This window comes from Bhargavaea cecembensis (assembly GCF_001619585.1).
In the GTDB taxonomy this organism is placed as follows: domain Bacteria; phylum Bacillota; class Bacilli; order Bacillales_A; family Planococcaceae; genus Bhargavaea; species Bhargavaea cecembensis_A.
Window position 1 is genome coordinate 1 of the sequence record NZ_LQNT01000011.1, and the last position, 56,233, is coordinate 56,233.

General features: G+C 55.1%; 59 protein-coding genes, 6 tRNA genes, 2 pseudogenes and 1 riboswitch (1 of these 68 cut by a window edge). Of the genes and pseudogenes, 18 read left to right on the forward strand and 49 right to left on the reverse strand.

All coding sequences use genetic code 11. The features are described from left to right. Positions 1–131: 131 nt before the first annotated feature. The 22 genes and pseudogenes from AV656_RS10550 to acpS all read right to left on the reverse strand — a co-directional run bounded on the left by AV656_RS10550 (position 132) and on the right by acpS (position 12,966). Positions 132–205 (reverse strand) — tRNA-Gly (locus AV656_RS10550). A 4-nt stretch (positions 206–209) separates the two neighbouring features. Next, positions 210–286 (reverse strand) — tRNA-Arg (locus AV656_RS10555). Between the two features lie 18 nt (positions 287–304). Further along, positions 305–392, reverse strand: a tRNA-Leu gene (locus AV656_RS10560). A 132-nt stretch (positions 393–524) separates the two neighbouring features. Next, positions 525–600: transfer RNA gene (locus AV656_RS10565), tRNA-Lys, on the reverse strand. A gap of 35 nt (positions 601–635) precedes the next feature. Next, positions 636–711 (reverse strand) — tRNA-Asp (locus AV656_RS10570). Positions 712–773: 62 nt separating this feature from the next. Continuing rightward, positions 774–845: transfer RNA gene (locus AV656_RS10575), tRNA-Glu, on the reverse strand. Positions 846–1,020: 175 nt separating this feature from the next. Beyond that, the gene (locus AV656_RS10580; protein ID WP_063181746.1) at positions 1,021–1,476 is read right to left on the reverse strand and encodes a SprT family protein; all 456 of its coding nucleotides are present in this window, start codon (positions 1,474–1,476) and stop codon (positions 1,021–1,023) included. After that, positions 1,469–1,828 carry a S1 RNA-binding domain-containing protein gene (locus AV656_RS16735; protein WP_419865560.1) on the reverse strand — a complete coding sequence of 120 codons (360 nt, stop codon included), beginning with the start codon at positions 1,826–1,828 and terminating at the stop codon, positions 1,469–1,471. The genes AV656_RS10580 and AV656_RS16735 overlap by 8 nt, the downstream gene beginning before the upstream one ends. Next, positions 1,811–3,964: pseudogene (locus AV656_RS10585) on the reverse strand (Tex family protein); the annotation flags it as partial. The gene AV656_RS16735 and the pseudogene AV656_RS10585, both read right to left, overlap by 18 nt. A gap of 237 nt (positions 3,965–4,201) precedes the next feature. Beyond that, entirely contained in the window at positions 4,202–4,801 is a 600-nt protein-coding gene (locus tag AV656_RS10590) for a PP2C family serine/threonine-protein phosphatase (RefSeq protein WP_063181750.1), read from the reverse strand. Continuing rightward, complete coding sequence (sigB, locus tag AV656_RS10595) at positions 4,798–5,583, reverse strand: RNA polymerase sigma factor SigB (RefSeq protein WP_063181752.1); 786 nt, start codon at positions 5,581–5,583, stop codon at positions 4,798–4,800. The genes AV656_RS10590 and sigB overlap by 4 nt, the downstream gene beginning before the upstream one ends. Further along, positions 5,561–6,031: an anti-sigma B factor RsbW gene (rsbW, locus tag AV656_RS10600; protein ID WP_063181754.1), complete on the reverse strand. Its 471-nt coding sequence runs from the start codon at positions 6,029–6,031 to the stop codon at positions 5,561–5,563. The genes sigB and rsbW overlap by 23 nt, the downstream gene beginning before the upstream one ends. Then, a complete protein-coding gene (locus tag AV656_RS10605; protein WP_063181756.1) occupies positions 6,018–6,368 on the reverse strand; it encodes an STAS domain-containing protein in 351 nt (116 codons plus the stop codon). Before AV656_RS10605 ends, rsbW begins: the two co-directional genes overlap by 14 nt. A 104-nt stretch (positions 6,369–6,472) precedes the next feature. Beyond that, positions 6,473–7,474: a PP2C family protein-serine/threonine phosphatase gene (locus AV656_RS10610; protein WP_063181758.1), complete on the reverse strand. Its 1,002-nt coding sequence runs from the start codon at positions 7,472–7,474 to the stop codon at positions 6,473–6,475. Between the two features lie 17 nt (positions 7,475–7,491). After that, the gene (locus AV656_RS10615; RefSeq protein ID WP_063181759.1) at positions 7,492–7,893 is read right to left on the reverse strand and encodes an anti-sigma regulatory factor; all 402 of its coding nucleotides are present in this window, start codon (positions 7,891–7,893) and stop codon (positions 7,492–7,494) included. A gap of 2 nt (positions 7,894–7,895) precedes the next feature. Beyond that, the gene (locus tag AV656_RS10620; protein ID WP_008301458.1) at positions 7,896–8,258 is read right to left on the reverse strand and encodes an STAS domain-containing protein; all 363 of its coding nucleotides are present in this window, start codon (positions 8,256–8,258) and stop codon (positions 7,896–7,898) included. Further along, a complete protein-coding gene (locus AV656_RS10625) occupies positions 8,255–9,085 on the reverse strand; it encodes an RsbT co-antagonist protein RsbRA (protein WP_063181761.1) in 831 nt (276 codons plus the stop codon). Before AV656_RS10625 ends, AV656_RS10620 begins: the two co-directional genes overlap by 4 nt. Before the next feature lie 298 nt (positions 9,086–9,383). Next, positions 9,384–9,734: a type II toxin-antitoxin system PemK/MazF family toxin gene (locus AV656_RS10630; protein WP_063181763.1), complete on the reverse strand. Its 351-nt coding sequence runs from the start codon at positions 9,732–9,734 to the stop codon at positions 9,384–9,386. A 4-nt stretch (positions 9,735–9,738) separates the two neighbouring features. Continuing rightward, a pseudogene (locus AV656_RS10635) lies at positions 9,739–9,968 on the reverse strand (transcriptional regulator). Between the two features lie 197 nt (positions 9,969–10,165). Next, positions 10,166–11,299, reverse strand: coding sequence for an alanine racemase (alr, locus tag AV656_RS10640; protein WP_063182968.1), 1,134 nt, complete (start codon positions 11,297–11,299; stop codon positions 10,166–10,168). An 85-nt stretch (positions 11,300–11,384) separates the two neighbouring features. Then, positions 11,385–12,542 (reverse strand): LolA family protein, encoded by a 1,158-nt coding sequence (locus tag AV656_RS10645; protein WP_419865556.1) that lies wholly within the window; start codon positions 12,540–12,542, stop codon positions 11,385–11,387. A gap of 49 nt (positions 12,543–12,591) precedes the next feature. Beyond that, positions 12,592–12,966, reverse strand: coding sequence for a holo-ACP synthase (gene acpS / locus AV656_RS10650; protein ID WP_063181769.1), 375 nt, complete (start codon positions 12,964–12,966; stop codon positions 12,592–12,594). A 68-nt stretch (positions 12,967–13,034) separates the two neighbouring features. Here acpS and AV656_RS10655 point away from each other — a divergent pair, with 68 nt between their 5' ends. The 4 genes from AV656_RS10655 (at position 13,035) to AV656_RS10670 (ending at position 17,116) form a co-directional block, all read left to right on the forward strand. Further along, the gene (locus AV656_RS10655; RefSeq protein ID WP_063181771.1) at positions 13,035–13,646 is read left to right on the forward strand and encodes a rhomboid family intramembrane serine protease; all 612 of its coding nucleotides are present in this window, start codon (positions 13,035–13,037) and stop codon (positions 13,644–13,646) included. Positions 13,647–13,802: 156 nt separating this feature from the next. Further along, complete coding sequence (locus AV656_RS10660) at positions 13,803–14,831, forward strand: LLM class flavin-dependent oxidoreductase (RefSeq protein ID WP_063181773.1); 1,029 nt, start codon at positions 13,803–13,805, stop codon at positions 14,829–14,831. Between the two features lie 55 nt (positions 14,832–14,886). Next, positions 14,887–14,997, forward strand: a riboswitch (SAM riboswitch). Positions 14,998–15,167: 170 nt separating this feature from the next. After that, entirely contained in the window at positions 15,168–15,713 is a 546-nt protein-coding gene (ssuE, locus tag AV656_RS10665) for an NADPH-dependent FMN reductase (protein ID WP_063181775.1), read from the forward strand. 23 nt (positions 15,714–15,736) lie between these two features. Beyond that, complete coding sequence (locus AV656_RS10670) at positions 15,737–17,116, forward strand: LLM class flavin-dependent oxidoreductase (protein ID WP_063181777.1); 1,380 nt, start codon at positions 15,737–15,739, stop codon at positions 17,114–17,116. A 43-nt stretch (positions 17,117–17,159) separates the two neighbouring features. Here AV656_RS10670 and AV656_RS10675 read toward each other — a convergent pair whose 3' ends face one another. The 6 genes from AV656_RS10675 to AV656_RS10700 all read right to left on the reverse strand — a co-directional run bounded on the left by AV656_RS10675 (position 17,160) and on the right by AV656_RS10700 (position 24,438). After that, a complete protein-coding gene (locus AV656_RS10675) occupies positions 17,160–17,636 on the reverse strand; it encodes a DinB family protein (protein WP_063181779.1) in 477 nt (158 codons plus the stop codon). A 59-nt stretch (positions 17,637–17,695) separates the two neighbouring features. Next, the gene (locus AV656_RS10680) at positions 17,696–19,243 is read right to left on the reverse strand and encodes a PH domain-containing protein (RefSeq protein ID WP_197462247.1); all 1,548 of its coding nucleotides are present in this window, start codon (positions 19,241–19,243) and stop codon (positions 17,696–17,698) included. Continuing rightward, positions 19,236–19,715, reverse strand: coding sequence for a PH domain-containing protein (locus AV656_RS10685; protein WP_063181783.1), 480 nt, complete (start codon positions 19,713–19,715; stop codon positions 19,236–19,238). The genes AV656_RS10680 and AV656_RS10685 overlap by 8 nt, the downstream gene beginning before the upstream one ends. A gap of 275 nt (positions 19,716–19,990) precedes the next feature. Continuing rightward, positions 19,991–21,457, reverse strand: coding sequence for a DEAD/DEAH box helicase (locus tag AV656_RS10690; RefSeq protein WP_063181785.1), 1,467 nt, complete (start codon positions 21,455–21,457; stop codon positions 19,991–19,993). Positions 21,458–21,965: 508 nt separating this feature from the next. After that, positions 21,966–23,342, reverse strand: a complete 1,377-nt coding sequence (locus tag AV656_RS10695; protein ID WP_063181787.1) for a UDP-N-acetylmuramoyl-tripeptide--D-alanyl-D-alanine ligase — start codon at positions 23,340–23,342, stop codon at positions 21,966–21,968. Between the two features lie 13 nt (positions 23,343–23,355). Beyond that, on the reverse strand, positions 23,356–24,438 hold the full coding sequence (locus AV656_RS10700) for a D-alanine--D-alanine ligase (protein ID WP_063181789.1): 1,083 nt from the start codon (positions 24,436–24,438) through the stop codon (positions 23,356–23,358). Positions 24,439–24,662: 224 nt separating this feature from the next. Between AV656_RS10700 and AV656_RS10705 the strand changes: the two genes are divergently transcribed. Continuing rightward, positions 24,663–25,847: an FtsW/RodA/SpoVE family cell cycle protein gene (locus AV656_RS10705; protein WP_063181796.1), complete on the forward strand. Its 1,185-nt coding sequence runs from the start codon at positions 24,663–24,665 to the stop codon at positions 25,845–25,847. A gap of 48 nt (positions 25,848–25,895) precedes the next feature. On the opposite strand, the gene AV656_RS16505 is transcribed toward AV656_RS10705, so the two are convergent. Next, complete coding sequence (locus AV656_RS16505; protein ID WP_008301280.1) at positions 25,896–26,033, reverse strand: Lmo0850 family protein; 138 nt, start codon at positions 26,031–26,033, stop codon at positions 25,896–25,898. Between the two features lie 261 nt (positions 26,034–26,294). On the opposite strand from AV656_RS16505, the gene AV656_RS10710 reads away from it, so the two are divergent. The 3 genes from AV656_RS10710 (at position 26,295) to AV656_RS10720 (ending at position 29,314) form a co-directional block, all read left to right on the forward strand. Then, entirely contained in the window at positions 26,295–26,603 is a 309-nt protein-coding gene (locus tag AV656_RS10710) for a metal-sensitive transcriptional regulator (protein ID WP_063182973.1), read from the forward strand. Positions 26,604–26,617: 14 nt separating this feature from the next. After that, positions 26,618–26,827: a copper chaperone CopZ gene (copZ, locus tag AV656_RS10715; RefSeq protein ID WP_063181798.1), complete on the forward strand. Its 210-nt coding sequence runs from the start codon at positions 26,618–26,620 to the stop codon at positions 26,825–26,827. A gap of 75 nt (positions 26,828–26,902) precedes the next feature. Beyond that, a complete protein-coding gene (locus tag AV656_RS10720) occupies positions 26,903–29,314 on the forward strand; it encodes a heavy metal translocating P-type ATPase (protein ID WP_063181800.1) in 2,412 nt (803 codons plus the stop codon). On the opposite strand, the gene AV656_RS10725 is transcribed toward AV656_RS10720, so the two are convergent. Beyond that, complete coding sequence (locus AV656_RS10725; RefSeq protein ID WP_063181802.1) at positions 29,303–29,482, reverse strand: hypothetical protein; 180 nt, start codon at positions 29,480–29,482, stop codon at positions 29,303–29,305. The genes AV656_RS10720 and AV656_RS10725 overlap by 12 nt on opposite strands. A 92-nt stretch (positions 29,483–29,574) precedes the next feature. On the opposite strand from AV656_RS10725, the gene AV656_RS10730 reads away from it, so the two are divergent. Beyond that, positions 29,575–30,741 (forward strand): MFS transporter, encoded by a 1,167-nt coding sequence (locus AV656_RS10730; RefSeq protein ID WP_063181804.1) that lies wholly within the window; start codon positions 29,575–29,577, stop codon positions 30,739–30,741. 247 nt (positions 30,742–30,988) lie between these two features. Here AV656_RS10730 and AV656_RS10735 read toward each other — a convergent pair whose 3' ends face one another. Next, positions 30,989–32,650 carry a bifunctional diguanylate cyclase/phosphodiesterase gene (locus tag AV656_RS10735; protein ID WP_197462248.1) on the reverse strand — a complete coding sequence of 554 codons (1,662 nt, stop codon included), beginning with the start codon at positions 32,648–32,650 and terminating at the stop codon, positions 30,989–30,991. A gap of 99 nt (positions 32,651–32,749) precedes the next feature. Next, positions 32,750–34,069, reverse strand: coding sequence for an MFS transporter (locus AV656_RS10740; RefSeq protein ID WP_063181808.1), 1,320 nt, complete (start codon positions 34,067–34,069; stop codon positions 32,750–32,752). Between the two features lie 407 nt (positions 34,070–34,476). On the opposite strand from AV656_RS10740, the gene AV656_RS10745 reads away from it, so the two are divergent. Next, positions 34,477–35,721: a helix-turn-helix domain-containing protein gene (locus AV656_RS10745; RefSeq protein WP_063181810.1), complete on the forward strand. Its 1,245-nt coding sequence runs from the start codon at positions 34,477–34,479 to the stop codon at positions 35,719–35,721. A 40-nt stretch (positions 35,722–35,761) separates the two neighbouring features. Here the strand turns inward: AV656_RS10745 and AV656_RS10750 are convergent, their stop codons facing one another. Continuing rightward, positions 35,762–37,153, reverse strand: a complete 1,392-nt coding sequence (locus tag AV656_RS10750) for an L-cystine transporter (protein WP_063181812.1) — start codon at positions 37,151–37,153, stop codon at positions 35,762–35,764. A gap of 191 nt (positions 37,154–37,344) precedes the next feature. Between AV656_RS10750 and cls the strand changes: the two genes are divergently transcribed. Continuing rightward, entirely contained in the window at positions 37,345–38,796 is a 1,452-nt protein-coding gene (gene cls / locus AV656_RS10755) for a cardiolipin synthase (protein WP_063181814.1), read from the forward strand. Between the two features lie 225 nt (positions 38,797–39,021). On the opposite strand, the gene AV656_RS10760 is transcribed toward cls, so the two are convergent. Beyond that, entirely contained in the window at positions 39,022–39,909 is an 888-nt protein-coding gene (locus AV656_RS10760) for a M15 family metallopeptidase (RefSeq protein WP_063181816.1), read from the reverse strand. A 127-nt stretch (positions 39,910–40,036) separates the two neighbouring features. Between AV656_RS10760 and AV656_RS10765 the strand changes: the two genes are divergently transcribed. Both AV656_RS10765 and AV656_RS16690 read left to right on the forward strand, forming a co-directional pair. Beyond that, entirely contained in the window at positions 40,037–41,188 is a 1,152-nt protein-coding gene (locus AV656_RS10765) for an MFS transporter (RefSeq protein WP_063181818.1), read from the forward strand. An 81-nt stretch (positions 41,189–41,269) separates the two neighbouring features. Then, a complete protein-coding gene (locus AV656_RS16690; RefSeq protein ID WP_269447388.1) occupies positions 41,270–41,395 on the forward strand; it encodes a hypothetical protein in 126 nt (41 codons plus the stop codon). Positions 41,396–41,419: 24 nt separating this feature from the next. Here the strand turns inward: AV656_RS16690 and AV656_RS10770 are convergent, their stop codons facing one another. The 6 genes from AV656_RS10770 to AV656_RS10795 form a co-directional block, all read right to left on the reverse strand. Beyond that, on the reverse strand, positions 41,420–41,671 hold the full coding sequence (locus AV656_RS10770; RefSeq protein WP_063181820.1) for a hypothetical protein: 252 nt from the start codon (positions 41,669–41,671) through the stop codon (positions 41,420–41,422). Positions 41,672–41,789: 118 nt separating this feature from the next. Beyond that, positions 41,790–42,554 carry a membrane protein insertase YidC gene (gene yidC / locus AV656_RS10775; protein WP_063181822.1) on the reverse strand — a complete coding sequence of 255 codons (765 nt, stop codon included), beginning with the start codon at positions 42,552–42,554 and terminating at the stop codon, positions 41,790–41,792. Between the two features lie 65 nt (positions 42,555–42,619). After that, complete coding sequence (locus AV656_RS10780) at positions 42,620–43,408, reverse strand: AraC family transcriptional regulator (protein ID WP_063181824.1); 789 nt, start codon at positions 43,406–43,408, stop codon at positions 42,620–42,622. 25 nt (positions 43,409–43,433) lie between these two features. Next, entirely contained in the window at positions 43,434–44,339 is a 906-nt protein-coding gene (locus tag AV656_RS10785; RefSeq protein ID WP_063181826.1) for a diacylglycerol/lipid kinase family protein, read from the reverse strand. Between the two features lie 118 nt (positions 44,340–44,457). Next, positions 44,458–44,904, reverse strand: a complete 447-nt coding sequence (locus AV656_RS10790) for a hypothetical protein (protein ID WP_082818714.1) — start codon at positions 44,902–44,904, stop codon at positions 44,458–44,460. Between the two features lie 59 nt (positions 44,905–44,963). Beyond that, positions 44,964–45,419: a GNAT family N-acetyltransferase gene (locus AV656_RS10795; protein WP_063181828.1), complete on the reverse strand. Its 456-nt coding sequence runs from the start codon at positions 45,417–45,419 to the stop codon at positions 44,964–44,966. A 110-nt stretch (positions 45,420–45,529) separates the two neighbouring features. On the opposite strand from AV656_RS10795, the gene AV656_RS10800 reads away from it, so the two are divergent. Further along, a complete protein-coding gene (locus tag AV656_RS10800) occupies positions 45,530–46,024 on the forward strand; it encodes a GNAT family N-acetyltransferase (protein ID WP_063181830.1) in 495 nt (164 codons plus the stop codon). Between the two features lie 99 nt (positions 46,025–46,123). Here AV656_RS10800 and AV656_RS10805 read toward each other — a convergent pair whose 3' ends face one another. From AV656_RS10805 to AV656_RS10815, 3 genes are all read right to left on the reverse strand, one after another. Then, a complete protein-coding gene (locus AV656_RS10805; protein WP_063181832.1) occupies positions 46,124–46,612 on the reverse strand; it encodes a DUF4064 domain-containing protein in 489 nt (162 codons plus the stop codon). Between the two features lie 344 nt (positions 46,613–46,956). Continuing rightward, a complete protein-coding gene (locus AV656_RS10810; protein ID WP_063181834.1) occupies positions 46,957–47,241 on the reverse strand; it encodes a GNAT family N-acetyltransferase in 285 nt (94 codons plus the stop codon). A gap of 42 nt (positions 47,242–47,283) precedes the next feature. Continuing rightward, a complete protein-coding gene (locus tag AV656_RS10815; RefSeq protein ID WP_063181836.1) occupies positions 47,284–48,249 on the reverse strand; it encodes a ring-cleaving dioxygenase in 966 nt (321 codons plus the stop codon). 138 nt (positions 48,250–48,387) lie between these two features. Here AV656_RS10815 and AV656_RS10820 point away from each other — a divergent pair, with 138 nt between their 5' ends. Further along, on the forward strand, positions 48,388–49,110 hold the full coding sequence (locus AV656_RS10820) for a DUF3784 domain-containing protein (RefSeq protein WP_063181838.1): 723 nt from the start codon (positions 48,388–48,390) through the stop codon (positions 49,108–49,110). Positions 49,111–49,170: 60 nt separating this feature from the next. Here the strand turns inward: AV656_RS10820 and AV656_RS10825 are convergent, their stop codons facing one another. The 3 genes from AV656_RS10825 to mntR form a co-directional block, all read right to left on the reverse strand. Continuing rightward, entirely contained in the window at positions 49,171–50,082 is a 912-nt protein-coding gene (locus AV656_RS10825; RefSeq protein ID WP_063181840.1) for a DUF1002 domain-containing protein, read from the reverse strand. A gap of 71 nt (positions 50,083–50,153) precedes the next feature. Next, positions 50,154–51,029, reverse strand: coding sequence for a S1 RNA-binding domain-containing protein (locus AV656_RS10830; protein WP_063181842.1), 876 nt, complete (start codon positions 51,027–51,029; stop codon positions 50,154–50,156). A 2-nt stretch (positions 51,030–51,031) separates the two neighbouring features. Next, complete coding sequence (mntR, locus tag AV656_RS10835; RefSeq protein WP_063181844.1) at positions 51,032–51,469, reverse strand: transcriptional regulator MntR; 438 nt, start codon at positions 51,467–51,469, stop codon at positions 51,032–51,034. Positions 51,470–51,598: 129 nt separating this feature from the next. Between mntR and AV656_RS16390 the strand changes: the two genes are divergently transcribed. Continuing rightward, a complete protein-coding gene (locus tag AV656_RS16390) occupies positions 51,599–51,754 on the forward strand; it encodes a lmo0937 family membrane protein (protein ID WP_156484850.1) in 156 nt (51 codons plus the stop codon). Positions 51,755–51,966: 212 nt separating this feature from the next. On the opposite strand, the gene AV656_RS10840 is transcribed toward AV656_RS16390, so the two are convergent. After that, positions 51,967–53,076 (reverse strand): GNAT family N-acetyltransferase, encoded by a 1,110-nt coding sequence (locus tag AV656_RS10840; protein WP_063181846.1) that lies wholly within the window; start codon positions 53,074–53,076, stop codon positions 51,967–51,969. A gap of 409 nt (positions 53,077–53,485) precedes the next feature. On the opposite strand from AV656_RS10840, the gene AV656_RS10845 reads away from it, so the two are divergent. After that, entirely contained in the window at positions 53,486–53,902 is a 417-nt protein-coding gene (locus AV656_RS10845; RefSeq protein ID WP_063181848.1) for a universal stress protein, read from the forward strand. Between the two features lie 96 nt (positions 53,903–53,998). Next, positions 53,999–55,015 (forward strand): P1 family peptidase, encoded by a 1,017-nt coding sequence (locus AV656_RS10850; RefSeq protein ID WP_063181850.1) that lies wholly within the window; start codon positions 53,999–54,001, stop codon positions 55,013–55,015. A gap of 132 nt (positions 55,016–55,147) precedes the next feature. On the opposite strand, the gene AV656_RS10855 is transcribed toward AV656_RS10850, so the two are convergent. Then, on the reverse strand, positions 55,148–56,032 hold the full coding sequence (locus AV656_RS10855; RefSeq protein ID WP_063181852.1) for a fibronectin type III domain-containing protein: 885 nt from the start codon (positions 56,030–56,032) through the stop codon (positions 55,148–55,150). A 175-nt stretch (positions 56,033–56,207) separates the two neighbouring features. Then, positions 56,208–56,233, reverse strand: partial view of a hypothetical protein gene (locus AV656_RS10860; RefSeq protein WP_156484851.1) — the 3' portion only. 349 nt of this gene lie beyond the right edge of the window; 26 of the gene's 375 nt are visible here — the last part of the coding sequence; its start codon lies beyond the right edge, outside the window; the stop codon is at positions 56,208–56,210.

A 56,233-nucleotide genomic window follows, 5' to 3' on the forward strand; every position in this document is an offset into this window, starting at 1 on the left:
TACTTTAAAGCTGGCATATCTTGCGATATATCCGATATCATTTGTTCCGTTCTCCCGACGGGGTCGGGTTCTGGGAACTCATTTCATCAGCGTTTTGCTGTTCAGTTTTCAAGGTTCATTAGAAATAAAAATGGAGCGGGTGAAGGGAATCGAACCCTCATCATCAGCTTGGAAGGCTGAGGTTTTACCACTAAACTACACCCGCAAAGTGGCGCGCCCGGCAGAAGTCGAATCCACAACCTTCTGATCCGTAGTCAGACGCTCTATCCAATTGAGCTACGGGCGCACATCTTATTAAAATAAATGGTGCGGTAGAGAGGACTTGAACCTCCACGGGATTTAACTCCCACTAGGCCCTCAACCTAGCGCGTCTGCCATTCCGCCACTACCGCATGTGTAAATGTGATTCGGTTTTTAAGAAGCTGTTTTGTTCGCTTTCGTTCCAGCGACAAGATTTATTATATAACCTTGAGCTTGGAAAGTCAACAACTTTTTTCAACTTTTTTAAACCGTTTTTTAAAGGGTGGTGAGCCATGCAGGGCTCGAACCTGCGACCCTCTGATTAAAAGTCAGATGCTCTACCAACTGAGCTAATGGCTCGCATATCATCCTTCAGCCATTGGCTTCAGAATAAATGGCGGTCCCGACGGGAATCGAACCCGCGATCTCCTGCGTGACAGGCAGGCATGTTAACCGCTACACCACGGGACCACCTATGTATGAAAGGGAATTTCCGGACGGTCCGGCAAGCCTGCCGTCCGTTCCCTTTATGATGACCCCTACGGGATTCGAACCCGTGTTACCGCCGTGAAAGGGCGGTGTCTTAACCGCTTGACCAAGGGGCCATATTCAGTGTCTCAAGACCGCTCAGCCGCTCAGGCTTTCGTGTGATCTCTTGTCGACTTGTCCTATTATAGGGGGCATACGAAAAAACGTCAACACTTTTCGCCAAGTTTTTTATAAAAATATCAAAACCCTTACCAGACAACGGTTTTCCGCTGTCCTGCAAGGGCTATTCCTTCAACTCTCTTCGACTTTTTGAATGCGTCCCCGACATTTTCCGCAACGGTAGCGGCTCGTGTCCATCCGGATTTTCCTCATATACGTCTGGCCGCAATCCGTACAGCGGTACTGGTGCCTCGCTTTCCTCCTGGCCGGTTCCCTGATGACCGAACAGTGTCTCGGCGCTCTGGTCTGCCTTAGCAGTTCCCGGAAGTCCCTGTCCCGGTGACGGTATCCCTTCCCTTCTATATGAAGGTGATAATGGCACAGCTCATGTTTGATGATGCCGGTCAGCTCATCCAGGCCGTACTTCCTGTAGGCTTCCGGATTGATTTCGATGTCATGGTCGTGGAGCCGGTACCTGCCGCCCGTGGTCCGGAGCCTCGGGTTAAAGTATACCCTGTGGCGGAACGGGCGCCCGAACGATTCCTGTGAAATCGATTCGGTCAGAAGCTGGAGTTCCCGTTCATCCACGGCGGCTTCCGCTCCCCTTCTTTTCTGCAGGATCGATCATCGTCAGCGAGATCTTCGAGGCGGCCGGGTCGACCGATTCAATCCATACTGCCACGGTGTCCCCCGGCTGCACAATTTCTCCCGGGTCATTTACGCGTACAGGAGCCATTTTGGAAATATGGACGAGTCCGTCTTTCTCTGCCCCCACGTCAACAAATGCACCATATGGCTGCAGCCGGCGCACGTGTCCCTTCACTTGAGTACCCGGCTCAAGTTCGGTGAGTTTTTTTACATTGCGTTTTCTTTCCTTCGGCTGGCGTTTCCGCTCTTCTGCCCGCTTCTTCTTTTCTTCTTCCTCCGCGGGGCTGAGCATGGTGAGGGAAATCCGTCCTTTTTCCCGGTCAACGTCATCAATGATGACCGCGACGACGTCCCCGGGCGCCATCATATCCAGCGGATGGCGGACACGGCCGGTGCTCATTTTCGTTACATGGAGCAGGCCATCCTCTCCGACCCCAATATCGATAAATGCACCAAAGTCCACGACGTTGCGCACTGTCCCTTCCATCTCCATGCCGCGCTTCAGGTCCTTGAGCGTCAGCACTTCCTTCCTTAGGAGAGGCTGCGGGAATTCATCCCGCGGGTCGCGGTTCGGGCGGCTCAGCGTCTCAATGATGTCCCGGACGGTCACTTCCCCCGCTCCGGAAGCTGCAGCCACTTCCTCTGCATTCAGTTTGGCCAGTGCTTCCGCAGCATGCTCCGTTCCGATTTCCTTCTTATCCAATCCTGCCGCCTGCAGGATCTCTTCCGCAAGACCGTAGCTTTCCGGGTGAACACCTGTTGCATCCAAAGGGTTTTTCGCTCCCGGGACGCGCAGGAAGCCGATCGCCTGCTCATATGTCTTGGCACCGAGGCGGGGCACTTTTTTCAATTGTGTCCGGGAGCTGAACCGTCCGAGCTCGTCACGGGCCGCCACGATATTGTCCGCAACCGTGCGGGACAGGCCGGATACGTGCTGCAGGAGTGACGCGGATGCCGTGTTCACATCGACGCCCACCCGGTTTACCGCAGTCTCGACGACAAAGTCCAGCTGCTCCCCGAGATTCTTCTGGGAGACGTCATGCTGATACTGGCCGACCCCGACCGATTTCGGCTCGATCTTCACCAGTTCCGATAAAGGGTCCTGCAGGCGGCGCGCAATTGACACGGCGCTTCTCTGCTCGACCTGAAGATCCGGAAATTCGCGGCGCGCTTCGTCCGACGCGGAATAGACACTTGCCCCCGCTTCATTCACAATCACATACGACGCTCCGCCGTCCGCCTCCTTCAGGCAGTCTGCGATAAACTGCTCGGTTTCGCGGGATGCTGTTCCATTGCCGATTGCAATGATCGATACCGGGTACTGACGGAGAAGTGTGAGCACTTTATTTTTCGCGCCTTCCGTATCCGACGACGTATGAGGATAGATGACGCCAAGCTCAAGCAGACGGCCGGTATCGCTCACGACAGCCAGCTTGCAGCCGGTCCGGTACGCAGGGTCCACGCCGAGGACGGTCTTGCCTCTCATCGGGGGCTGCAGCAGGAGTCGCTTCAGGTTCTCTGAAAAGATCATGATGGCCTGTTCTTCCGCCTTCTCGGTCAGTTCACCACGGATCTCCCTTTCGATGGACGGAAGGAGAAGACGCTTGAAAGCGTCGGCCGCCGCCTCTGCCGCTTCGGCTGCCGCAGGGGAGCCCGGGCGGCGCACGTAAGAGCGGCGGATATCTTCGACGAGACGCTCTTCCGGAGCTGCAACAGACACCTTCAGTACGCCCGTCTTTTCGCCGCGGTTCACCGCAAGGACACGGTGAGGCTTGATCTGCCTGATCGGCTCTTCATATTCATAGTACATCTCAAAGACGCCTTTCGGATCTTCGGCATCTTTTTTCCGGTTTGTAACGATCAGTCCATCACGCCGGATCGCGCCACGGATCCTGTCGCGGACCGATGCATCATCCGAGATTCGCTCCGCAATGATGTCCCGTGCACCGGCAAGTGCCGCCTCTGCATCAGGCACCTCTTTATCCGCATTGATAAATTGGCTGGCCAGGTCAGCGGGACGCTCCTTCGTGTCAGAGAGTAGCAGGTCGGCAAGCGGCTCGAGCCCGCGTTCTTTTGCCGCAGTCGCCCGGGTCTTCCGCTTTTTCTGATAAGGGCGGTACAAGTCCTCCACCCGCTGCAGCACATCAGCACCGCGGATCGCTTTTTCCAGATCGCCGTCCAGTTTCCCCTGTTCCGAAATGATGCGGATGACTTCCTCTTTCCGCTCCTCCAGCTGGGCGAGATATCGGTGGGCGTCTTCGACCGCCTTGATCTGCACTTCATCGAGTTCGCCCGTCGCTTCTTTCCGGTAGCGGGCGATAAACGGTACGGTCTTGCCCTCACCGAGCAGACCGATCACCGCCTGGGCCTGTGCCGGCCGCACACCTGCACGCGCCGCCGTGTTCTGGATCAATTCTCTTTCCTGCATCACTCTCACCCTTTCGTTCCAATGCTCTACCCGTCCACTTTATCATAAACGGCTCTGCATACCGCAGATTGCCCCATGCCGGTATTCACTTGAGAGAATCGCACCGTTTCAATCCCGTTTGGACCCGAATGTGAAGCAAGCCGTTCCGAATGTGAAGAATACGGCTCTGAATGTGAAGAAAAGCAATTGCCGGCCCCAGCCGACTTAATTTCAAAACAAAAAACCTGCTCCGCAGGTTCAGCGGAGCAGGCATCCTGCGATATACGTCGCATCATCGCCGTGCTTGAGGGTTTCAAACACTTTCTCATAAAGTTCATACGGGCCTGCACTGTTTTGCATGAATGCCTTCGGGCTTCGGATATCGACGCCGTCTGAGTGCAGAAGGAAAAGGTCTCCCGGGCCGTACCCATAGCCCTGTGTGCGGAGTTTCTGCGGGCGTCCGGACAAATAGCCCATCACCGGCAGCGGATAGATCATCTTGTCATCCGAACGCCGGTACAGATAAAACCGCACGTTGCCGACACAGCTGTATTCAATCGTGGACGTCTTGAAATACGCCTTAATGATCGCGACGGCCGCTCCCCGCTTCTGATGCATATGCATGTTGCACCGGCTGAGGAGCTGGTCGATAGATTCATCGTGGTGGCGCTCCAGGATCTCCGGAACGATTTCAGCCGATTCCCTCGCAATCGGCCCGTTTCCGAGTCCGTCCGCGATCGCGCACAGGAAATAGTCGTCATTGGTGAAGGTATAGTACACATCGCCCGATTCGTGATTTCCCGGCTTAGCTTCCTGGTAGATGTACGCTTCCACGCGGTCGTCCTTCAGAATCTTCAAGACGACCCACCACCTGCCGCCGCAATGGCTTCCTGCAGTTTTTTGATTGCCTTCCGCTGAAGCCTGGATACGTGCATCTGAGAAATGCCGAGGCGTTCCCCCGCCTCCTTCTGGCTCATCTGTTCGATATATGTAAACTGGATGATCTGCTTTTCGCGCTCGGAAAGGACATTGAGCGCTTCAGCCACGATCAGACGCTGGTCCGTCATTTCGTAGCCGTCATCCGTATCCCCGATAATATCGAACAGAGTGACGGTACTGCCGTCGGAATCCGCCTCAAGCGAATGATCCATGGACAGGGCCTGATAGCTCCTCCCCATTTCCATCGCTTCAAGCACATCGTCTTCTTCCACCTCGAGATAATCCGCAATCTCCTGCACTTTCGGCGATCGCTGAAGCTCATTTGTCAGCGTCTCCGCAGCAGACTTGATTTTCGGGCCGAGTTCCTTGATCCTGCGCGGCACATGGACTGCCCACGTCTTGTCACGGAGGAACCGCTTGATCTCGCCGATGATCGTCGGTACGGCGAATGCCTCAAAACTGCGGCCGTAGTCCGGATCGTAGCGGCGGATGGCGCCAAGAAGACCGAGCATTCCAACCTGTACGATATCTTCGTGGTACGATTTCCCGTTGGAGTATTTGCGGGCGATCGACTGGACAAGCCGCTCATAGTGGAGAACGAGATTTGTCTGTGCTGCCTCATCTCCACTTTCCTGGTATGCCCTGATCCAGTCCAGCACCTGTTCTTTTGCATTGGAATCAGGAGGAGACTGTTTCGACATCCTTTTCCACCTGCTCTCCGCCGAGATATTTGGTCATAAAGACGGTGACCCCTTCATCATGGTGGATTTTAATCTCGTCCATCAGCGTTTCGATCAGGTAGAGGCCGAGACCCCCTTCCCGGAGGAACATGCCCTCTTCATGATCATGATAAGGTCCCACGCTCTTTTTCGTTTCCTCGAAGTCGAAGCTCTGACCATGGTCGGCCACCATGATCTCCATCCGGTCTTCATACAGTGCGCAGCCGACGACGACTTCACCTTCCTCGCCGTCCTTGTATGCGTGCTGCACCGCATTCGTGATGGCCTCGCTCGATGCGATTTTCATGTCCTCGATGTCGTCATACGTGAAGCCGAGCCGGCTTGCGAGGCCGGAGATCGTGAGCCGCGCCACGCCCACATATTGGGCCTTGGCCGGCACACGGATCTCCACGTAGTCATACGGTTGCATCATTGAACCCACCTTTACCTTCTTGTTGTCCTTCAATATCCATGACCTCGACAAGTCCTGTGATATCGAACAGCCGCTTGAGCCGCGGCGAAAGCCCGGTGATTTTTACGTGGCCGCCGTTTTCCTTCACCTGTTTGAAGTAACCGACGAAGACGCCGAGCCCCGTGCTGTCCATATATTCTACATCCGACAAATCAATCTCGGCCTTCATGCCTTCTTGAACGGGATGCTCAGCCAGCTTCTCGCGAAGGACCGGAGCCGTAAATGCATCGATTTCACCGACGACTTTAAAATGCTGCACACTGTTTTCCTCACACAAATCAACTTGTAGATTCATTTCCACACCTCTTCTTTAATTTCTCAATCTATAATCCTAAATCCATAATTCCGTTTGAAGACAACATGAAGGCTTTACCCCTTCTGATGAAATTCAAACATCCATTATTCTTTTTTCAAGATTACGAGGGAGAAATCGTCCTGGAGCTGGAACCCCTGCATACGGTCCAATTCCGCGAAAACGTGTTCCGCCATTTCCTGAGCGGGACGGTCCTTCACACTGCTGATGATCTCGAGGATGGTGTCCTTTTCGACAAAGCCCTCGGGTGTCCGTGCTTCGGTCACCCCGTCGGTCATGATGGCGATGAAATCATCACGGTCCAGGACCACACTTCCCTCCTCATATCGGGCTTCCGGCGATACACCGAGAAGAAGCCCTTTGGCATCAAGCTCCACAAAACGGTTTTCCGACGCCCGGTAATGGAGTGCCGGCTCATGCCCGGCAGATGCATAGGAGAACGTGGAGCTCTTAGCGTCATAGCGGCCGTACATCATGGTCACGAACATCGAGTCGTTGACGCTTTTTTCGACGATCCGGTTGATGACCGAAAGAACGCCGGATGGCCCGTCGGACGAGTGGCTGGCACTGTCCATGCCGAATTTGACCATCGACATGCAGAGAGCGGCCGGAATGCCCTTGCCCATAACATCGGCGACGGCCACGCCCGCCTCATCCATATCGTTTCCTACAAAGTAGATATAATCCCCGCTCATCGTACGGGACGGTACGGTCACATAGCCGAGATCCATGCCTTCGACGACCGGGATCTTCGTTTTGAGAAGCGTCTCCTGGACCTTCGAAGCCACTTCCATCTCCAGTTGCATTTCTTCCTGACGCTTGACGAGAGACTGATGTTCTTTCAGCGCGAGGCCGTAGCGGATCATCATTTCGATGAGGAAATCGAAAGAATGCCAGACTTTCGATGGAAGGCCCGGCAACACATCCTTGAGGGCGGATTTATGTATGCTGATGACCTCCTCAGGCGAAATGTCCTGCTCGATCAGCTTGCGGCTGAATGCCTCTCCCATATATAAGTTCTGTTCTGATTGGTTCTCCAGGTACTGCCTCAAAATCTCTTTATATTCTTTTTCCGTCTGCTGAGGCATATAAATTCATCCCCCTGTCAGCGGAGCCATTTGATTGCGGTGATCTTTGTGCCTTTGCCGCGTTCGGTATCAATCCGAAAATCGTCCATCAGACGTTTGACTCCCGGCATACCGGCACCGAGTCCCCCGGAAGTCGAATATCCGTCTTCCATCACTTTTCTTACATCGGGGATGCCCGGGCCTTCGTCGGAAGCAATGATGGCAATTCCGAACAGACCGTCTTCGTTCAGACGTTCGATCTCGATCTTTCCGGCTCCTGCATATAAATATATATTTCTTGCGAGTTCACTGATTGCTGTCGTAATACGGGCCTGGTCAACGGTGCCGAAGCCGACTTTCTTTGCTTCGTTCCGGCCCAGCTGCCGCGCAGCAACAATGTCCCATTCCGTATGGATGTCAACTGAAGACCGGTACGCCATCGTCAAGCCTCCAATTCTTGTTGCAGTTTGTCCATTCCGTTTTCGAGATCAAGGGCCGTCATGACATTCTCAAGACGGATTCCGAGTTCGATAAGCGTAATGGCGACGGCCGGCTGGATGCCGGTGATGACAACTTTGGCACCCATGAGGCCGGACATGCTGATCACGTCGCCGAGTACCTTTGCGATAAAGGAATCGATGAAGTCAATCGGCGTCAGGTCAATGACGACACCCTTGGCCGATGTGTCATGCAGCTTTTTCAGAAGATCTTCCTGGAATTGGATTGCAGTCTGGTCGTCCAGTTCCCATTGGAGCGAGACGATCAGGATCTCGTTGAGCTTGAGGATCGGGATACGCATATTCACTGTTCATCCACCTCCACGATTTTTCGATTTGTAAGTGCCAGAGCTTCCTGCATGCCCCGCTGAAGTGTACTGGTCGTCGTAAAGTCTTCAAGGCTGATTCCAAGCGCCACAATCGTCTGGGCGATTTCCGGACGGATGCCGACCAGCATGCAGCGTGCCCCGACGAGTCGGACCGCATCGGCTGCCTGGATGATGTGGTGGGCGACCATCGTATCTACTACGGGAACACTGGTGATGTCGAGCAGCACCACTTCCGCACGTTGGCGGACGACCCCCTCCAGAAGGTTTTCCATAATGAGCTTGGCCCGTTCCGTATCAATCGTACCGACGAGCGGCATGACGGAAATCTTGTCGAACACCGGAATCAGGGAAGCCGACAGTTCCTGCAAGGCGATTTTCTGAAGATTGACCGTACGTTCCCAGGTGTGGGAATACATTTCGACGACTTCCTGCCGGAGCGGCTTGATCCAGTTGTTCAGGATATCGAAGTACTCGGCCACATTGCTGTCATCCAGGATTTCGGCCTTCCGAAGAAGATCATAGAGCGTATCCGAGAAGTTCTCAATCGCCTTCATGACGAGCGAAATCGACCAGCCGAGCCGGACGATACGTTCGGAAAAGTTATGAAGCTTTTCATCATATTGGTTCGAGTCCTCGGTCAGGCTCGACACGATGAGGTCTGCAAAGTCCCGGCTTGTCCGCTCGATGACCTCTTCCGGCATGATATGAAAGAATTTTTCACCATGCTCATCTTTCATGCGCGTTTTCCAACTGTCGATAATCTCTTCAAGGTGAGTCTCGACAAACTGAGGAACTTTTCTATACATGGCTCTGGTGGCCCCCTTTTACGGACTGTTCTCTTCATTGTAACGAAAATATAGCCGGAACACACTCATTTTGCCGGAGATGAAGATCCATATAAAATTAAGAAATATGGGCAGATCGGAGAATCACGCCATTTGTCCTTTGCCGGAACGGCTTGAATCAACTATCCAGCATAATTATCCCACAAAAGCATCAAACCATCGCATTCCAAATGAAGGGATGCGGAAGTCCTGTTTTCGCAATAATATTACACAAAAAAACCGGCCGGCAATGCCGGTCGGCGTTTTTAGATATGTATGCTTAAAATTTCACCAGTCCGAGGCTGATTTCAAGTGCCTCTTCCACCTGCCGCATCATTTCTTCATCCAAATGCGTAATCTTGTCAGAAAGGCGGGATTTGTCAATTGTCCGGACTTGCTCAAGCAAGACGACGGAGTTTTTGTCCAATCCGTACCGTGCTGCATCGATTTCCACATGGGTGGGCAGTTTGGCTTTCTGTATCTGGGCCGTGATGGCTGCGACGATCACAGTGGGGCTGAACCGATTGCCGATATCGTTCTGAATAACCAGGACGGGTCGTTTCCCGCCCTGTTCAGAACCTTTCACCGGCGACAGATCTGCAAAGAAAATGTCCCCGCGTTTTATGGCCAAAATCTCATCCTCCGATTACGAGTTGCGCCACGCGTGCTCCGCTTCGTATTCCGCGTACAAACATTCGGAAGCGATCGAAAGATTGATCTGCGACATCTCCACGTAGCCTTTGACGATGGCTTCCCGTATAAGATTTGGTTGTTCTTTCCGTGTCTTCCGGGTCGTCGTCAGATAGACGTACCCATCCTGTTCCGCCTGGTCGTAGGCAACGGAATCCCCATCACACTGAAGCATCCTCTTCGGGATCTTCACTACGACTTCTTTTGTCTCTTTCTCTGCCACAGCAAACACCTCCGACGCAGCCATTCAACAAATTTCTATCCCATCATACCATCGGATAGACCTGTTGAAAAGACACGTTCGGAAAGAATGCGACAAAATCCCTGCCGTCCGGGGCTGCATCTGTCGGATATTGTCGGGCCGTGTTGCGGTTAGTATTCCCCGAGTTCGTTCAAATAAACTCTCGGAATCCGCTTCGACAGGGTGACGACGACCTCGTATGGAATGGTCCCGAGCCGTTCCGCCCATTCATCCGGCCGGATCTCCTCCCCGCCCTGGCTTCCGAGCAGTACAACGGGTTCTCCGGGTGCCATTTCACGCGGCAGCCGGACCATGCACTGGTCCATGCAGATGCGGCCGACCACCGGACAGCGGCGTCCGCCGATCAGTACGTCCTGACCGCCCAGGCCCCTGAGAAGTCCGTCCGCGTAGCCGATCGGGAGCGTCCCGATCCACTCATCGCCCGACGCCCGGTAAGTCGCCCCGTAGCTGACGGTGTCACCCCGGCTGATCCTCTTCACATGGACGAGTTCAGTCGAAAGCGTCAGCGCCGGGCTGAGAGGGAATGGCAGCCGATCCCCGACAAAGCCGGACGGGGCAATGCCGTACATCGAGATGCCGAGGCGCACCGCATCGAACTTGCACTCAGGATGCATGAAGGCGGCCGCGCTGTTTGAAGCGTGCACGAGCCGCGGCCGCTCCGGAAGCATTGACACGGCTTCCCGGAATCCTGATGCCTGCTTTCTCCACACTTCATTGTCCGGCTCGTCTGCTGTCGCAAAATGGGTGAAGATCCCGTCAACCAGGATTTTTCCGGCCCTGGCGGTCTTGTGCATCCGGAGCAGGTCTTCACCGCTTCGGACGCCGAGCCGGCCCATCCCTGTGTCGACCTTCAGATGGACCCGGAGCGGACGTCTGAAATCAGGCGCATCGGCGGCCACCTCCTCCATCCAGGCCGGCGAGTCCGCAGTGATGATGATGTCCTTTTCCGCTGCGACACGCGCGAACGGAACAGGGGAGGCGCCCAGTAGCAGAATGTCTGCTTCCAGGCCCGCCTCCCTGAGTTCCACCGCTTCTTCCGGAGTGGCGACCGCGAGCATCAATGCCCCCGCTTCAAGCGCCGCCTCTGCAATCCGGACGGCGCCGTGGCCGTAGCCATCCGCCTTGACGACGGCGATCACGCCGGTGTCCGGACCGGCGATGCGCGCCGTGTTCCGGACATTTTCCCGGATCGCCTCCAGATCAACGGCCAACACTGTAGGCCGTCCCCAATTCATCTGTTCCATTTCCCCGTTCTCCCTTCCGAGTTGCCGGATGTCTTTATCTTTTTCATTATCCGCCCGGAGGGAGAATACCGTCAATACACCAAGGTTACTTCTGTTCCGCTTCGATCATCGATGTTGCGACTTCCACCATTTCCTCTCGGGACAGGCCGTTCGAGGCGAGGAAGTAGGACACGCCGCCCTGCTCCCAGCTGACCGAGTTGTCTGTGATTGCACCGATTGTGAAGCCGAGGTGTGCCGGATCCCCTTCCGCGAATACCGGAACGAGCGCTTCCTGAGGAGACTTTGCCTGCTGCTGGACGATGACAAACTCTTTTTCACCGCCATAAGTCAGGTAAACCCGCTTTTCTTGGCCGTTGCCGACAACTTCTTCCTCAAGCAGGTCGACGCCCTCCCATTTCAGCAGCGGATAGGATGTGCGGAATTCCTCACCATCCAATTCGGCACCCGCTTCTTCATCTCCTTCTTCCTTGCCTTCCTCATCCGATGCATCGTCCTGCTCTTCCGTGGTGCCTTCCTGCTCTTCATTGGTGCCTTCCTGGTCTTCGCCTTCAGCCTCTTCTTCCGAAGTTACGGCGTCATCCGCGGATCCTTCCGCGCCCTCCGTTGCCTTCGAATGCTTTTCTACCGCATAATCGCCGGCACCGCGCTCCGTGCCGAGAGAAATTTTCTCAAATGTGATTTTCATCTGTTCTTCTTTGTTTTCGTTCAGCACCGACACCTTCACAGGGAGGAGCGATTTCTTGTCGATGTGAATCCGCTGATAAGGGAGCATTTTCCGGTGGTTATTCCGGGTGACTGTCTCGAAGACGTACTCCTTGTCTTCTTCCTTCATCACCGCATCCTTGTCCGCCCGGATGTCTTCTGCAAGCGCACCGATCAGGTAAGCCTGGCTGTTTTTCTCCGGCCAGTCGCTCTGGAACTTGTACGTCTTTCCGATCGACGGCGTCACGACAAATACTCCATCCTTGTTGCGGAGAATCATCTGGGACTCCTTGGAGCCCTGCTGGGCCACATTGACCCGGTAGTAGTCCGGCTTCGTATGCCACACTTCCACGTCGTACAGCCTTGGCTCATCGCCGGTCTTGATCTCCATGACGGCAGTGAGTTCATAGCCTTTTGCATCCGTCCATTTACCGCTCAGCTTTTTCATAACGTCTTCCTTCGACTGTGACCCGCATGCTGCAAGCATTAAAGCGAGCACGATGAGCATTCCTGCGAATATCCGGCTCCGCAATTCCTTCACCCTTTCTCATTTCGCTCCTGTGGAACATCCTATGAGAGAGGGGCCGGGTTTATTCGGACAGGGCTGCCGGGAATCCGGTGAGAACAACCTGGGCGGCTGCATACTCATGCGTATGGGTAATCGACACGAATCCCGGAGCAGGCTCGCCCCTGAAGTAAAGCACCGGCCTGCCTGTACCGTCCGGCAACACACTGATGTCACCGAATGCGCATGACGAACCGATACCGGTCCCAAGCGCTTTCGCAAACGCCTCCTTGGCAGCAAATCGCCCGGCGAGATACTCGGTCCGCCTGGTGCCGCCAAGTTGTTCATACCTCTCCAATTCTTCCCTGCCCAGGATCCTCCTGCGGAAACGGCTGTTCCGGGCGTCTGCCTGCCTGATTCTGTCCATTTCCACGATATCGAGCCCGATTCCGGTGATCATCTGTTCTCCCCGCTTTCTGGACCGCGCCAAACGCGGTATACTGTTCTTATGTAAATTGAGGTGAAACCATGTTTATCAGAATAGAAAGCTTCTCCGAGTACATCCGGTTCTACCCGGTCGTCTCGGCGCTGATCGCGATCAACGTGATCATCTACATCCTGACCATCCTTCCCGGCATCGGCGACCTGATCATGTTTTACGGCATGGGCATCAACCGGCTGATTGCGGCCGGCGACTGGTGGCGCTTTATCACACCGATGTTCCTGCACGCGGGTCTCATGCATGTCCTTTTCAACATGTTCGCCCTGTTCCTGTTCGGTCCTGAGCTTGAACGGCTCGCCGGCAAGGTACGGTTCCTGAACCTGTTTTTCCTGGCAGGCCTGTTCGGCAACGTGGCCTCCTATTTCCTGCATGACGGCTCCTACGCCTATGTCGGCGCAAGCGGCGCCATTTATGGAATCTTCGGCGCGTTCGGTGCATTCCTTTACCAGACGAAAGGCGCGTTCCCCCAGATCCGCCAGATCATCCTTCCGATCATCGTCATCAGCGTCATTATGACGTTCTTGACTCCGAACATTAATATCACTGCCCACCTGACGGGCCTGGCCGTCGGCTTCCTCGTCGGCCTCAGCTACTTCCACCCGAAGAATATCACAAGCTGGCGCAAGAAGCGCCGCTGAAGTGCCTTTGCCCCGCATTGCGGGGTTTTTTCTTGCCCTCAGGGCCTTCCGGCTGAAATCCTCCTGTCTTATTCCCTACTTATCCGGTAGAATTAGATTGGTTTGTTCATGCCAGACACTTATATTCAACATGATTAATGGGGAGTGATTGATTCCGTGAGCTATCAACTTGGAATTTTGGATCAGAGTCCGGTATTTCCGGAGGCTTCTGCAGAACATGCCCTGCAGCAGACGGTACGGCTTGCTCGACATGCGGACGAGTGGGGATACAGCCGTTTCTGGGTGTCTGAGCACCATGACTCCCCGGATGTCGCTGGTTCGTCGCCGGAAGTGCTGATCTCCCATCTGTTGGCGCTAACCGAATCCATCCGGGTCGGATCGGGCGGCGTCATGCTCCAGCATTACAGCCCCTATAAGGTTGCAGAAAACTTCCATCTGATGTCCGCGCTTGCTCCGGGGAGGGTCGACCTCGGAGTCGGAAAGGCGCCCGGTGGCCTTCCTCTATCCACGAAGGCCCTTCAACACGGTACAGTCAATGACGGCACAGACTTTGAGAGCAGACTGAGCGATCTGATGCAGCTGATCCGGAATGACCTGCCCGGGAATCATCCGCTTGCAGGCGTCCGGGCAACCCCGGTCCCGTCGGAAATGCCTGATGTCCATTTGCTGTGCGCCAGCCCGGATAGCGCAAAACTTGCAGCCAGACTCGGAATCGGCTTTGTGTTCGCTTTGTTCATCAACAACAATCGCGGTGTTCTTGAAAAAGCGGCTGCCGCATACCGTGAACTTCATCCTGGCGGAACGTTTATCGCTGCCGTCCATGTTCTTGCAGCTCCCACGCAGGAAGAAGCCGAGGAACTTGCAGGGGACTATAAAATCATCAAAGTCCATCTTAAAAATGGCCGTTCGTTCACGGTGACGTCCGCCGAATCGGCCCATTCATTCGGCAGGCAGGCCGGCGTGCCTTATGAAGTTGAGGAGCTGGAGGCCGACATCATTGCAGGGACACCCGAATTTGTTAGGGAGGAATTGGCCCGGCTCCATGAGTCTCATCACATTGATGAATTCATCCTCCATACGGCACTGCCGAGAGAAAAAGAGCGGTTCCGCTCCTTCCGGCTGCTCAGCCCGGCCTCGGTTGGTACAGCGGCCACTTCCACAGAAAAATCTGAAACTTCCCGTTGACTTTGCCTTCTGCTCTGCTATACTGTTCCACAAGCTGAAAAATTCATAATGTTGTTTCTTATCAAGAGAGGTGGAGGGACTTGGCCCTGCGAAACCTCAGCAACCAGCAAACCGCGGTTTGTATGGTGCTAACTCCGGAAGGACGGATCCGTCCTGAAGATGAGAAAACAGTCCGACAGCAGAGCGCGCATGCGCTTCGGTCAGGCTCTTCTCTCATTCTTTTAAATGGGAGAAGGGCCTTTTTCAATTCCTCATCCTTTCCGGAAGTTTTTCAGCTGAAACATCTGCCTCACTATCTGTTTCATCAACTGATCTGTCAAAGAAAGGATGATTAACATGACCGAAATCGTCATCATCTCAGGCAGCCCGAGTGCTGCCTCCCGTTCAGAGCGAGTGCTCGGCTACCTGGGCGGGCTGCTTGAAGACAAACATTTTACCGTTACCCACCTGAGTGTGCGCGACATCCCTGCAGAAGTCCTCTTTTCCGCCGACTTCAGCCATCCGTCCGTGGCCGACGCAGCAACGAGGATCCGCAACGCGAAGGGAGTCATCGTCGGCTCCCCCGTTTACAAGGCATCGTATTCCGGCGTTTTAAAAGCCTTTATCGATCTCCTGCCGCAGGATGTGCTGGAATCGACGCCCGTCCTGCCGCTCATGACCGGCGGCAGCCCGGCCCATCTGCTCGCCCTCGAATATGCGCTGAAGCCGCTTCTTTCTACACTGAAGGGGCATGCCCTCAAAGGGATTTACCTGACTGATGATGTGATCGACAAGAACCTGGACATCCCGGTTCTTGACGGAGATTGCCTCAACCGTCTCGAGAAGCAGACCGCCTACTTTGCGGAGCTTGTCCGGAAGCAGTACAGCCAGACCCATGTCTGAGCAGGAAAGAAAGGATGAGGACCATGCCGAAAAAACGCATTTACCTGAACGCTTTTGAGATGAACACACCGGGCCACCAGTCACCTGGCCTGTGGGCGCATCCGGATGACCAGTCCCACCGGTATAAGGACAGCGGCTACTGGATCGAGCTTGCACGCATCCTGGAGGAATCGAGATATGACGCCGTGTTCCTCGCCGACGTGCTCGGCACGTACGATGTCTACGGACAATCCCGCGATGCGGCAGTTCGCCAGGGCGCCCAATCTCCGGTCAACGATCCGACCCTTGTCGTCCCACTCATGGCTGCTGTCACGAACCATCTCGGTTTCGGCGTCACCGCATCCGTCAGCCACGAACATCCTTATACTTTTGCCCGACGCCTCTCGACGCTAGACCACCTCACGAATGGCCGTGTCGGCTGGAACATCGTCACATCCTATCTGAAGAGTGCTGCGCTGAATATGGGACTGGACGGACAGGTATCCCATGATGAGCGCTACGATATCGCGGAAGAATACCTGGAAGTGTGCTACAAGCTCTGGGAAGGCAGCTGGGAGGACGACGCAGTGAAAGTCGATAAGGTGAACCGCGTCTATACGGACCCTTCGAAGGTGCACGACATCCGGCATGAAGGCAAGTATTTCAAGGTTCCGGGGGCACACCTTTCCGAGCCGTCCAAGCAGCGGACACCGGTGCTGTTCCAGGCAGGCGCATCCTCAAAAGGCCGTGCGTTCGCCGGCAGGCACACCGAACTCGCCTTTATCGGCGCACCTACGAAAAACGCGGCCAGGCAGACCGTCACGAGGCTGCGGGAAGCGGCAGCGGACGCCGGACGCAATCCAGATGAAATCAAGATTCTGACACTCATCACGCCGGTTATCGGACGGACCGAGGAAGAAGCACGCGCAAAATTCGAAGAGTATCAGTCCTACATCTCTGACGAGGGCGCACTGGCCCTGTTCGGCGGCTGGACCGGCGTGGATCTGTCGGGGGCCGATTTGGATGCCGGTGTTGACTATGTCGAGAACGACGCCATCCGCTCCACGCTCGAGACCTTCACGAAAATTGACCCGGAACGCAACTGGACAATTCGCGAGATCATCAAGTCGATCGGCGTCGGAGGTATGGGCACCGCGGTCGTCGGCACACCGGAACAGGTTGCGGATGAGCTCGAGTCCTGGGCCGATGAGACCGGCGTCGACGGCTTTAACATCGCATATGCCCTCGCGCACAAAACGTTCAAGGAATTCGGTGAGTGGGTCATCCCGATCCTCCAGGAGCGCGGCCGCGTGCCAAAAGGATATGAAGGCACTTCTCTCCGCGACAATCTGTTCGGCAACGGCGACCGCCTTCCCGAACACCATCCGGGCAAGCAATTCAGCCTGAAGCCGGAAACCATCTGACCATAGCAAAGCCCCGAAACCGCATCCGGTTCGGGGCTTTTTATCATTCATCGGCACGGATCCGTTTCCGCATCTGGCGGATGGTCTCCAGATGGAGGGCTTCATGATAAAACGAGAACAGCAGTGTCTCGCCGGCCATGCGGAACGTGAGGCCCATCCTGTTTGTAAACGGTTCGGGAAGCGGCTCGTCCAGCCGGCCGGCCCGCAGTTTCTGCAGCCGGTCCGTCTGGGTATCGAGCGCTTCCCGGATCTCGACCAGCGTCGGTGGTGCCCCGGCCCAGTCCGAAGGCTTCGTGCCCGCGGAAAAATAAGACCTGTATTTCTCAGGAAGCTCCATTTCCTCGCCCGCCACTTCCAGGGCGAGCCGTTCCTGAATGAACAGGATATGTCCAAAATTCCAGTGGATGTTGTTGCGATATCCGGCCGGGACAATCCCCGTGATTTCCTCGGGTGTATCGTCCAGGCACTTGAGCGTCAGTTCTCGGACCGTCTGCATATGGCGGAATATCAGATCTTCCAACCGGACCCCTCCTGTCAGAAAAGGCCGCCCGGATCAGGGGCGGCCTGTCTGTATGGGTTTTATTCGCCCTGCGGAGCGGGAGTTCCTTCTGGTGCAACGGAGTCTTTTGAGCGTTTTTGCGGATCATACCAGTCCATCAGACTGTCGGCATCCGCCTCATCGATGTGGCGGATGGGTGCTTCGCTCGGCATGGCACCCGACTTGAAGGCCGCGGTGACCGTGGCGACGTTTCTCCGCTTTTGGAAGATTGTCTGACGTTCCTGCAACGACTGGACGCGCTTTCTGAACACATAGACCGTATGCAGGGTGAATTCACGCCAGCGGACGGTAAGCTGACGGCCGGTGACCGCCCATCCGGCGGAACGGTGCTGCCAGAGCCCCGCAAGGATGATCACCGGAATGATCAGCATCGCAAACAGCCCATACGGGAACAGGAAATAACCTGCCGCAGCAACAAGCGGAAGCACCCAGAAAAAGTGCAGGCGGTAGTAAAACGGCCGGGACCGTTCCGGTATGGGGTTCAGTTCCACAGAGGTTTCGATCTCGGGGAACAGCTCGGCCAGCATGCCGTTTACCTCGTGCTTGCTGACGAGCGGAAACAGCCCGATGGCGGCGCCCCCTTCTTTGGCACTGCCTCCTGCGCTGTGCACCTTGACCGACACATAGCCGAAAAGCTTTTGGAACGGGTTTTCGCTTACGCGTACCGCCTGGATGCGCTTCAGAGGCACGGTGACCCGTTTTTTCTCAAGGAGTCCTCTCGAGATGAACAGATCGTCTCCGTCAAACGACACCGTGAAACCGTAGAAACCAAGGTATGTCCAGGCAACGGACAGCACCCAGCCGACGAGCATCAGGACAAGGACCACCGCGGCAACCATAAATACGCCAAACCGGATAAATGCGACCACTTCATCATAGATCACGTCAAACGGCAGGATGTCGGCGAACTGCGACAAGAAAATCGCAATCCCGGAGAAGATGATGCCGATCCTTCCGGAGAACGTCGCCAGGAGGAAGATCTCTTTCCGGCCCATCCGGAAAAGGGTTTTCGCTTCATCCTCCGGCTCTTCTGCCGGAATTACGGCGACCGCTTCTGTCCCATCCTCCTGCACTTCCTGCATACCGTTACGGCGGCGGCGTTTTGCCTCAGAGATGACCGAGCTCACCCGGTCTGCCTCCGCACGGGTCACCGCCGTCAGGTCCGCTTCTGACCCTTCCAGGACGGAGGAGTTGCCCGCAGTCTCGATCTTCACCTTCACAAGCCCGAACGGCCGGTGGAAAATCCCTTCCGTATAATCGACACTCTGGATCCGTTCAAACGGAATATAGCGCTTTTTCTTTACAAACAGCCCGTGCTCGATGCGGAGTTCGCCGTCCTCGAACCAGTAGACAAACCGTTTCCATTTGATGAAGCCGGCAACCGCAGTAAACACGACAAATGCACCAAAGATCAGGATGGTTAGGTTATCCAGCCAGAAATTCCCCGAACGTTCCCGTCCGATTCCGTTCGCCACAACGATGACGAGCAGCGGTATGATCGCTTCCTTCAGCGTCTTCAGTAGTTCAATGACAGCAGTGACCCAGTGCAGCCTATTTTTCTCAGACATCATCTTCCGCCACCCTCGCGAGCACGGAGATCCGGCTCCTTAGCTCGTCGGCTTCCTCCATCTGGAGCGCCGGGACCTCGTGGTTGGTCGCAGCCGTTGACACGGTAATGCCCGAGAGGCCGTATTTCCGGAGAATCGGGCCCTGGCTCGTGTCAACGTGCTGAACCCGAACCATCGGCACGAGCGTTCGCTTCACGATGAACAGGCCGTGCTGCAGCTCGATCTCTGTCTCCCGAACTTCATACCGCCAGCGTTGCCAGCGAATCTTCGGAAACAGGAAAATGAGCAGATAAGCCGCAAGAATGACTGCCGCGGCAGATACGATATAAATCCAGATCGGACCTTCGAATATGTAGGCAAGTACGCTTGCCGCAATTGCGGGAGCCAGAACGATCAGCGTATAGAAGATTCCATGGATCCTCCAGACGGTCAGCCCTTTTTCCGAAATGCGGTTTGCCGGTTCTCTTCTCATCCGGTTCACCCCTTCTTTGACTTCTTTCTATTGTATACGGAAACGGCGGGAAAACGTTTCATATTCGAAGATTAAAAGAAGAATGCATTGCGCAGAGGCGGTTCGTCAGTTTCAACGTCCAGTTCGTCACTTTCGAAGACGGATTCGTCACTTTCGGATGGCGATTCGTCACTTTCCGCTCCCCATTCGTCACTTTCGGAAGACGAATCGTCACTTTCGCATATATGACAAAAAACCCGGAAAGCCATGTCGGCTTTCCGGGTTCTGTACGTATCTTATCGGTTGCGCGGGCGTCCGCCTGGGCGGCGTCCGTCGCGACGGCGGCTGCTGTCGCGGTTGTACCCGCCACTGCGGCCGGAGCCGCTGCGGCCTTTGTAGCCGCCGCTGCCACTGCGGCCGCCACCGCGGTTTCCACCGCGGAACGGAAGTGGTTTTTCTTCCGTGATCTTAACCGGCGTATCATCCGGTTCACGGGTGAGCGATTTGATCGCTGCTGCGATGAGGTCAATGGCGTCGTTGTCCTGCAGCATTTCTTCTGCAAGGATGCGATAGTCATTAAGCTCGTTTTTCTCAACAAGTTCCTTGAGCTGGCTGACGGCAAGCTTCTGCTGGCCTGCCAGTGCTTCGTCCTCGGATGGCGGGCGAAGAGGGGTCATGCGCTTCTTCGTTGTTTCTTCAACCGTGCGGAGGTATCCCATCTCACGCGGTGTGACGAATGTGACGGCAACGCCGCTCTTGCCTGCACGGCCGGTACGGCCGATGCGGTGGACGTAGCTTTCAGGATCCTGAGGGATATCGAAGTTGTAGACGTGCGAGACGCCCGAGATGTCAAGCCCGCGGGCTGCGACGTCAGTGGCAACGAGGATATCGATCTTGCCTTCTTTGAACTGGCGGAGAACCGACAGGCGCTTCGCCTGTGTCAGGTCACCGTGAATGCCTTCCGCAAGATAGCCGCGGAGGTTGAGTGCCTGTGCCACTTCATCCACACGGCGCTTCGTGCGGCCGAAGATGATGGCGAGTTCAGGCGGGTGTACGTTCAGCAGGCGGGTAAGCGCGTCGAACTTCTCGCGTTCCTGCGCCTTCACGAAGTACTGCTCGATGTTCTCGACTGTCATTTCCTTTGCCTTGATCCGCACTTCTGCCGGCGACTTCATGTAATTGTCCGCAATTTTGCGGATCGGACCAGGCATCGTTGCGGAGAAGAGGAGCGTCTGGCGCTCGCTCGGGACGTTCTCGAGGATCGCGTTGATGTCCTCGATAAAGCCCATGTTCAGCATTTCGTCCGCTTCGTCGAGGACGAGTGTTTCCACACCGTGAAGTTTCATCGTGCCGCGTTTGATGTGGTCGAGGATCCGTCCCGGTGTACCGACGACGATCTGCGGACGGTTGCGCAGTGCACGGATCTGGCGTCCGATTTCCTGTCCGCCGTAGACGGAGAGGATGCGGGCACGCTTGCCGTAGCCGATGCGGTAGATTTCTTCGGATACCTGGATGGCGAGTTCGCGGGTCGGTGCAATGATCAGAGCCTGGATATCCGGATTCTGCGTGTCGATCTTCTCGATGATCGGTACGCCGAATGCTGTTGTCTTACCTGTACCCGTCTGTGCCTGGCCGATGACGTCCTTGCCTTCCTGTGCAAGCGGAATCGTCTCTTCCTGGATTGGTGTCGCCTCTTCAAACCCCATGCGTTCGAGTGAAAGCTGTGTGGAGTCACTGATGTTCAGATCAGAAAACTTTGTCAAATGTGTCAATCTCCTTATCCTTCATGTGATCATTGGATCCATTTTCAAATGAAGTCCGGCATGCCGTGCCGTTTCGGAGTTTTTCAGTGTTGCCCGCCATTCCGCGGCAAGGCAGTGCGCTCGAAAAGTTCCGGTTGCTGCCGGGCGGTCCGACCGGAGAGGAACACGCCCTTCAACCGAACCGTTTCAAAAAAAACAACTCTTCCTCAAAAACGCGAAGAGTTCCCGTTCAAATGTATCCAATAGTTAGCAGTATACCATGGCACGGCTCTTCTTGCAATGAAACCGGCGCGGGCAAGTGCCCGCGGGTTCATTACGGACTTTCGGGATTACAAACGGAACCGGCTTCCCCGTTCCGCATTTACAGCGCCAAAATTGGACTTACGGTGCTGTATTCGGACTTAAAAACCCGGGTTTCGGTCTTACAGCACAGAAATCGGAATAGCAGCAACAAATCCGGAAAAATTAGCGCACAGACTCTAGTATGCACATGCAAAATCGACCCTGTTTATAATGTGTCCGACAATTCCGCGATGATACGTTCCAGTGCCATTCCGCGCGAACCTTTCAGCAGGATCAGCGGAGCGTTGCCGAGCCGGCTTTTGAGTTTTTCGTTGATCGGAACCAGATCTTCCCCGCTCCACACAAGCCGGTCCGCAGGGAATTTCCCTTCAAGCTTCCGGAACAGATGCTCCATCCTCGGTCCGTACAGGCAGACACCGTCAAAGTCGGCCGGATCCAGTTCTTCGGCCAGCCCTTCATGCGCCGGGACTTCCAGCGCACCCAGCTCCAGCATGTCACCGAGGACAACCCACTTTTCATTTCGCAATGTTGAGCTTCTGACAAATCCGAGTGCAGCGCGCACAGATGTCGGCGCCGCGTTGTAGGCGTCATTGATGAAAAGCGATCCATCAGGACCTTCCACCGTCTGCATGCGCATGCCGGTCAGTTCGACCGACTTCAGCGCTTCCCGGATCTGTTCATCAGTGAGCCCCGCTTCCTGTCCGATCAAAATGGCGGCAAGCGCGTTTTTCGCCTGATGCGCGCCGAGGACAGGAATCGTGAATGCTCCCTCAGCCAAACCTTTTGTCCGGAACAGGCTTCCCTGTTCAGACGGTTCGACCGACAGGAGGTGGAGACTGCACGTCTCCCCTTCCCCGAATGGCACCGCCGCACCTTCCGGCAATTTCTCCACATGCGGGTCGAGCAGCGGCTCGTCGCCGTCGTAGAACAATTTCCCGCCCGGCAGGAGGCCGTCCGTGATTTCGGATTTGGCCTCCGCGATGCCTTCACGGGATCCGAGGTCCTGCATATGGGCCTCTCCGATGTTTGTGATGACGGCATACTTAGGCCGTGCGAGCTCCGAAAGGAAAGAGATTTCCCCGAATCCGCTCATCCCCATTTCGAGCACAGCGTACTCGGTGTTCTCCGGAAGTGAAAGGATCGTAAGCGGTAGGCCGAGCTGATTGTTATAGTTCCCTTCCGTCTTGCGCACTCGGAAGTACGGCGATAGCGTTCCCGCGACCAGATCCTTCGTCGATGTCTTGCCGTTCGAACCGGTGATGCCGATGATGACGGCATCCAGCTCATCACGGTAGCGGCGCGCCATCTGCTGGAGCGCCTTTTCCGGGTCTTCCACGAAAAGTACCGCACGGTCTTCCGGTGCACCCGGAACCCCATTTTGCCATAGGGTGGCCGCAGCGCCCTTGTCGAATGCCTGCTGCACAAACCGGTGGCCGTCCGCCTGTTCCCCCTTGAACGGGATGAACAGGTCGCCTTTTTTCATAGTCCGGGTGTCAATCGACACGCCCGTCACGTCAGTGCTGCCTTTTTCAACATGCGGCAGGCCGAGCCAGTCTGCAATTTCATTCAGTGTTCGTTTCATAAGAAAGATTCCCTCAATCTCTGTTCGTATTCAATGACTGTTTTTCCTGATAGCGCTCGAGCGCCAGACGGATCAGTTCTTCAAGCAGTTCCGGATAGGTCATGCCGGTGTTCTGCCAAAGAAGCGGGAACATGCTGGTCGGCGTGAAGCCCGGCATTGTGTTCACTTCATTGATGAGCACGTCGCCTTCCTTTGTCAGGAAGAAGTCTGCACGCACCAGCCCCGAACAGTCGAGCACCTTGAACGCCGCTTTTGCAGCGCGTTCCATCTCTTCGGCCGCTTCTTCCGGCACGTCCGCCGGAATGGTCAGCATCGTGTTCCCATCCATGTACTTGGATTCATAATCATAGAAGTCGGATGCGGAGCTGATCTCGCCCACGACCGAGCATTTCGGCTCATCGTTTCCGAGAAGGGCCATTTCAATTTCGCGGGCATCGACGCCCTGTTCGATAATCACTTTGCGGTCATACCGCAGCGCTTCCTCAATCGCCGCAATCAGGCTCTCGCGATCGGCCGCTTTCGAGATGCCGACACTCGAGCCGAGGTTCGCCGGCTTGACGAACACCGGCCAGCCGAGCCGAGCCTCCGACTCGGTCAGGATGCCATCCCGGTTTTTGTTCCATTCGCTTCGGATAAAGTGGACGTACGGCACCTGGTTCAGCCCCGCCTGTGCAAACAGCTGCTTCATGATGACTTTGTCCATGCCGGCAGCCGAGGCGAGCACCCCGTTTCCGACATACGGGATATCCAGCACTTCAAGGAGGCCCTGTACCGTTCCGTCTTCCCCGTTCGGCCCGTGAAGGAGCGGGATGACGACAGGGGGCGCGTCCGGCGTCTCTGCGGCAAGTGCGGCAATGCCTGACGTGAGCCGTGCCGGCGCATTCGTGCCGCTTTCACCGATCATCAGGTCGGTGACGTGTTCGGCCGGCCCTTCAAGCAGCGGCCCGGGGCGCCATTCGCCCTCCGGTGTGATAAATACCGGCGTGACCTCATAGCGGTCAAAATCAAGTGCATGGGTGACGGCACGTGCGGTGGAAAGTGACACTTCATGTTCCGCGGACTTGCCGCCGTATAAAAGAAAGATACGATTTTTCATGGTTAAACCTCCATGTCTCGGATACTATCAGTGTAGCACGCGGGAGCCATCCCGTTACAGAAGCCTGGGGAAAAAACTGTCGCTTCCGGCCTGATGAAACATTTTCCAACCCGGGGCGTCCTTTAATGACGGAAGTCAGACAGACATTCTGAACCTTTATGCGTTATAATGGAGCGTATTGCCGAAACCATTCTGTGAATCTTTGAAACGACCGGGTGATCAACATGAAACTAAATAATCGGGCGTCAGACCGCTTTGACTGGACGCTGGCGTTTATCCTGCTGCTGTTCCTCATCGTCAGCGCCGTCGCCATCGCATCCGCGCAGACGACCGGCCAATATAATATCAATTTTGTCCCTTCCCAAATCCAGTGGTATGTTGTCGGGGCTGTCATCATCGCCGTGATGATGTATTTCGATCCGGAGCAGTACAAGAAAGCCGCCTGGATCATCTACGGGGGCGGGGTATTCCTCTTATTCCTGCTCTTTATCCTTCCTGAAGGGATGGATCTCGTAGCACGAAGAAACAACGCGAAAAGCTGGTTCCACCTGCCGGGGCTCGGCAGCATCCAGCCTGCAGAGTTCATGAAGACCTTCTATATCATCGGCGCGGCGCGCCTCATCACGATGCACAATGAGAAGCACATGAACCGCACGAGACAGACCGATCTGCTGCTTCTCGGCAAGATCACAGCGCTCCTGGCCGTCCCGCTGTTCTTCATCCTGGAGCAGCCTGACCTCGGGACGGCTCTCGTCTTTATCGCAATTACTGCGGCGCTGATCCTCGTCTCCGGGATCAGCTGGAAAATCATCGTCCCCCTCTTTGCGGGAGTCGCCGCATTCGGCACACTGCTGATCTGGATGGCCGTCTATATGCAGGACTTCCTCGTGAAGACATTCGGCTTCAGCGCGTACCAGTTCGCAAGAATCTATTCCTGGCTGGACCCGTACGCTTACCCGTCCGATGAGGGCCGCCACCTGATTACATCACTGAATGCAATCGGCTCAGGCATGATTGGCGGCAAAGGGTTTCAGGGCCGGGAAGTCTATGTGCCGGAAGCCCATACCGACTTTATCTTCTCGGTGATCGGTGAGGACTGGGGCTTTATCGGCGCCAGCCTGGTCATCAGCCTGTATTTCGTCCTGATCTACCACCTGACCAAGACGACGCTCCAGCTGAAGGATCCGTTCTCGACGTATGTATGCACCGGCATCATCGCCATGATCACATTCCATGTGTTCCAGAACGTCGGCATGACGATTCAGCTTCTGCCGATTACCGGGATCCCGCTTCCGCTCATCAGCTACGGCGGAAGTTCCATCATGGGCAACATGCTCGCACTTGGACTCGTCTTCAGCATGAAGTTCCACCACCGGACTTACATGTTCTCGGCTGATCCGGAAGATTAACACAAAAAGCTCCCGCCTCCATTGCTGAGGCGGGAGCTTTTTTGAAGCTTAGGTCGTGGGTGCCTGGGAGCCAGAGGGCGGCGCAAGGGCTTTCAGCAAATCGAGGCGCGACTTTGTCAGCGTCACGGGAATGCCTAATGCTGTAATTCGCTCTGCGATCGTCTTGACGTCCTTTTTCTGGGCCATCCGTTCCACCTCTTCCTTCCTTCACTATGACGCGGCAACCGGGGGCAAAGTTGCGTAAAAATGGATGATACCGAACGTTCTATATACACATCCTAACTATACCACCGGGTCAGCAGGTCAAATCTTTCAATAATGTTACAATTGTTGCCCTGCCGTAAATGTTTTATTCTGAAAAAAACGAGGCGTATTTGTTTGATTGCATACCCCATGATGGTATACTTTAAGCAGCAAAGGAGGCGGTGCCCATTGACGACGGAGCCAATGGAAAATCCGGTTCATGAAGAGTCCTGCCGGAAAAGCCACCAGACACCCGAGGTAAAGAAGAATCTGGCCACCCGGCTGAACCGCATCGAGGGCCAGGTGCGCGGCATCCGGGGGATGATCGAGCGGGATGTGTACTGCGACGATGTCATCACCCAGCTGGCAGCGACCCAGTCCGCACTCAACAGCGTGGCCCGGATCTTGCTTGATGGACACCTGAAAGGGTGCGTCCGCGACCGGCTGCTTGAAGGCGACGATGAGGTTCTTGATGAACTCACCGTCACCATCCAAAAATTGATGAGGAAATAAGGAGGAGATTCATAATGGCAACCAATCTCGTACTGCAGGTGGAAGGCATGAGCTGCAACCACTGTGTGAACTCTGTTGAAAATGCGGTCCGCGGCCTGAACGGCGCAGATGCCGTGAAGGTCAACCTTGAAGCAGGCACTGTTGAAGTCGACTATAACGAGGATCTCGTAAACGACCAGCAGATCAAGGATGCGATCGAGGAACAGGGCTACGATGTAAAATGATGGCCGGCTGCGGGGAACCGCAGCTTTTCCCGTGATATTTTTATACCCCCCTACCCTATGAAAGGAGGAACCGCCATGAATCATGACAAGCGCGAACTTGCCATCACCGGCATGACGTGCGCCGCCTGTGCGAACCGGGTCGAGAAAGGCTTGGGCCGGATGGAAGGTGTGGCGTCCGCATCGGTCAACTTTGCGACCGAGAAGGCGACTGTGGAATACGACAGCAGCAGAACGGACATCCCCGCCATCGAAGAGAAAATCCGCAACCTGGGCTACGATGTGGCCAAACAGGATGCTGAGCTTGAAATCATGGGCATGACTTGTGCGGCCTGCTCGGCCCGGATTGAAAAAGTGGTCGGCAAAATGCCCGGCGTCTCCCAGGCAAACGTCAACCTGGCGCTCGAGACCGGACACGTCACTTACGATCCTGCGCAGCTTGATCCGGAAGCGATCATCGAACGGATCCGAAAAATCGGCTACAATGCCCGACTTAAGCAGGAGGACGGGGACGCCCCGGACCACCGGAAGGAAGAGATCCGCAAGAAAACGAGGTTGTTCCTCATCTCGGCGGCCCTTTCCCTCCCGCTGCTATGGACGATGGTCGCCCACTTCTCGTTTACCGAGTGGATGTACGTGCCGAACATTCTGATGAATCCGTATGTGCAGTGGGCTCTCGCAACACCGGTCCAGTTCTGGATCGGCTGGACGTTCTATAAGGGTGCCTATCATTCGCTCCGGAGCGGCAGTGCCAACATGGACGTGCTTGTCGCACTCGGTACTTCTGCTGCGTACTTCTACAGTGTGTACCTTGTTTTGTCCCACGCCGGGAGCGGCCACATGCCGGGGCTTTACTTTGAAACCAGCGCCGTCCTGATTACGCTGATTCTTCTCGGCAAGGTGTTCGAGGCACGGGCAAAAGGCCGTTCTTCGGACGCAATCCAGAAACTGATGGGCCTGCAGCCTCAGACGGCGACTGTTGAACGGGACGGCAGGATGGAAAAAGTTCCGGTGGCGGATGTCGTAGAGGGCGACGTTCTCGTCATCCGGCCCGGTGAGTCAATCCCGGTCGATGCCAGGGTCCTGTCAGGCAGCTCTTCCTTCAACGAATCGATGCTGACGGGCGAAAGCCTGCCCGTCGACAAGTCGGAGGGAGACACGCTGTTCGCCGCGACGGTGAACGGCAACGGCTCGCTCCGCGCAAAAGCCGTCAGCGTCGGCAAGGATACGGTGCTGGCTTCGATCATCCGTACAGTGGAAGAAGCGCAAGGCTCGAAAGCGCCGATCCAGCGGCTGGCAGACCGGATTTCGGGGATTTTCGTCCCGATCGTTGTCGGCATCGCCGCTGTCACGTTCCTCGTCTGGTACCTGATCGCAGATCCGGGCAACTTCGCCCAGTCGCTTGAAAGCATGATCGCCGTCCTCGTCATTGCCTGCCCATGTGCGCTGGGGCTCGCCACTCCGACCTCAATCATGGCCGGTTCCGGCCGCTCCGCCGAGCAGGGCATTTTGTTCAAGACGGCGGAAGCCATTGAAGGGACAAAACATATCGACACCGTCGTCCTCGACAAAACAGGCACCGTGACAAAAGGCAAGCCTGAAGTCACAGACTTTCTTGCAGCGGACGGACTGGACCATGACGGACTGATCGTTGCAGCTGCCGCCGCCGAGAAGGAATCGGAACACCCGGTGGCCGCCGCCATCACGGCATTTGGTGAAGAGCGGGCATCCACACTGCCTGCGTCATCCGGCTTTTCCGCGATTCCGGGTCACGGGATTCAGGTCAGGGTCGGTGATCGCGACATCCTTCTCGGCAACCGGAAGCTGCTGGAAGACCGGGGCGTTCCGATTGACCCTGCGATTGCCGATGTTGAAGCGCTTGAGGACGAAGGAAAAACCGTCATGTTCATGGCAGCAGACGGACGGCATGCCGCCGTCATCGCAGTTGCCGACACGCTGAAAGAAACATCTGCAGAAGCTGTACGCGAGCTCAAGGAAGCAGGCATTGACGTCATTATGCTGACCGGCGATCAGCCACGGACCGCGGAAGCAATTGCCCGCATTGCCGGCATCAATAATGTCATTGCCGGTGTCCTTCCCGAGAAGAAAGCGGCTGTCGTCAAGGAGCTGCAGGAAGAAGGCCGCAAAGTCGCCATGGTCGGTGACGGCATCAACGACGCGCCGGCACTCGCCACCGCCGACATCGGCATGGCGATGGGCACCGGCACCGCGGTCGCGATGGAAGCGGCGGACGTGACCCTCATGCACGGTGATCTGAAACGGGTCTCCGATACGCTTCATATGAGCCGGCTCACCGTGCGCAACATCAAGCAAAACCTGTTCTGGGCTCTTGCCTATAACTCTGTGGGCATTCCGATCGCCGCCGCCGGCTTCCTCGCCCCTTGGGTCGCCGGCGCCGCGATGGCGTTCAGTTCGGTATCGGTCGTCCTGAACGCACTCAGGCTGCAGCGCGTGAAGTTAAGGGATTGATTGAAATGAAAAGCCGCTCCCCGGTTTGGAGAGCGGCTTTTTCATGTCCCCAGGGGCATCGCCCATTGCAACACTCTTCCCATCTGTATTCGTCACTTTCAGCACCTGATTCGTCACTTTCGGCGACCCTTTCGTCACTTTCGAAAGGCCATTCGTCACTTTCGCCAATCAGTGCGCCGATTCCGCCGCTATTTGGCACTCCCCCGCTTCTCGGAGTAGAATGGACGCAACACATGTTTTCCTGAAAGCAGGTCTTCCTTATGAAAAAATCCATCCTCCTACTCATGTCGGTCCAGTTTTTTGTCTATCTCGGATTCGGCATCATCATCCCGGTGCTGCCTGAGGTGGTCGTGGCGCAGGGCTTCGACGAGCTGCATGTCGGCGGGCTGCTGACCGTCTATGCGGTGGCTTCCTTCTTTACCGCGCCGCTCTGGGGCGCGTATTCCGACCGGACCGGCCGCAAAAAGCTGATCGCAATCGGACTGGCAGGCTTTAGCCTGAGCTTTTTCCTATTCGCGGCGTTCACTGATTCTCTTGCGATGATGTACCTGTCGCGAGTGATCGGCGGGCTGTTCTCCGGTGCCCTGTACACGGCGGTTACGGGCTTTGTCGCCGATCTGACCGATGAGGAAAACCGGAACCAATACATGGGCCTTCTCGGCATGTCAATCGGGCTGGGCTTCATCTTCGGCCCGGCGATCGGCGGGATTCTTGGCGACATCCGCCTGTCGCTTCCGTTCACCGCGTCGGGCACGCTCGTCCTGATCCTGCTCGTTTACGCCATGGTTGTCCTGAAGGAGCCGGAACGCAAGGGCGAAGCGAAAAAGCGGGCGATTGTTCCGGAAGGTGGCGGACGGCTGTGGGGATACCGCGTCCGTTACCTGTTCCTCATGTCGTTCATGGTGACGTTCCTCCTGGCCGGCATCGAAGCAACGTTCCAGCTGTTCCAGATACACAAGATTGAGATTACCCCGAAGCAGATCGGTTACCTGTTCCTCTTTAGCGGGCTGGTCGACGCGGCCATCCAGGGAGGCGTCGTCCGCCGGGTCAAGGACGGCATGGAGACGAAGGTCATCATGATCGCCCAAATCCTGACCGCAGCAGGGCTTGCCCTCATGGTGTTCACGGGCAGCCTGTTCTGGGCGGGTCTCTCCCTCTGCGTATTCACGGCCGGAAACGCCCTCGCCCGCACAGTCCTCGTGTCGCTCACCACGAAGGAATCCGGCGGCCGCTACGGAACCGCAGCCGGCATGAGCTACTCGATGGACAACGTGGGTCGCATCGCGGGGCCGCTGCTTTTCGCTTGGCTGTTTTCACAGATGCCTGACGGCGTTTACTGGATTTCCTCCGCACTTGCCGTGTTCTCGGTGGTGTTGATCATCCTTTTCCGAAAATCAGGGAAGTCATTGCGAGAAACTGCTGTATGAATATCAAAAGCCGCTCCGGATTTTTTCCGGAGCGGCTTTTCTTGACCGGATGACGGATGGTTTGCGCCGGCTTGTTGGACTCTCGTTGTCGGCGCTCGGACTTTCGCTGTCCCTGCTTGGACTCTCGCTGTCGCCGCCTGGACACTCGTTGCCCTTGAACTCTCGTTGTCCTTGCCTGGACTGTCGCTGTCCCTGCTTGGACTCTCGCTGTCCTTGCCTGGACTCTCGCTACCGTCGCCTGGTTTCGCTACTCCACGATCCGGCAGCGGTTCGGGCCTGCCTGCTTGGCCTCATACATGGCATGGTCGGCATGTTTAAGAAGAACATCTGTGGATGCGCGGCCCGGGCCGACAAAAGCGATGCCGATACTTGTGCTGACGTGGATGACGTGTCCCCCGGCGACGATCGGCTCCCTGAGGACACCGATAATACGGCCGGCAAGCGTTTCAGCTTCTGCACGGCTGGAACAGTCGGCGATGAGGATGACAAATTCATCCCCTCCGAAGCGGGCGGCGAGCACATGGTCAATTGCACTTTCGATCCTGTGGCCAAACGCCCGGATCACATCATCCCCCACACTATGGCCCCATGTGTCGTTGACCTCCTTAAAGCGGTCCAGGTCCATCAGAGCAACGGCAAACCGTTTCCCTGTCTTTCGGTACTCGTTGACCCGGTCCTCCAGGCGGTTCAGGAACAGCCTTCGGTTCGGGAGCCCGGTCAGCTGGTCATGATAGGCATAATACTCGAGCCGCTCTTCTTCCGCCTTCTGCCGGCTGATGTCCCGGACAACAACGACCATGTGCTGGAATTCTCCGTTCGGCCCCCGTACGGCGGAAGCGTTCAGCTCTGACCAGATCCAGCGTCCATTCCTATGGCGAACGCGGAGGCGCAGGCGGAAGACGGACCGGCCTTCGAGAATTTCACGGTACCCCCTGACAAGTTCAGGGAAGTCATCCGGATGAATCAGCGCTTCCGTATCCATCCCGACAACGTCTTCCACATCATAGTCGTAATGGGTCTTGGCGGAAGGCGAAGCATACAGCAGCCTCCACTTGCCGTCGACCGTGACGATCACGTCGCTCACGTTTTCGGTGATGATCTTGAATTGGTTCTGCCTTTCCATATATAGGTTCGCCAGCTTGTCGAGTTCGCGCATATCCTTCAGATTGGCATAATAGCCGATCGGTTCCCCCTCAGGCGCGACCGGCGTGAATTTAAGAAGGCATCCGACCGGCGGGCCATCCTCGGGCTGAATGTTGATGCGGACATCCTGCAAATCGCCGCCGGATGCCATGAGAAATGCAGCCTCTGCCAGTCCCCGGTCCTTTTCCGATATCAGGGCGGAAAACAGTCTTCCCAGAAGGGTTTCGGGGGACATTGCGAACAGCCGGAGGGCTGCGGGGTTCGCACCGGTAATCTCGCCGGAGGGCCCGAGCTCAAGTACGGCGTCACCGTTGTCCTTAAAAAGTGCCCGAAAGCGGGAAGTGCTCTCTTCCAGACGGCGAATCATCTCGCGCCGCATCAGCTCATTCTGCTTTCTGGCGGTGATGTCTTTGACAAGTGCGACAATGTACCGGACCGCCCCTTCTTCAGGAAGAGGCGTAAGCATGACTTCCGTGTATCGCTCCTTGCCGTCCGGACCGATGAAACGATCCTCATACACTGCCTGCCTGCCGCTCCGGGAGACTTCTATGTAGTGATCCGCAAGGTCTTTCCCGGCCTGTTTGCCGTAAACTTCACTGATCGTCCTGCCGATATGCTCATCGCCGAAACCGAGCTCTTCCCTGGCCTTGCAGTTGATCCATTCATAGACAAATTCACCGTCACTGCCCACTTTCATGATGAACAGCATTTCAACAAGGCCTTCGGATAACACCCGTTCCATCAAACTGAGTTGCAGCCTCCCCACCACCATCCCCCCTTCCGTCATGGCTTTGATTTCATTATAGAGGAAAATCCTGTTAAACGAAACCGGACGGGCTGTACTCGCCCGTCCGGTAATTCGTCTTTATTCTGCAGCAGGCTCCGGGGTCTCCGGACCGTCCTGGCGGCTCTTTGCAAGTTCAGGATGCGCTTTCCGCACCACAGACGGGCGTGCCATGGTCAGGACAACCGCGATCAGCACGGACGCGGAGACCATGAGGATCCATTCGGCCGGAAGCAGGTCGTACAGGAAACCGTACAGCACTGTGCCGAGCGGCATAAGGGCCATCGCCATCGTTTCCAGGATGGCGAACACACGCCCTTTGTAGTCGTCATCCACGCGCTTCTGGATCATGACCTGAATCGGTGTATTGACGAGGATCATGACCAGCCCGAATGCGAACATGACGGACGCATAGAAGATGAAGAGTCCCGTGTACGGGAGGTTCACCAGGAGCGGGAATGCGACAGACGCCATGATGAGCCCCATCGTCACGATGCCCCACTTGGAGAGGAGAAGCGGATATTTCACTTCTTTCCTGACACTGAGGTACACCGACATCAGAAGCATCCCGACCGCGAATGCCCCTTCCGTCAGGCCGAAGTGCTCAGAAGCCATCTTCATCTTTTCAATGAGGATGTAGGAATAGCCGACCTGAAACGCCCCGAACAGGAAGTTGATGAACAGCGAAATCCAGATGATGGTCATGATGATCGGCTGTGTTTTCAGATAGGCTAGGCCCGCCTTCATGCTCTTCAGAAGCGGCTCCTTTGCCGGCCCTTCCCCGGTCGCTTCCCCTGCGTCCGCCTTGCGGTTGAAGAGCCGGAAATTCATCGTGGCTTCCAGGACCAGCGCGACCGCTTCAGCCGCCATGAACAAAATCAGGAACAGGCTCATTGAAACGGTACCGTAGAGCAGCCCGCCGACTGCAGGTGCACCGATGGCGGCGATTGAAATCGACATCTGGTTAAGCGACATGGCTTTCTGGATGCGCGCCTCATCCACCAGGCCGGTGATGGCTGCGGAGAACGATACTCCGGAAAACGTTGCGGCCAGCGAGATGATGGCCGTAGTGGTGTAAATAGCCGGGAGCGAAAGCCCGTGAATCAGGCTGACCGCAAGCAATCCGCCGACCGCGAGCACGGTTGCCCCCTGTGCGGTGAGGACAATCGTCTTTTTCGGCCAGCGGTCCGCGGCATAGCCGGCGAACGGCGCAGCGATTGTCCGCGGCAGAATGCTGCAGATCAGGTTCATGGCAAAGCTGGTCGCAGACCCCGTGAGCTGCAGGATGTAAAAGCTGATGGCAAACGTGTAGACCTGTGAACCGAATGCGGAGATGAGCTTGCTCGCCGTGAATGTCCAGATATGATAAGTGGCACGCCGGCGTTTCATGGCCTGTTCCATTCTCTTCGCTCCTCGATCAATTAATTTGGATACATCATATCACCATTTTTTTCCTGAAACAATCAGTTGTTAAATTTAATTAAACTTATCCAGCAAAAAAAATGACCTTAAAGCCAGCGTCTTTGTTTCAACATTTCCATACAGGGCTGATCCATTTTAGGGGACTCCAGTTTTTTCAGTGATTCCGAATGCCTGCTCCGTTGCTCAGATGACAGAATGAGCCTGCCCGCAATCAATCTCCATAGATGTGAGGTTGCCCGGCGCAGTGTCATGGAATGTTCCATGTTTTTCTCTCCCTTTTCTTTGTTTAATTTGGTTAAACAAACTATAACATGCTTTCCGCTTCACAAGCAAGCATTTGTTTAATACAATTAAACTATGCACGATGATTGGAGGTGTTCCCCTTTTTGGAAACATTGGGCGAACGAATACGCAGGCTGCGAAAAGAGCGAAAGATGACTCTTCAGGAATTGGCCGGCGAGAAGATGTCGAAGGGAATGCTTTCTCTCATTGAAAACAACAAAGCCAAGCCCTCCATGGAGAGCCTGTCACATATCGCCGCGCAGCTGAATGTCCCGGCCTCTGACCTGCTTGAGGAAAGCAGCCGGGAGGAACTGAGAGAGTTGCTGGATCAGGCTGAGGAATACGCTTCAGTCAGAGCGCTGGATGAAGGGGCGAAGGAAGCCCGGGAGCATCTGGTCCGGCTCATCGGCCCTTATGTCGGCAGAATGGGCGGAGGCTATGAATCCGGCCGGCTGCTCGAGATGTACGGACGGTCTCTCCATCACCTGGAGGAGGACGGGTGGGAAGAACCGATCAACAGGGCGGCCGCCATCTACGATTCACTGAATATCGTTCCGAGACGTGCAGCGATCGGCATGTTTCGGGCACAGCTGCTGTTTGCACAGCACCGATACGCAGAATCACTGGAGACGCTGATCCGGGAGCGGGCAGCACTCGAGGAAAATGGGCTCTTCATCGAACCGATGACGCGCCTCGACTTCGATTACCTGCAGGCCGCTCTGCTTTATGCAGTCGGCAAAACGGAAGAGGCCGTCTCGGTTATGGAACGGGCACTGGCCTTTTCCCGTGAGAATGACCTTTACTACCATATGAGCGACTGGTACCGCCTGGCTTCGGTTCACGCCCTCATGGCCGGGATGGAAGATGAATACGGGCACTACCGAAAAAAGATCAGGCAATATGCGGAGTTTGCAGACGACAAGGAAACGGCAGGCTTCTTGACGTTTCTCGATGTCCACGAACTGAACTCATTCCGGAATGATTACGAGGAAGCATATCGTCGGATACAGGAATGGCCGGATGATCCGGAACAGGCCATGCCCAACCCGCTCAACTCTCCATATAAGTCACTTGAAACCGGAAAGGCCCTTTCCGGACTCGGCCGCCATCAGGAAGCGCTGGAGGCGCTGGACCGCGCACTTGTTCCGCGTGAGTATATCCATCACCCGATCGACCTGTCGATCTTCATGGAGGGGGAAGCCTATAAAGCGGAATCGCTCTGGGCAGCCGGTGAAACCGGCAAAGCCCTGTCACTGATCCGGGATGTCCAAGAGCGCATTGCCCCCCTTCCCCGGACTCCTTACAAAGATCGGGTTGAGCAGGTCCATGAACGGCTGACAGCCAAATAAAAAAGATGCCGCCCATTTACGGGACGGCATCTTTTTAAACTTAAGCGTCGATTGGCTGAGTGCGGATATCACCGTTGTAGACATCACGGTCGACTTCCTTGTTCACGTTGGCCGCCGTGACGCCTGCGGTCATCGAACCGCTGACATTAAGGGCAGTCCGGCCCATGTCGATCAGCGGTTCCACTGAGATGAGCACACCGGCAAGAGCAATCGGCAGGTTCATTGCCGACAGGACGAGGATCGCGGCAAATGTCGCTCCGCCGCCGACGCCGGCCACACCGAACGAGCTGATCGCAACAACAACGATCAGCGTGGCGATAAACCCGGGATCAAGCGGGTTGATGCCGACAGACGGCGCGATCATGACAGCCAGCATCGCCGGATAAATGCCGGCGCAGCCGTTCTGGCCGATCGAAAGGCCGAACGATCCCGCGAAGTTCGCAGTCGCATCCGGAAGCCCGAGACGGTCAGTCTGGGTTTTGATATTGAGCGGCAGTGTACCCGCACTGGAACGGGAAGTGAACGCAAAGAGCAGCGTCTCCGAAGTCTTTTTCAGGTACGTGATCGGGTTCAGTCCGTTCAGCGCGATGATTACAAGATGAATCAGGAACATCGCGATCAGCGCCACATAAGAAGCGATGACAAACTTGCCGAGGTTGGCGATCGCCCCAAAATCGGACGTCGCTACCGTACGGGCCATGATGGCCAGGATGCCGTATGGCGTAAGGCGGAGGATCAGTTTGACGACACGCATGACGAGCGCATAGATCGCGTCGATCCCCTTTTTGACCATCGCGGCGTTTTCAGGTTCTTTTCGCGCAATGCCGAGATAAGCAACGCCCAGGAACGCAGCGAAAATGACGACACCGATTGTTGAAGTCGGGCGGGCACCGGTCAGATCCAGAAACGGGTTGGACGGGATCAGTTCAGTGATCTGCTGAGGCAGCGTTTTGTCGGCCACTTCGGTCGAGCGCTCCTCAAGCGCTGCTCCGCGCTCCACTTCCGCAGTGCCTTGCACGAGTTCGGAAGCATCCAGATTGAAAGCAATTGCCGAACCGATGCCGATCGCGGCGGCAAGGGCCGTAGTGCCGACCAGCATTCCGAGAATCAGGCCGGCTGTCTTCCCAAAGTTCTTGCCGGTCGTCACTTTCGTGAACGCAGCAAGGATCGAGATGAAGACGAGCGGCATGACAATCATCTGAAGGAAGCGGACGTAGCCCGTTCCTGCGATATTAAACCATTCGACAGAATCGGCCAGGACTTCAGATTCAGTCCCGTAGATGAGATTAAGGGCAAGTCCGAACAGGATCCCGAGACCGAGACCCGCAAAGACGCGGTTCGAGAACGAGACATGCCGGCGCTGCATATAAAACAAGACACCGATGAGAACGAGCATGGCGGCGACATTGATGACAACCAGCCAGGTATTCATGGTCATTCCTCCAATTATAATATGTTCCTTCCGATAGGAACGATATGAAAAAAAACACAAGCACTAGAATATAAGGTTTAATCCAATAAGTCAAGTAGGTTTTATCGGCTTCTCTCTCCCGCTCCATTCGTGTTTTCGTCGGGCTAACGGTATACTGTCCTTAGACAGATCATACGCAACTGGAGGTTTTCATGGCACAGTTCATCACGTACGCCACGGTCGCGGTCTTTATCCTGAACATCTTCCTTGCGATTGCCCTGATTTTCCTCGAACGGCGCGATGCGACATCGACCTGGGCCTGGTTGCTGGTCCTGTTCTTCATCCCCGTCTTCGGATTCTTCATATACTTGATGTTCGGCAGGCAGCTGAGGAAAAAGCAGCTGTTCCGCTGGGAAGACAGGAACAAGATCGGGATCGAGCAGCTCGTCAACTACCAGATCGAGGCCATCGAAGATGGTACATTCGATTTCAGGCTGGACGATACCGCTCATTACCGGGATATGGTCTACCTGCATCTCAGGAATAACCACGCCCTCCTGACACAGGACAACGACGTCGGGATATTCAATGACGGGGGCAAGAAGTTCGAGGCACTTCTTGAGGACCTCGAAAACGCCAAAGACCATATCCATATTCAGTACTATATTTTCAGGCTTGATAATCTGGGCCAGCGAATCTTGGATACCCTCATCCGGAAAGCGAAAAGCGGCGTCAAAGTCCGGGTGCTCTTCGACGACATCGGTTCGCGCGGGCTCAGAAAGCGGCATTTCCGCGACCTTACCGCGGTCGGCGGAGAGGTCGAAGCATTCTTCCCTGCGATCCTCCCGCTCATCAACCCCCGGATGAACTACCGGAACCACCGCAAGATCGCGATCATTGATGGGCGCGTCGGCTACGTCGGGGGCTTTAATGTCGGGGATGAGTACCTCGGACTGAACCGCAGGTTCGGTTACTGGCGCGATACCCACCTCCGGATCGAGGGCAGCGCGGTCCACCCGCTCCAAACCCGGTTCACCCTGGACTGGAACCAGGCTTCCGCCTCCCATGACATCGAGTACCATGAGCGCTACTTCCCTGCAATCCCGCGGAAGGGCACCGTCGGCCTTCAGATTGTATCCAGCGGCCCCGACGAACAGTGGGAGCAGATCAAGGACGGCTACCTGAAGATGATTCATCTGGCGAAAAAGTACATCTATATCCAGACGCCGTACTTTATCCCGGATGCGAGCTTCCTCGATGCGCTCCGGATCGCCTGTTTGTCGGGCATCGATGTCCGCATCATGATTCCGAACAAGCCGGACCATATGTTTGTGTACTGGGCGACCTATTCCCATGTCGGCATCCTGCTACGCGCGGGCGCAAAGGTTTATATTTACGAAAATGGCTTTATCCATGCAAAAATGATCGTGGTCGATGATGAAGTGGCGACAGTGGGAACCGCCAACATCGATGTCCGGAGCTTCAAGCTGAATTTCGAAATCAATGCATTCATCTATGACCGGGAAAAATCCCATGAACTCGCGGAATTGTTTGAGCAGGATATGCGTCTTTCCACTGAATTGACGTTGGAAGCCTACCAAAACCGCAACACGAACATCCGCTTCAAGGAATCGGTCTCCCGGCTCCTGTCCCCCATTCTATAAACGAGAAAAAGCCCTCCTGCACGTATTTTCCGTGCAGGAGGGCTTTATTTCTTTTTAAGGGCTGACTCCATGTCGGTGACCGCTGCTCCAAGTCGAGACCCTTTACTCCAAATCAAGACCCCTTACTCCAAATCCAGTCCGCTTACTCCAAATCAAGACCCCTTACTCCTAGCCGGCGTTTGTTATCCGGCCAACAGTACGTTTTCTGCAGAAGCGGGTCGCTGCTTATTTCTCCGGATCAGATGGTTTCACGCGGCCATCCGGCACCAGAAGATATTCTTCAAGGGTAATGCCGAGCGATTGGATCCTTCCCGCCACTTCCTTGCCGACATAGCGATAGTGCCACGACTCATGCATATAGCCGGTGATGTCTTCCTTGCCCTCCGGATAGCGCAGGATGAAGCCAAACCGGTGGGCGTTGGCAAGAAGCCACTGTCCCGCCGGTGTATCACCGAACGATTCGCGGGCGTAATGCTCCGGCTGGGTTGCCTCGCCGATGTCAAAAGCGAGTCCGGTCTGATGTTCCGAATACCCAGGACGCGCGCTGTAGCGATCAGCCGCCTCGACACCGTCCCGCTCGACATACCGGTCGTACAGTTCTGTCTGGCGATCAAAAGATCGGAACGTGCTGAAAGCGTCCAGGTCATACCCTTCCAATAGTGCCTCCGCAGCCATCTCTTCGAATGCTTCCCGTGCTTCCGGATTCTCACCGGGCGCAAAGCCGGCAGGAAGCGGGTACTTTTTATTCGCCAGAAGGATGCCGTCAATATAGGTGGGTTCTGCCGGAAGTTCAAGGCCCTCCACATATTCCCCGATGCCTTCAAGCGGATCCGGCTCCGGATCCGGCGTGCCGCCTGCAGGCAGCTGACCGTCTTCCGGGCTTTCCTCCCCGGCTGTTCCCTTGTCGCTGTCCGGTTCCTGTGTTATCCGGTCCGTTCCCTGTTCCTGCCCGGACGTACCGCCCCCGAGCGCGCCTCTGATCTTTTCGGCATCCCAGTTGTTCATGCCGGCAAACACCGCTGCTCCGCCGATCAGCAGTACAACTGCGGTCAGGACCGCGATCCATATGCCTTTCCGCTCGCGATTCTGCTTCCGCGCACCCATTCTGCCCATTCTTGGTGACCCTTCTTTCATGAAATTTCCGTTGGTCTATCGTACCATATCCGGCGGCATTCCGCGCAGAATTCCATTATGCTATGATTCTTTTGTGACGAATCTATTACTTGCGGAGGATACCGATTTGAAATCACGCTGGCTCTCCCTGAATTTCTTCGCGTTCTTCTTTACATGGGGCATTTTCCTCCCCTATTGGACAGGCTGGCTCGTCTCCGCCAAAGGCCTCACCGTCTTCGAGGCAGGGGCCGTCATGGGGGCGGGGATGTTCATCCGGGCGTTTTCGACGCTCTTCCTGTTTCCTGCCGCAGCCAGGCGATTCCCGATCACCGGTGTGATGAAAGCGGGGGTTGCACTTTCTTTCCTGATCGCCCTGATTTATATACCCGCCGGCTCCTACACAGCCATCCTCATCGTTACCGCGGCGTTTAACGTGGTGTACCCGAACCTGCTGCCGGCGATGGAGACAAGTGCCTCCGTCCTGATCCAGAAGGACCGGATCAATTACACCCGGAGCCGTGCTTTCGGTTCGGCCGGCTTTATGGCAGCCGTGCTTCTCATCGGAGCGGTCACCGCCCTGTTCGGCAACGAAGCGATCCTCTGGACGATGTTTGCCGGCCTCCTTTTCATGCTGGGTGCGCAATACACGTCCACCCCTGCGTCACTCACCCGGGAGGAACACGGAAACCCGCCGGAAAAGCGGTCCGGCGCATTCCGGGAACTGGTAAGCAACCGCGGCTTCCTGACCGTCCTTACTGTCTCGATCCTCCTCCAGGGGGCGCACGCCTCCTACTATAACTACGGCTTCGTTTACCTGGAAGACCTGGGCGTAGCCAGTTTCACGATCGGCCTTGTTCTGAATGTCGCGATACTGTTTGAAATTCTGTTTTTCGGCATGGCAGACCGACTGTTCGGCAACATGCCGGCATCCCGGATGTTCCTGCTGGCCGCGGGCGGCTCAACACTCCGGTGGGTGCTCATCTTCCTCGTGCCGACGGTATGGATGTTCACCCTCACTCAGGCTTTGCATGCGGCCTCGTTCGGCATTGCGCATGTGGCGTTTATCCGTTACATCTCCGAGAAACTTCCGACCCGCCTGATTGCACCGGCTCAGGCATTGTATGCGGCATTTGCCATGAGCCTGAGCACTGCCTTCCTGACACTGCTCGGCGGTGCCCTTTACGAAGTTCGGCCAGGCCTGTCTTTCCTCAGCATGGTCATTTGCACGGTCCCTGCCGCACTGATCGTCTTTAAAACAAGAAAGCAATTCTCCTACTAAAAGACTATTTTATTGAACTACGGACAAATACCCAGTTCTCCGTCCGTATAGTCTTGTAAATGAGGGCAAAGGAGCATATTGATGAAACCGATCTCGATCCAGGATATACTTCAACTGATGGAAAAGCTGGATGCTTTGCTCGCGGAACGGGAACGCCTGGTCCCGGCAAGGGGCACAAAGACAGAAAACGCGCTCGGTCAGAAGTGACCGGCGCGTTTTTATATGTAACAGTCAGATAAAGAGCATGACCGCCAGGACGATAAACAGGATGCCGAAAAACCCGGCCAGCAAATTCATCCATCTCGCTTCCCTCATCATACCCCGCTCCTTGAACCCGGCGGCGCGCGCGGTGTTCGTCAGGACGAACAGAAGTGCCATCGACAGACCCGCAGCATGCATCGCCTGCCGGACGATAAAGACCAGCGTCAATATGAACACCACCACGATCCCGATTCCGAACATCCACCTCTTTTCTCTCGTCATCCCCTCATCCCCCTCTTCTTCAGTTTGAATAAAAAAAACGGCAGTAACCCGGCCTCGCCATGAGACTCCCGGGCCACTGCCGTTTGTTCTGATGTTCTTGCCGGAATGGTTCAGCGGGTTATTGCTCCACTGCCTTTTCCGGATTTTCGTAGTAGAACTTCCGCCCGATATAGGTCTGGATCACGAGGATCGCACCACTGACCGCCCAGTAGAGCGGAAGTGCGGACATCGCCGTGAAGGAGATGAACGTGATCATGATCGGGGACATGTAGATGAACATCTTCATCTGCTGTTGCTGCTGTTCAGGCATCGTCCAGAGCGAGACGCGTGCCTGCAGGAGATAGACGACCCCGGCAATGAGGGCCATGGCCACGTCCGGAGATCCCAGGTTGAACCAGAGGAACTGGTGAGTCTTGACGTCCTCGGAATACAAGATGGCAAAATAAAGGCCCATGATGATCGGCATCTGGAGCAGGACCGGCAGACAGCCCATGTTCAGCGGGTTGACGCCGTGCTTCTGGTAAAGCCCCATCATTTCCTGCTGAAGCTTCATCTGCTCGTCCTTGTCCTTTGTTTCCTTGATGCGCTTCTGGATATCTTCCATCTCTGGCCGGAGAGCATCCATCTTCACCTTCATCGCCTGCTGGGTCTTGTAGTTCTTCAGCATAAGCGGCATGAGGATCAGGCGGATGATAACTGTGATGGCGATGATCGCCAGTCCGTAGTTGCCGTTGAAGAATGTCCCGAGAGATTCCAGGGACCAGTCCATCGGCCGGACAAATAGATTATAGAACGTGCCTTCCTTGTTCTCGACGCTGGAGCATCCGCCAAGGAGCAACGCTGCGGCTACCAGTGTAAGGATCAGCCCGATGCGCTTATTCAATCGATTCACCTACAACTTTTTTAGACTATAGAGTAGTATACACCACCCGTTGCAGGCTTTTCAATTTATGTTCCGGCCGTTTCGGCGCTTCCCGGGACATACGATGTAAAGTAATCAATGTCATTGCGCTCCCTGAACTGCTTGGGCGTCACATTTGTATACTTTTTGAACGTCCTCGTGAAATAGCTTTGGTTGCAGAAACTGAAGCGCTCCGCGACCTCTGCAATCTTCATATCCGTGTTGCGGATAAAGAATTGAGACTCTTCGATTTTCCTCATATTGATGTAATCGATGAGCGTCAGCCCGGCATGTTCACGGAAAATGCGTGAAAGATGGCTCGTACTGATGCCGGCACGCTTTGCCAGCTGATCGACGGTAATGGGGTCTTCAATCGAGGCATCGATGAAATGGATGATGTCGTTGACAATCGGATGGGAAAGTTCCGGCTTTTCGCGGCCCTCCAGTACGTGGATAAAAAATTCGATGAGATCGTTGGTGGTCTCAGTGATATCCATACTTCCCGACTTGCGGTCCACGATCCGCATTGCGGTGATGTTTGTCGCCACCGCCCATTCCGGAGGGAACTTCGGAACCATGAGGAAGCGGGCAGTCAGCGCGGCGAAAATGATGTAGTAATTGGAAACATCTTTCACCCACCGGTCACCGGCAATGTCTTTGACCATCAGGACAATCCGGTTCAGCCGGTCCTTTGCCCTTGAACGGTCCCCTTCGGCCACCGCTTCCAGCAAATCCTTCTCGAGATGATAGAAGTCCTCGCTCCGTTCATATGCCTTCAATACTTCGACCCGGTCCATGAACAGGTTTGTCATGTACTGCAGACCCGGGTCCTTCATTCTGTTGCACCTCTTTTCCTCATGTTCATTCTCCTTCCGTTGTATCCGGGGCAAGTATCTTCAGGTGACGGAACAGAACCTCGATTTTGAGCGGCGTTGCTCCTCCTTCGTCACCATCGATGTTGCAGGCAAGCGGCTCATCCGATTCGATCTGCGCACGGGTCGTCCGGATCTTCTCGACCGCGCCCTCCTCCTGCAGCTTTCCCAGGAGAAGTGACACAGACATTTTCAGCAGACCCTGCAGCCTGATATGCTTGATCACTGTCAGGTGGAGCAGCCCGTCGTCCGTCCTGGCATCGGGATTCATCTTCTCAAAGCCGCCCACCGAATTCGTCAGGGCCGCAAGGACGAGCGACGCCTGTCCGGTCCACTTGCCTCCGTCATGAGTGATGGTGAATCGGTTCCCCTCATCCGACAGCAGTGTCTGGAAACCATGAGCCGCGTAGGCGAGAGGGCCAAACCGTGTCTTTTCCTCGACCGGCACATCCATCACACCTTCGGCAAGGCTCCCGACCGCAAGGATATTCATAAAATAGTGTCCGCCGGCCAAGCCGATGTCGGTCGGCCTTGCAACGAACTCCGGAAGCCTGCGGATTGCTTCCTCAGGGTCCAGAGGAATTGACAGAGCCCTCGCAAAGTCATTTACCGTGCCGAGCGGGATCAGGGCAAAATCGGGACGTTCCTCTTCTGAGGCCAGTCCGTTGATTGCCTCGTTAACCGTACCGTCGCCCCCCATGGCAACGACCAGGGCGCATCCGCTCATTGCCGCTTCCCGGGCGAAGGCGGTCGCATCGCCTTCCTTCTCCGTGGATCGGACCTCGACGGAATAGCCCATCCCCAGCAGTACCTGTACGCACTGTTCACGATAGGTTTCCGCCCGTGCCTTCCCCGAAGAGGGGTTCAGGATAAACACCGCCTTCTTTCTTTCCATGACACACGCCCTTCCGGTTTTCTTAAATACTCATTCTATACCCAAACATGGTTGTTTTTCACACATTTATGCAAAAAAATGCCCATCCTTATCGGATGGGCTTCCGGTTTGTTCCGGCTTACAGATTTTCTGTTTTGACCCGGTTTTCCGCAGCGACGGAATCAGTGTTCTCCTTGAGCTGTTCGGCCGTGTCCTCATTGCTTCCGAGGCTGGCCTTCTGCTGGCCTGCCGGCTCGCCGGTTTCCTTCTTTTTGTACAGTCCGTCTTCGTCCGGATTCTTTTTCATGTTCTTTTTGTCCTCCACTTCCTGGTTGTAGTAGTGGACGCTTGTCTGGGCGCCTTCCGCCACCATGTCATTATCCTGGAAGTCATACGGATCGGAAAGGCCAGCTTTCGTATCTTCGTAGTTTCGGTTCACCTTCTGGGATTCCACAAAGGAATCCATTTTTGTCTTCAGATTATTGAAGGCGACCATTGCCTTGTCGCGGTTTTCCTTTTTGCTGAAATACGCGTAGGCACCCGCCGCGAGACCTGCCAATAAAAGATTCTTGTTTTTGCCTGCCATTTCCATCATCCTCCAGTTCAGTTTCAGTCATAAATGGGTTCATAGTGAAGTATACCCCTTCATTTGCCTCCAGAAACCATGAGCCGCATATCCACATGGGGGATACCGTCTTCATCATACGGTTCGGAAACTGCCCGGAATCCGCAGGATGCATAGAAATCTTTCAGATGATATTGCGCTGAAAGATGCACCGGGATTTCGCCGTACCGATCTGCGGAAACCTCTTTTGCCTTTTCGACAAGTTCACGCGCAATCCCTTTTCCCCTGTAGGATTTGCTGACAATGACGCGGCCGATTGCCGGATCTTCATGTACGGCACCGGGCATAAGCACCCTCGCGTAGGCCGCGAGCGTATTGCCTTCCCGGCCGGCCAGGTGCAGGGCATCCCGGTCATGTCCGTCGATCTCCGGATACGGGCAAGCCTGCTCGACAACAAACACATCCACCCGCAGTTTGAGGATTTCATAGAGTTCGTCCGCAGTCAGTTCCGCAAACTTTTTGATCGTCCACTCCATCTGTTCCACTTCTTTCATTTCAATTTGATTACATTATTCCACAACATATATCGGAGGGGCGATTAATTTGTTATAGTTGATGGAAATCTATTGCCGAGGTGACCTTTTCCATGATCCGTTCGATGACACGACATGACTTCGAGACCGTCCGGCAGATCGCGGCGGTCAGCTATGATGATACGTATCAGGACATCCTGCCGGAGGATGTCCAGCAGTCCTTCCTCACGCGAGCCTATGCTTCTCCAATGATGATGAAACGGCTGGAAAAGACGACGATGCTGATCGCGGAACATGAAGGGCGCCCGGTCGGATTTGCCAACTTCACACACGTTGACGAAGACGGCGATGCAGAACTGACCGATATCTACCTGTTGCCGGATTATCAGGGCATGGGCTTCGGCACGGCACTTCTCGAAGCCGGCCTTTCCACCCTTGAAGACGGCCGCCAGCTGTTCATCTACGTTGACAGCCTGAATGAAGGGGCCCGCCTGTTCTGCGAAAAGCAGGGGTTCGAACTTATCGAGGAATTTGACGAGCTGTTCGAGGGTTACCCGACATCCACTGCACAATATGTCTTTTATCTCAAAGCACCCGCTCTTGTATGAGCAGGTGCTTTTTTCTGTCCGCCCAAAATTAATTAGTCAAATGAATGCAATTAAAACAGCCCCGCCGATAGGCAGGGCCGGGTACTTCAATTTGGTTGATCAGAGCGGACGCATTTGGTCATTGTCATAGGATGTTTCCGCAACGGGCGGCTTGCGCACGAGGCACATGATCCCCGCGATATAGAGCAGGATGGACGAAAGCGTCAAGATTCCCGCCAGCACACCGGCGATGATGAACAGGATGCCGCTCAGTTTCGCATTCTTGTTCAGTTGAATGAGGGCAATCACGATCAGCACCGAACTGATGACGAGAGCGGCGATAAAGAACCACCCGAAGCTGACCATCCAGTCCATCCCAAAATACACCATATCAACAATCGCCTGTGCGTCTGATTCGGTGAGCGTCGGATCATTCCAGATTTCAGCTTCGAATTCCTGCTGGAACTGCGGATTAGTGCTCAACATTTTCATAAAATTGTTCAGAGCGAACGTCAGGATGATTCCGATTACGTTGAACACCAGACCGATGATCCCGAGGACCCGCTCGCCGGTCCGCTTAAATGGGCGGTTTAAAGAGTTTGGTTCCATTTGGCAGCACCTCTTCTTTTTCTTTTATTCTACTTTCTTCATACGATTGAGACCACGCAGGGTTTCAATTTTTTTCTCAGGAATGAATATGGAAGGTTTACCCATACATTTCGAGGGGTAGATTTAGACTATCATACCAATGAACAAGGGGGAGACGGACCCATGGAAAAGAAACTCATCTTCAGTCAGTCCGATGCTATGTATGCCATTGCCGGATCGTCTGTTCTCACTGCAATCCTGCTCTTCATCACATTCTGAAGGAGGACTTTATGACGATCAATCACAGCCAAACATAAAAAGCAATCCACCCCGATTAAACGGAACGGATTGCTTTTTTTGTGTTCTTATTTTGCCTTGATGTCATCATACTCGTCATAGCGGTTGAAAGCCGTCACGACATATGAGCAGACCGCTTCCATCTTGTAGTTCTTTTCGCGCGCGTAGTCGGCTGCACGGTCGAGCAGCTTTTTCGCGACGCCTCCTCCCCGGAGGGACGGGTCGACGAATGTGTGGTCCATGACCATGACATCCCCCATCATCGTCCAGGTGATTTCCGCATCACGCTTGCCGTTCTCCTCATGCACAAATGCATACGCGTCGCTGCCCAGTTCCTTTAGTTCAAACTCCATGATTCAACTCCCCTTTCCCCATTTGTGTACCCGGAAAGACGCTCAGTCAAGCTCCAGAGGGCTGAGTGACGCCTCAATCTCCCGGCGGCGCGGCTCAAGGAACGGCGGCAGTGCCAATGTTTCCCCAAGCGCGTCCATCGGCTCGTCTGAGTCAAAGCCCGGCTCATCCGTTGCCAGTTCAAACAGGATGCCGTTCGGCTCACGGAAGTAAATCGACCGGAAATAATACCGGTCCACCTTGCCGCTCGTCTGGAATCCAGCCCGCTCCAGACGCTCCAGCCATCTGCCATAATCCTCGAAAGTCGGAACCCGGAAGGCGACGTGATGGACGCTGCCCCTGCCCGGCCGCTCCGGCGGCAGATCGGGACGCGTCTCGAGATGCACTTCCGCACCCGCTCCTCCCTCGCCGGTCTCATACACGATCAAGTCCGGCATGCCGGCCACATCGGACGGATAGGTCCCCGCCTTTCTGAAGTTCAGCACTTCCGTCAGGACAGTTTCCGTCCGCTCCGGGTGGCGTACTGTCAATTTTACAGGACCGAGCCCGACAATCGCAAATTCTTCAGGAATATCTGACTTCTTCCAGGGAATCCCGTACGGGACACCCGAGCCGTCATCCGCGATGAGCATCAGCCTTGATCCTTCATGGTCGGTGAAGGAAAGCGTCTTGCGGCCGTTGCGTTCACGGATCTCTTCATGATCAACGCCCAATTCATCAAACCGGCCGATCCAGAACGCAAGTGCTTCCTCAGATTTGACCCGGAATCCGGTGCTGCTGATGGAAGAGACCCCGGGATAGGTGCGGCCAGCCATCGGAATCTCAAAATACGTCATATCCGTTCCCGGCGTACCCTCCGCATCTGCATAGAATAGGTGGTACATCGAAGTGCTGTCCTGGTTGACCGTCTTCTTGACGAGCCGCATGCCAAGTACCCTTGTGAAAAAGTCGTGGTTTTTTGCCCCGCTGGCCGTGATGGCCGAGACATGGTGAATTCCTCCGAGTTGCATAGTTGATTCTCCCCTAACTATCTCGAATTCAAGATGATTTGTTCTTTCCATCCTATACCCTTTCGTGTCATTTTGCAATCAGCAGGATTCCCTTATACACTTAAAAGATCGATATCTTCACAGGAGAGGAACCTGATCATGTCACTTATCTTCTGGACCCAAGCATTCCTGATCATCCTTTTTTCCCTGTTCGCCTATCTCATCCTGAAACGCCGTTCCTACCTGTTCATTTCCGGGTTCGCCACACGACCCGAAGAAGAGCAGCAACAACTGATTGATAACGGCTATCCGCAGGGCGTCGGGCGAATGTTCCTCATGATCGCGGCCGGGCTTCTTCTCCTGATGCCGCTGGGCCTGACCGGCTTCCGCTATACATTCGAAGTGCAGATGGCCTTCATGATGCTTGTGCTGTTTGGCGGGTTCATCATCCTCTCCCGCCGCGAAGTCCCGCACAAGAGAAAGCGGGCCCTCCTCACTTCGGTGATCCTGACAGCCGTGGTGATTGGGGGGACTTCAGCCCTTCTCTTTACCGGTGCCAGGCAGCCGGATGTCACATTTGGAGAATCGGCTATGGAGATTTCCGGAATGTACGGTGAAAAGATTCGCTACCGGGACATCCGATCTGCGGAACTGCTCGACACGATGCCCACAGTCCGCTACAAAGAGAATGGTTTCGGCTTTGCCGACTTTTCCAAGGGGCATTTTTCTGTCGAAGGCCACGGCTCCTCCCTACTTTTCGTTGATTCAAAGCAGACTCCCATTCTGCTGATCGAGACATCCGGACGCCCGGTATTCCTCACGGGGAGTGAGCCGGAAGAGACCAAGAGCTGGCATAACCGCTTGCAGGATAAGACGAACTGAATCTGCCCGATTAAAAACGGATGCACCGGCAAAACTGCCGGGCATCCGTTTTTTTCAGATTCAGCTAAACAGCGAGCGGACCGAGTCGATCTGGTTGTTGAAGAAGTCTTTGACTTTCTGCCAGAAGCCTTCATCGTTGACCGTCTCACGGATTTTATCGCCGTATTTATCATTGAAATCCTGAGCAAACTGTCCGAGCTGATCGGACCATTTGCTGAAGTCAATATCCAGCTGACGGATACGGTCCATCAGGTCGATGAGGAGCTGACGGTCTTCAGGGCTAAGCTCGATCTGGAGCTTGTCGAGCTGCTCGTTGACAATGCGCTCGACGTCTTCCTTCGTCGCCGGGTTCTGCTCGGCGATCTGCTGCTTCAGCTCGGTGAGAAGTTCCGTCACCTTCTGTTCGTCGACACCGGATTTTTCGGCAAGCTCCGTCGCGACGGTGAGCTCGTCGTTTGCAACGTCGGTCCGCTCCTTATCGAGTGTGCCTCCGCTGGCCTCATATGCCTTGTAGATTCCCGCCAGCGCGGAGTGTCCGGAAACCGGCTTCGGTGATGAGACATCGACATTGGCATCTTCGATACCGGCCGTCAGCATCGCATTGGCATACATATCTGACGTCACCTGAGTGATATGATCCGGGGTGACAATCTGGATCACGAGTCCGCTTCCCGGCTCAGTCACCGTGATTTTCGCGGATGAATACATCCGCGCACGCGGATTGGCTCCCTGGATGTACTTGCCCAGGTCCTGGCCGGAAACGGTGATTTCCTCAACTTCCGCTTCCTCTTCCACTTTCAGGCTGGTCTTCACGCTCGCTTTTTGGTCGGCGGTCAGATCTGCGCCGTACACGACGATCGGAACACCGAGGCGCTCATCGACTGCGGGCTCCGCGGATACGGCAGGACCCACCAACATCGAAAGGACCATTGCCAATATTGCGGGCAATGCCCATCTATTCTTCTTGTTCATCAGGTTTTCCCCTTTCCTGGATGCAAAAGCAACTCCCCACCCATATAAACGGGCGGGGAGGGTAAAAAGTTTCACGAATTCCGCTGGGCATCCTTCAAATAAGTCCAGCCGTCTTCCTGCACGATTTTACGTTCTTTCAAGAGCTTGCCGATCGCCCGCTTGAACGAGGCTTTGCTCATATCGAACATCTCGCCGATCTCCTCCGGCGCCGACTTGTCGGTAAACGGCATTTTTCCGCCTGCTCCGTTCAGATAGCGGAGCACCGTTTCTGCATCATCACCGATCCGCTCCTCTTTCCGTGGAAGAAGGGAACCGTTCAGCGAGCCGTCATCACGGATGCCGACCACCCGAACCTCGACTTCCTGCCCGAGCCGCGGCTCGAACTTCATCTCGGTATGGTGCACGAAAATCCGGTACTTCTGCGGCTCGCTTAGCATGAATGCCCCGACCGGAAGCAGCCGGTACGCCCGGGCCTTCAAGTTCTTGTTGAAAAGAGCTGCCGGGGCGTCAACGTACTCGTCTTTGGCGTGCTCCTCGGTGATGAGCCGGCCAAACAGGTTGCCGCCCTTGTCCGTACGGAGTGTCATGTACAGGCAGTCACCCGGTTCCGGCCAGAGCTCCTTCAGCTGCGGCATGTCCTTCGGGTTGACGATGACTTCGACGGACGAACCGATATCCGTCCTGATGCCGTCGCGCCCGTCCGTGTCGATCACTTCGGCCCAGCCGTACGAACCGACTTCCATACGCGGCAGCCGGCTCGTTGCGACAAGGTTGCCCCGGCGGTCCGGGTGGAGAAATACTTTCAGCCTGTCCCCTTCGTTCAGCTCTTCGGGCGCTTCTGACGCATTCATATTGAATTCCTGTCCGTCACAGGACAACACCCAGCGGGAGCCTTCCTGCCGTTCCGCGAGCGCCTCGATGATTCGCCCGGATTCCGCCTTTGCCATATTTATCTCTCCCTTTCTTCATCCGCACCGCCCGCCGCACGATACTTCTCCAGCTGGTCCAGCATTGCCGGATTCGCCTCGAGGACATGTACAAGTTCGGTGATACGGTCGATTGCGTCCCAGCTCAGGTGATGTTCGATCCCCTCGACATCGTTGTAGACATGTTTTTCGTCCACGCCGATCAGACGGAGAAAGCGTTCAAGCAGCTCATGGCGGCCGGCCAGCTTCCGGCCGAACGCATCACCCTTTGAAGTTAATATTAACCCTTTATAGCGTTCATAAACTATGTAGCCTTCCCGGTCGAGCTTTCTCGCCATCTTCGTCACCGATGACGGCAGGACTTCAAGCGCCTCCGCTATGTCGGAAACGCGAGCCTCCCCGGTTTCGGCTGACTTCAGCCAGATCTGCTCCAGATAGTCTTCCATGCTCGGCGTCGCCATGCCAGAACCGCCCCTTCCATTGCCTGTCCGTCCATTATAGCACGGAGTCAATAGCGCCCGGCCCGGTTTATCCCGGATCGTCCAGGGGTAGGATTTGGTTAACAGACAACACGGAAAGCGGGTGACGTCATGGGAAAGATGGTTTGGTGGATCATCTTAATTCTGATCGCATTCTGGCTGATCGGCTTCCTGCTTGATATTTTCGGCGGGCTGATCCACATCATCCTCATCATTGCCGGTATCATCTTCATCTTCCAGCTGATCACCGGCAGGAACAAAGGCTGAATATAGGGATGCCGCCGGTTTGGCGGCATCCCTTTTTTGGCGGTTTGCTTCACATTCAGGCGGTGTTTCTTCACATTCAATGTAGTTTGCTTCACATTCAGGCACTGTTTCTTCACATTCAGCATGGCTTGCTTCACATTCGCCGAAAGCCGCTGCGCCCTTGCCCGCAAAAAGCCGGCAGCCCCTGCCACGGAGCATGCCGGCTTATCCATTCAGTTCACTTTCGCATAGACACATGTATCACGCAGGCTTCCGTCTGCCGCGACATCGTCATGTTTCAGGATGCCTTCTAGTTCATAGCCCAGTTTTTCAGGGATGGCCCGGCTCTTCAGATTCTTGGTGTCGCACCGGATCTCGACCCGTCGGGCACCAAGCGTTTCCACGGCGAACTGAGTGATCCGCTCCACGGCTTCCGTGATGTAGCCATGGCCCGTGTAGCGGGTATCGATCCAGTATCCGATCTCGAATTTCGGGACATCCCAATTGATGCGGTGCAGGCCGGACGAGCCGATGAACGCACCGTCTTCCAGCCGGTAAAGATGCAGCCGCAGATCTTTCCGGGTGATAAAATCCGCCACCGCTCCCCGGAGGCTATCTTCCACGCCTTCAAGTGTCGGCTTGTCCTTGGCGAACGGGAGCCATTCCTTCAGCTCCGGATGCGAGTAGGTAAGGGCATCACATACGTCCGCTGCGTCCGATACACGCGGCGCGCGGATCAGAAGGCGCTCCGAGCGGAACTCTTCCGGGAAGCCCGGCGGACGTCCCTGGTCATCAGATGCTGCCGCGCTTTCCCGGTCGTTCCACTCGACAGGGGTCGTCTTGCCGCTCTCGAAGTCTTCCCTCGTGATACCGTACGTGACAGCATCATAGTAGGAATCCTCCTTCGGAGAGTACCATGACTTCCGGAGATGGCCTTCCTTCACGAAGCCCGCCCGCTCAAACGTCTTCCGCATTGCCGCATTGTCCTGGCGGGTATGGCCTTCCAGCCGGATCTTCTTGTCCGGAAGGCTGAACACATAGTCGCAGATCAGGCGGAGCGCCCGCGGGCCGAATCCTCTGCCGCGCGCCCTCTCCGCAATCCGCAGATCAAACATCGGAATCTCGTCCTGCATGTCATACAGCTTGACGATGCCGACCTTCTCCCTGTCATCGGTCTCCACCCAGAACGTCTTTACCTCGTCGGATTCATAGCCGCCGTCACCGATCGCTTTCTCGATCATCTCCCGGGCGGGATGCGGAATGCCATGATATGGCCAGCTGCTCTCCGTCATGAAGTGGATGAGCTCTTCCTGTTCCTGCATCGTCCATTCCGTCAGTTTCATTTGTGTCCCCCCCTGCCGCATTGTCGTGTACCGGCCGCAAACGCTGCGAACCGGGGCTTAGCCGCTCCGGTTTGGACAGGAGCAGCGCGGCAATATTCAGTCCTATTGCAAACATCATCGTCTCTTTGATTATACACAACGTTTTCCGGCTTAGCCTCTATACATTTCCGGCAGGCCGGCACAAAAAACCGACTTGACCCGGACGACCCCATTGTATGCCCGGGCGGTAAGGGATTCAAGACGCTCAAAGCGGCCCGATTGTTTTTTCTTTTGGTCCAAAAGGTTTTCAAACTGCCCGGAGGGAATATAGTATTAATATAGAGAACGTTTCCCCGCGTCCGGATGGCCCGGGCGCCGGCGGGCGGATCGCATCCGCCCATTCCGGAAACCGAAGGAGGATACCGGACAAATGTACGAAAAAATTATTGTTGCCGTGGACGGCTCCGCCCATTCCAGGCGCGCCGCCAAGCATGGAGCCACCCTCGCGAAGGCGACCGGCTCGTCCGTTGACCTGCTTTTTGTCGTCGACCACGACCGCTCCCGTCCACAGGAATATGAAGGTGTCACAAAAGAAGAGCTGGAAGCACGCATCCGTGATCAACTGTCCGAGGTTTTCGCCATTTTCACTGATAAGGGGGTCCATCCCGGACTGCAGATCCAGTTCGGTGAACCAGGGCCCGCAATAGTCAAATTCATCAATTCGGCAGGGTATGACCTGGCCATTGTCGGCAGCCGCGGGTTGAATGCTTTCCAGGAGATGGTCCTCGGCAGCGTCAGCCACAAAGTCGCCAAGCGCGCCGAATGCCCTGTCCTGCTCGTAAAGTAAACCGTCCCCGGAGAGGGATGGTTTTTTCTTTGCGCTACATTTGAGACTGAACTTTGAGATAATGGAGACAGAGCAGACCTAAGGGGGAAACAGCACATGAAAAAAGGAAAATGGAATGCCATCACGGATGTCGAGGGGGTTTCGGTCGGCCATGTCACGCTTGACCGGCCCGGGGACGGAGAAGATTATTTCTGCACAGGGGTGACGGCCATCCTCCCGCACGGGGGCAACTGGTTCGAGGAAAAGCCGGCTGCCGCGTCGTTTGTCCTGAACGGTTTCGGCAAGACGGCGGGGCTCGTCCAGGTCGAGGAACTTGGCGTTCTGGAATCGCCGATCATGCTGACGAATACGTTCAGCGTGGGCGCGGTGCTTGAAGGAACGCTCCAATACATGCTGGAGGAAAACCCGGCAATCGGGGACTCCACCAGTTCGCTCAATATCGTGGTCGGCGAGTGCAATGACAGCTTCCTGAACTCAATGCGAAAAATGGCCGTGCGGCCGGATGATGCCGTCCGGACGATCCGCGAAGCTGTAGGTGGGGAACTGGCACAGGGCGCGGTCGGAGCCGGCAAGGGCATGATCTGCTACGGCGCGAAAGGCGGCATCGGCAGTTCGTCACGGATCGTGGCGGCAGGCAGCCGGTCGTTTACCGTCGGCACGCTCGTCCTTACCAACTTTGGCCGGGGCCAAGAGTGCCGCTTCCCGGGCTGGGTTGCGCCGGAAGAGCCGGCTCCCGAAACCCCGGTTGCCGAAGAAGACAAGCGACCGGACGGCTCGGTCATCATCGTTGTCGCGACCGATGCCCCGCTCGATGCCCGCCAGCTAAAGCGAATTGCCAGGCGCGCTGCGATCGGACTCGGCCGGACAGGCACCCATATCCACAATGGTAGCGGAGACATCATCATCGCCTTCTCGAACGGACTGCTGACTCGACACGGCGGTGAAGCCATGACCGTCACACGGGAAATCATCAAAGACGACCACCCGGTTATGAATGATCTGTTCGAAGCTGCGATCGCTTCAACCGAGGAAGCGGTCCTGCAGTCGCTTCTCCACGCGGAGACAACGGCCGGCAGGAAAGGGAGAGTTGTCAGGAAAGCGGAATTCCGTTGATGGGGCAACCATAAAAAAGAGAACTTCCGGGTTTGCGGAAGTTCTCTTTTTTCTCTTTTAAAGAAACTAGTGATCAAAAACCGGTCACATCCTGACACAGCCTGCTTGGATTGGAACGATGTACACTAACTGTTAGAGGGATATATTAAAGTCTTTTTCGGAAGTTCCATACTTATTTTTGGCTACTAATTTAATGACATACTTTGTGTTTCTAGGTACGTTGTCTAGGAAGTAATAGCCTTCATTACCTTGAAATGTTGTTAGTAATTCCCCATCGACATAAACATCAAAAGAGTCGGCATATTTAATATCACCAATCCATAGCTCTACTCCAGATTTATAAGTTCCCCATTGTACATGAGCATTGGCAAGCACTGGCGGTATATGAGGAATCACCTCAAAATATTCATCAGTGGAATCAGAAGCATTATCATGTCCGTCAATTGCAATTACCTTTACATAGTAATTTGGATCGGGATTAGATAAGTTTAAACCTGTGAAGACATACTCAGTATTCGTTCCAATATCATGAGTAGTGATTTCGCCGTCCATTACATGTCCCAATTCAATTCTGTAATTTGCAATATCTGTAGAAATTGACGGGTCAAACGTTATCTTAACTTTACTTGGCGTTGCATTTACAACACGTAAATTACTGATTGCTTCAGGAGCTTCAATGTCTTTTTTGACAATTAATTTGTCTTCAAAGTATAAATCTCCTCTTTCGTTTTGAGTAAATTTGCTTAACAATTTTTCGTTTAATTGTTTCATCGAATCAATTTCAGTCTGCTGTTCAGAAATGGTTGTGTTGGCAACGGCCAATTCGTCTTTAAGAGATTTTACTTCGTCTTTAAGTGTAAGAAGGTCTTTAACCTCAATCACCAAGTTAGAAACGGTTGTTTGTAATTCTGCTAGTTGCTTCGGAATTCCATTGTTAGAATTAGGTGCCGCACTGACACCAACGCCACCTATGAGTAAGAGCAGTGCTACTGCTGGTACTAAAATTTTTAGTCTCATATAAAATCCCCCCACTATATTTATTTTAGTTTTTTATAGTCTTTCAAGTTCCAGCTCTTCGTCACGCTCAATACTAATCGTTCTTGCTTAACATTGTCGATATGATAACTTCAGCATCTGCATAAAGCTTGATCGGTCCCAAAGGCGTAATTAGCATCCATCATGCCCTTTTCGATTAAAAACCGGTCACGTTGTCAAACG

What these genes read in the sequence shown, in the direction of transcription:
- AV656_RS16505 (WP_008301280.1), bottom strand. Translation starts at nt 26,033, where the DNA reads ATGGCCCAGAAAAAGGACGTCAAGACGATCGCAGAGCGAATTACAGCA.
- AV656_RS10780 (WP_063181824.1), bottom strand. Translation starts at nt 43,408, where the DNA reads ATGAAGGACCCGGGTCTGCAGTACATGACAAACCTGTTCATGGACCGG.
- AV656_RS10760 (WP_063181816.1), bottom strand. Translation starts at nt 39,909, where the DNA reads ATGGGCAGAATGGGTGCGCGGAAGCAGAATCGCGAGCGGAAAGGCATA.
- AV656_RS10680 (WP_197462247.1), bottom strand. Translation starts at nt 19,243, where the DNA reads ATGTCTGAGAAAAATAGGCTGCACTGGGTCACTGCTGTCATTGAACTA.
- AV656_RS10795 (WP_063181828.1), bottom strand. Translation starts at nt 45,419, where the DNA reads ATGGAGTGGACGATCAAAAAGTTTGCGGAACTGACTGCGGACGAACTC.
- sigB (WP_063181752.1), bottom strand. Translation starts at nt 5,583, where the DNA reads ATGTCGAAACAGTCTCCTCCTGATTCCAATGCAAAAGAACAGGTGCTG.
- cls (WP_063181814.1), top strand. Translation starts at nt 37,345, where the DNA reads ATGGCACAGTTCATCACGTACGCCACGGTCGCGGTCTTTATCCTGAAC.
- ssuE (WP_063181775.1), top strand. Translation starts at nt 15,168, where the DNA reads ATGACCGAAATCGTCATCATCTCAGGCAGCCCGAGTGCTGCCTCCCGT.
- alr (WP_063182968.1), bottom strand. Translation starts at nt 11,299, where the DNA reads ATGGAACAGATGAATTGGGGACGGCCTACAGTGTTGGCCGTTGATCTG.
- AV656_RS10705 (WP_063181796.1), top strand. Translation starts at nt 24,663, where the DNA reads ATGAAACTAAATAATCGGGCGTCAGACCGCTTTGACTGGACGCTGGCG.
- AV656_RS10655 (WP_063181771.1), top strand. Translation starts at nt 13,035, where the DNA reads ATGTTTATCAGAATAGAAAGCTTCTCCGAGTACATCCGGTTCTACCCG.
- AV656_RS10855 (WP_063181852.1), bottom strand. Translation starts at nt 56,032, where the DNA reads ATGAGACTAAAAATTTTAGTACCAGCAGTAGCACTGCTCTTACTCATA.
- AV656_RS10695 (WP_063181787.1), bottom strand. Translation starts at nt 23,342, where the DNA reads ATGAAACGAACACTGAATGAAATTGCAGACTGGCTCGGCCTGCCGCAT.
- AV656_RS10610 (WP_063181758.1), bottom strand. Translation starts at nt 7,474, where the DNA reads ATGCCTCAGCAGACGGAAAAAGAATATAAAGAGATTTTGAGGCAGTAC.
- AV656_RS10770 (WP_063181820.1), bottom strand. Translation starts at nt 41,671, where the DNA reads ATGACGAGAGAAAAGAGGTGGATGTTCGGAATCGGGATCGTGGTGGTG.
- AV656_RS10740 (WP_063181808.1), bottom strand. Translation starts at nt 34,069, where the DNA reads ATGGAACAGGCCATGAAACGCCGGCGTGCCACTTATCATATCTGGACA.
- AV656_RS16390 (WP_156484850.1), top strand. Translation starts at nt 51,599, where the DNA reads ATGGGAAAGATGGTTTGGTGGATCATCTTAATTCTGATCGCATTCTGG.
- AV656_RS10790 (WP_082818714.1), bottom strand. Translation starts at nt 44,904, where the DNA reads ATGGCAGGCAAAAACAAGAATCTTTTATTGGCAGGTCTCGCGGCGGGT.
- AV656_RS10840 (WP_063181846.1), bottom strand. Translation starts at nt 53,076, where the DNA reads ATGAAACTGACGGAATGGACGATGCAGGAACAGGAAGAGCTCATCCAC.
- AV656_RS10805 (WP_063181832.1), bottom strand. Translation starts at nt 46,612, where the DNA reads ATGGAACCAAACTCTTTAAACCGCCCATTTAAGCGGACCGGCGAGCGG.
- AV656_RS10800 (WP_063181830.1), top strand. Translation starts at nt 45,530, where the DNA reads ATGATCCGTTCGATGACACGACATGACTTCGAGACCGTCCGGCAGATC.
- AV656_RS10815 (WP_063181836.1), bottom strand. Translation starts at nt 48,249, where the DNA reads ATGCAACTCGGAGGAATTCACCATGTCTCGGCCATCACGGCCAGCGGG.
- AV656_RS10730 (WP_063181804.1), top strand. Translation starts at nt 29,575, where the DNA reads ATGAAAAAATCCATCCTCCTACTCATGTCGGTCCAGTTTTTTGTCTAT.
- AV656_RS10845 (WP_063181848.1), top strand. Translation starts at nt 53,486, where the DNA reads ATGTACGAAAAAATTATTGTTGCCGTGGACGGCTCCGCCCATTCCAGG.
- AV656_RS10820 (WP_063181838.1), top strand. Translation starts at nt 48,388, where the DNA reads ATGTCACTTATCTTCTGGACCCAAGCATTCCTGATCATCCTTTTTTCC.
- AV656_RS10625 (WP_063181761.1), bottom strand. Translation starts at nt 9,085, where the DNA reads ATGTATAGAAAAGTTCCTCAGTTTGTCGAGACTCACCTTGAAGAGATT.
- AV656_RS10710 (WP_063182973.1), top strand. Translation starts at nt 26,295, where the DNA reads ATGGAAAATCCGGTTCATGAAGAGTCCTGCCGGAAAAGCCACCAGACA.
- AV656_RS10830 (WP_063181842.1), bottom strand. Translation starts at nt 51,029, where the DNA reads ATGGCAAAGGCGGAATCCGGGCGAATCATCGAGGCGCTCGCGGAACGG.
- mntR (WP_063181844.1), bottom strand. Translation starts at nt 51,469, where the DNA reads ATGGCGACGCCGAGCATGGAAGACTATCTGGAGCAGATCTGGCTGAAG.
- AV656_RS16690 (WP_269447388.1), top strand. Translation starts at nt 41,270, where the DNA reads ATGAAACCGATCTCGATCCAGGATATACTTCAACTGATGGAAAAGCTG.
- AV656_RS10850 (WP_063181850.1), top strand. Translation starts at nt 53,999, where the DNA reads ATGAAAAAAGGAAAATGGAATGCCATCACGGATGTCGAGGGGGTTTCG.
- AV656_RS10605 (WP_063181756.1), bottom strand. Translation starts at nt 6,368, where the DNA reads ATGAATCTACAAGTTGATTTGTGTGAGGAAAACAGTGTGCAGCATTTT.
- AV656_RS10685 (WP_063181783.1), bottom strand. Translation starts at nt 19,715, where the DNA reads ATGAGAAGAGAACCGGCAAACCGCATTTCGGAAAAAGGGCTGACCGTC.
- AV656_RS10615 (WP_063181759.1), bottom strand. Translation starts at nt 7,893, where the DNA reads ATGGCGTACCGGTCTTCAGTTGACATCCATACGGAATGGGACATTGTT.
- AV656_RS10750 (WP_063181812.1), bottom strand. Translation starts at nt 37,153, where the DNA reads ATGAATACCTGGCTGGTTGTCATCAATGTCGCCGCCATGCTCGTTCTC.
- AV656_RS10720 (WP_063181800.1), top strand. Translation starts at nt 26,903, where the DNA reads ATGAATCATGACAAGCGCGAACTTGCCATCACCGGCATGACGTGCGCC.
- AV656_RS10785 (WP_063181826.1), bottom strand. Translation starts at nt 44,339, where the DNA reads ATGGAAAGAAAGAAGGCGGTGTTTATCCTGAACCCCTCTTCGGGGAAG.
- AV656_RS16735 (WP_419865560.1), bottom strand. Translation starts at nt 1,828, where the DNA reads ATGCTCAGCCCCGCGGAGGAAGAAGAAAAGAAGAAGCGGGCAGAAGAG.
- acpS (WP_063181769.1), bottom strand. Translation starts at nt 12,966, where the DNA reads ATGATCACCGGAATCGGGCTCGATATCGTGGAAATGGACAGAATCAGG.
- AV656_RS10825 (WP_063181840.1), bottom strand. Translation starts at nt 50,082, where the DNA reads ATGAACAAGAAGAATAGATGGGCATTGCCCGCAATATTGGCAATGGTC.
- AV656_RS10810 (WP_063181834.1), bottom strand. Translation starts at nt 47,241, where the DNA reads ATGGAGTTTGAACTAAAGGAACTGGGCAGCGACGCGTATGCATTTGTG.
- rsbW (WP_063181754.1), bottom strand. Translation starts at nt 6,031, where the DNA reads ATGCAACCGTATGACTACGTGGAGATCCGTGTGCCGGCCAAGGCCCAA.
- AV656_RS10700 (WP_063181789.1), bottom strand. Translation starts at nt 24,438, where the DNA reads ATGAAAAATCGTATCTTTCTTTTATACGGCGGCAAGTCCGCGGAACAT.
- AV656_RS10670 (WP_063181777.1), top strand. Translation starts at nt 15,737, where the DNA reads ATGCCGAAAAAACGCATTTACCTGAACGCTTTTGAGATGAACACACCG.
- copZ (WP_063181798.1), top strand. Translation starts at nt 26,618, where the DNA reads ATGGCAACCAATCTCGTACTGCAGGTGGAAGGCATGAGCTGCAACCAC.